The organism is Variovorax sp. VaC1 (assembly GCF_043658315.1).
In the GTDB taxonomy this organism is placed as follows: domain Bacteria; phylum Pseudomonadota; class Gammaproteobacteria; order Burkholderiales; family Burkholderiaceae_C; genus Variovorax.
On record NZ_JBIGLT010000003.1, the window covers coordinates 280272 to 335318 of the forward strand.

Annotated in this window: 52 protein-coding genes and 4 tRNA genes (2 of these 56 running past the window's edge); 33 read left to right on the top strand and 23 right to left on the bottom strand. The window is 66.2% G+C overall.

The genetic code is table 11. The annotated features are described in order from the left end of the window. The 3 genes in view from ACGLHS_RS13425 to hpnC are tightly spaced (at most 11 nt apart) and all read right to left on the bottom strand, a layout consistent with a single transcriptional unit that may run on beyond the window. Positions 1 to 135: the 5' end (the start) of a hypothetical protein gene (locus ACGLHS_RS13425; protein WP_394480345.1), read on the bottom strand. 690 nt of this gene lie to the left of the window's left edge; 135 of the gene's 825 nt are visible here — the first part of the coding sequence; it begins with the start codon at positions 133 to 135; the stop codon falls past the left edge of the window. An 11-nt stretch (positions 136 to 146) separates the two neighbouring features. Next, positions 147 to 986 (bottom strand): presqualene diphosphate synthase HpnD, encoded by an 840-nt coding sequence (gene hpnD / locus ACGLHS_RS13430; protein ID WP_394480347.1) that lies wholly within the window; start codon positions 984 to 986, stop codon positions 147 to 149. After that, a complete protein-coding gene (hpnC, locus tag ACGLHS_RS13435) occupies positions 983 to 1897 on the bottom strand; it encodes a squalene synthase HpnC (protein ID WP_394480349.1) in 915 nt (304 codons plus the stop codon). Before hpnC ends, hpnD begins: the two co-directional genes overlap by 4 nt. Before the next feature lie 148 nt (positions 1898 to 2045). Between hpnC and ACGLHS_RS13440 the strand changes: the two genes are divergently transcribed. From ACGLHS_RS13440 to ACGLHS_RS13455, 4 genes are all read left to right on the top strand, one after another. Then, positions 2046 to 3890 (top strand): potassium transporter Kup, encoded by a 1845-nt coding sequence (locus ACGLHS_RS13440; RefSeq protein ID WP_394481444.1) that lies wholly within the window; start codon positions 2046 to 2048, stop codon positions 3888 to 3890. A 162-nt stretch (positions 3891 to 4052) separates the two neighbouring features. Next, on the top strand, positions 4053 to 5243 hold the full coding sequence (locus ACGLHS_RS13445; protein ID WP_394480351.1) for an efflux RND transporter periplasmic adaptor subunit: 1191 nt from the start codon (positions 4053 to 4055) through the stop codon (positions 5241 to 5243). Beyond that, on the top strand, positions 5240 to 8425 hold the full coding sequence (locus tag ACGLHS_RS13450) for an efflux RND transporter permease subunit (protein ID WP_394480353.1): 3186 nt from the start codon (positions 5240 to 5242) through the stop codon (positions 8423 to 8425). The genes ACGLHS_RS13445 and ACGLHS_RS13450 overlap by 4 nt, the downstream gene beginning before the upstream one ends. 105 nt (positions 8426 to 8530) lie before the next feature. Next, a tRNA-Leu gene (locus ACGLHS_RS13455) sits at positions 8531 to 8617 on the top strand. An 81-nt stretch (positions 8618 to 8698) separates the two neighbouring features. Here ACGLHS_RS13455 and ACGLHS_RS13460 read toward each other — a convergent pair. Further along, positions 8699 to 9697, bottom strand: a complete 999-nt coding sequence (locus ACGLHS_RS13460; RefSeq protein WP_394480355.1) for a tetratricopeptide repeat protein — start codon at positions 9695 to 9697, stop codon at positions 8699 to 8701. Positions 9698 to 9963: 266 nt separating this feature from the next. Between ACGLHS_RS13460 and tig the strand changes: the two genes are divergently transcribed. From tig to ACGLHS_RS13500, 8 genes are all read left to right on the top strand, one after another. Beyond that, positions 9964 to 11280: a trigger factor gene (tig, locus tag ACGLHS_RS13465; RefSeq protein WP_093241422.1), complete on the top strand. Its 1317-nt coding sequence runs from the start codon at positions 9964 to 9966 to the stop codon at positions 11278 to 11280. 115 nt (positions 11281 to 11395) lie between these two features. After that, positions 11396 to 12004 carry an ATP-dependent Clp endopeptidase proteolytic subunit ClpP gene (gene clpP, locus ACGLHS_RS13470; protein WP_081270880.1) on the top strand — a complete coding sequence of 203 codons (609 nt, stop codon included), beginning with the start codon at positions 11396 to 11398 and terminating at the stop codon, positions 12002 to 12004. Positions 12005 to 12132: 128 nt separating this feature from the next. Continuing rightward, positions 12133 to 13401 (top strand): ATP-dependent Clp protease ATP-binding subunit ClpX, encoded by a 1269-nt coding sequence (gene clpX, locus ACGLHS_RS13475; protein WP_093241419.1) that lies wholly within the window; start codon positions 12133 to 12135, stop codon positions 13399 to 13401. A gap of 23 nt (positions 13402 to 13424) precedes the next feature. Next, entirely contained in the window at positions 13425 to 15866 is a 2442-nt protein-coding gene (gene lon / locus ACGLHS_RS13480; protein ID WP_394480359.1) for an endopeptidase La, read from the top strand. Positions 15867 to 15919: 53 nt separating this feature from the next. Continuing rightward, positions 15920 to 15995: transfer RNA gene (locus ACGLHS_RS13485), tRNA-Gly, on the top strand. A gap of 61 nt (positions 15996 to 16056) precedes the next feature. Next, a tRNA-Cys gene (locus ACGLHS_RS13490) sits at positions 16057 to 16130 on the top strand. A 98-nt stretch (positions 16131 to 16228) separates the two neighbouring features. After that, a tRNA-Leu gene (locus tag ACGLHS_RS13495) sits at positions 16229 to 16320 on the top strand. Positions 16321 to 16340: 20 nt separating this feature from the next. Then, positions 16341 to 16985 (top strand): DUF6806 family protein, encoded by a 645-nt coding sequence (locus ACGLHS_RS13500; protein ID WP_093241413.1) that lies wholly within the window; start codon positions 16341 to 16343, stop codon positions 16983 to 16985. A 12-nt stretch (positions 16986 to 16997) separates the two neighbouring features. Here ACGLHS_RS13500 and ACGLHS_RS13505 read toward each other — a convergent pair whose 3' ends face one another. The 6 genes from ACGLHS_RS13505 to proV all read right to left on the bottom strand — a co-directional run bounded on the left by ACGLHS_RS13505 (position 16998) and on the right by proV (position 23878). Next, the gene (locus tag ACGLHS_RS13505) at positions 16998 to 17789 is read right to left on the bottom strand and encodes a hypothetical protein (protein ID WP_394480361.1); all 792 of its coding nucleotides are present in this window, start codon (positions 17787 to 17789) and stop codon (positions 16998 to 17000) included. Between the two features lie 11 nt (positions 17790 to 17800). Next, the gene (murI, locus tag ACGLHS_RS13510) at positions 17801 to 18619 is read right to left on the bottom strand and encodes a glutamate racemase (RefSeq protein WP_394480363.1); all 819 of its coding nucleotides are present in this window, start codon (positions 18617 to 18619) and stop codon (positions 17801 to 17803) included. 52 nt (positions 18620 to 18671) lie between these two features. Next, entirely contained in the window at positions 18672 to 20225 is a 1554-nt protein-coding gene (locus tag ACGLHS_RS13515; RefSeq protein ID WP_093241407.1) for a fumarate hydratase, read from the bottom strand. A gap of 162 nt (positions 20226 to 20387) precedes the next feature. Next, the gene (gene proX / locus ACGLHS_RS13520; RefSeq protein ID WP_394480366.1) at positions 20388 to 21398 is read right to left on the bottom strand and encodes a glycine betaine/L-proline ABC transporter substrate-binding protein ProX; all 1011 of its coding nucleotides are present in this window, start codon (positions 21396 to 21398) and stop codon (positions 20388 to 20390) included. A 23-nt stretch (positions 21399 to 21421) separates the two neighbouring features. Further along, the gene (gene proW, locus ACGLHS_RS13525; RefSeq protein ID WP_394480368.1) at positions 21422 to 22594 is read right to left on the bottom strand and encodes a glycine betaine/L-proline ABC transporter permease ProW; all 1173 of its coding nucleotides are present in this window, start codon (positions 22592 to 22594) and stop codon (positions 21422 to 21424) included. Between the two features lie 21 nt (positions 22595 to 22615). Then, positions 22616 to 23878 carry a glycine betaine/L-proline ABC transporter ATP-binding protein ProV gene (gene proV / locus ACGLHS_RS13530; RefSeq protein ID WP_394480370.1) on the bottom strand — a complete coding sequence of 421 codons (1263 nt, stop codon included), beginning with the start codon at positions 23876 to 23878 and terminating at the stop codon, positions 22616 to 22618. Between the two features lie 103 nt (positions 23879 to 23981). Between proV and ACGLHS_RS13535 the strand changes: the two genes are divergently transcribed. After that, positions 23982 to 24215, top strand: a complete 234-nt coding sequence (locus ACGLHS_RS13535) for a hypothetical protein (RefSeq protein WP_093241397.1) — start codon at positions 23982 to 23984, stop codon at positions 24213 to 24215. Positions 24216 to 24434: 219 nt separating this feature from the next. Then, a complete protein-coding gene (fumC, locus tag ACGLHS_RS13540) occupies positions 24435 to 25832 on the top strand; it encodes a class II fumarate hydratase (protein WP_394480372.1) in 1398 nt (465 codons plus the stop codon). A gap of 59 nt (positions 25833 to 25891) precedes the next feature. On the opposite strand, the gene ACGLHS_RS13545 is transcribed toward fumC, so the two are convergent. Beyond that, positions 25892 to 26509 (bottom strand): NAD(P)-dependent oxidoreductase, encoded by a 618-nt coding sequence (locus tag ACGLHS_RS13545; protein ID WP_093241392.1) that lies wholly within the window; start codon positions 26507 to 26509, stop codon positions 25892 to 25894. Positions 26510 to 26616: 107 nt separating this feature from the next. Between ACGLHS_RS13545 and ACGLHS_RS13550 the strand changes: the two genes are divergently transcribed. Further along, positions 26617 to 27534: a LysR family transcriptional regulator gene (locus ACGLHS_RS13550; RefSeq protein ID WP_394480375.1), complete on the top strand. Its 918-nt coding sequence runs from the start codon at positions 26617 to 26619 to the stop codon at positions 27532 to 27534. A gap of 39 nt (positions 27535 to 27573) precedes the next feature. Here ACGLHS_RS13550 and ACGLHS_RS13555 read toward each other — a convergent pair whose 3' ends face one another. Then, positions 27574 to 28209: a YqhA family protein gene (locus tag ACGLHS_RS13555; protein ID WP_093241389.1), complete on the bottom strand. Its 636-nt coding sequence runs from the start codon at positions 28207 to 28209 to the stop codon at positions 27574 to 27576. A 145-nt stretch (positions 28210 to 28354) separates the two neighbouring features. Between ACGLHS_RS13555 and acs the strand changes: the two genes are divergently transcribed. Beyond that, positions 28355 to 30352 (top strand): acetate--CoA ligase, encoded by a 1998-nt coding sequence (gene acs, locus ACGLHS_RS13560; protein ID WP_394480377.1) that lies wholly within the window; start codon positions 28355 to 28357, stop codon positions 30350 to 30352. A 141-nt stretch (positions 30353 to 30493) separates the two neighbouring features. Further along, positions 30494 to 30994 carry a Signal transduction histidine kinase gene (locus ACGLHS_RS13565; RefSeq protein WP_093241385.1) on the top strand — a complete coding sequence of 167 codons (501 nt, stop codon included), beginning with the start codon at positions 30494 to 30496 and terminating at the stop codon, positions 30992 to 30994. 9 nt (positions 30995 to 31003) lie between these two features. Here the strand turns inward: ACGLHS_RS13565 and ACGLHS_RS13570 are convergent, their stop codons facing one another. After that, positions 31004 to 31309: a c-type cytochrome gene (locus ACGLHS_RS13570; protein WP_394480379.1), complete on the bottom strand. Its 306-nt coding sequence runs from the start codon at positions 31307 to 31309 to the stop codon at positions 31004 to 31006. A 106-nt stretch (positions 31310 to 31415) separates the two neighbouring features. On the opposite strand from ACGLHS_RS13570, the gene ACGLHS_RS13575 reads away from it, so the two are divergent. Together ACGLHS_RS13575 and ACGLHS_RS13580 are read left to right on the top strand one after the other, a co-directional pair. After that, complete coding sequence (locus ACGLHS_RS13575; RefSeq protein ID WP_093241378.1) at positions 31416 to 31670, top strand: TIGR04438 family Trp-rich protein; 255 nt, start codon at positions 31416 to 31418, stop codon at positions 31668 to 31670. Between the two features lie 59 nt (positions 31671 to 31729). Then, on the top strand, positions 31730 to 32551 hold the full coding sequence (locus ACGLHS_RS13580; RefSeq protein WP_394480382.1) for a DUF3592 domain-containing protein: 822 nt from the start codon (positions 31730 to 31732) through the stop codon (positions 32549 to 32551). A 109-nt stretch (positions 32552 to 32660) separates the two neighbouring features. Here the strand turns inward: ACGLHS_RS13580 and ilvD are convergent, their stop codons facing one another. Next, the gene (gene ilvD / locus ACGLHS_RS13585) at positions 32661 to 34355 is read right to left on the bottom strand and encodes a dihydroxy-acid dehydratase (protein ID WP_093241372.1); all 1695 of its coding nucleotides are present in this window, start codon (positions 34353 to 34355) and stop codon (positions 32661 to 32663) included. Positions 34356 to 34463: 108 nt separating this feature from the next. Between ilvD and ACGLHS_RS13590 the strand changes: the two genes are divergently transcribed. Both ACGLHS_RS13590 and ACGLHS_RS13595 read left to right on the top strand, forming a co-directional pair. Beyond that, entirely contained in the window at positions 34464 to 35399 is a 936-nt protein-coding gene (locus ACGLHS_RS13590) for a LysR family transcriptional regulator (RefSeq protein WP_394480384.1), read from the top strand. A gap of 66 nt (positions 35400 to 35465) precedes the next feature. After that, positions 35466 to 36011 carry a hypothetical protein gene (locus ACGLHS_RS13595; protein ID WP_394480386.1) on the top strand — a complete coding sequence of 182 codons (546 nt, stop codon included), beginning with the start codon at positions 35466 to 35468 and terminating at the stop codon, positions 36009 to 36011. Between the two features lie 9 nt (positions 36012 to 36020). Here ACGLHS_RS13595 and ACGLHS_RS13600 read toward each other — a convergent pair whose 3' ends face one another. Beyond that, a complete protein-coding gene (locus ACGLHS_RS13600) occupies positions 36021 to 36923 on the bottom strand; it encodes a LysR substrate-binding domain-containing protein (RefSeq protein WP_394480388.1) in 903 nt (300 codons plus the stop codon). Positions 36924 to 37052: 129 nt separating this feature from the next. On the opposite strand from ACGLHS_RS13600, the gene ACGLHS_RS13605 reads away from it, so the two are divergent. The 8 genes from ACGLHS_RS13605 to ACGLHS_RS13640 all read left to right on the top strand — a co-directional run bounded on the left by ACGLHS_RS13605 (position 37053) and on the right by ACGLHS_RS13640 (position 44749). Further along, entirely contained in the window at positions 37053 to 37826 is a 774-nt protein-coding gene (locus ACGLHS_RS13605; RefSeq protein WP_093241363.1) for an SDR family oxidoreductase, read from the top strand. Positions 37827 to 37858: 32 nt separating this feature from the next. Continuing rightward, a complete protein-coding gene (locus tag ACGLHS_RS13610) occupies positions 37859 to 38128 on the top strand; it encodes a hypothetical protein (protein ID WP_394480391.1) in 270 nt (89 codons plus the stop codon). Positions 38129 to 38185: 57 nt separating this feature from the next. After that, positions 38186 to 39013 carry a prolipoprotein diacylglyceryl transferase gene (lgt, locus tag ACGLHS_RS13615; RefSeq protein ID WP_394480393.1) on the top strand — a complete coding sequence of 276 codons (828 nt, stop codon included), beginning with the start codon at positions 38186 to 38188 and terminating at the stop codon, positions 39011 to 39013. 135 nt (positions 39014 to 39148) lie between these two features. Then, positions 39149 to 39817 (top strand): GntR family transcriptional regulator, encoded by a 669-nt coding sequence (locus tag ACGLHS_RS13620; RefSeq protein ID WP_093241355.1) that lies wholly within the window; start codon positions 39149 to 39151, stop codon positions 39815 to 39817. Between the two features lie 52 nt (positions 39818 to 39869). Next, a complete protein-coding gene (locus tag ACGLHS_RS13625; protein ID WP_093241352.1) occupies positions 39870 to 41336 on the top strand; it encodes a malonyl-CoA decarboxylase in 1467 nt (488 codons plus the stop codon). Positions 41337 to 41415: 79 nt separating this feature from the next. After that, positions 41416 to 42399: a Bug family tripartite tricarboxylate transporter substrate binding protein gene (locus tag ACGLHS_RS13630; protein WP_394480396.1), complete on the top strand. Its 984-nt coding sequence runs from the start codon at positions 41416 to 41418 to the stop codon at positions 42397 to 42399. Beyond that, a complete protein-coding gene (locus tag ACGLHS_RS13635; protein WP_394480398.1) occupies positions 42396 to 43187 on the top strand; it encodes an enoyl-CoA hydratase/isomerase family protein in 792 nt (263 codons plus the stop codon). The genes ACGLHS_RS13630 and ACGLHS_RS13635 overlap by 4 nt, the downstream gene beginning before the upstream one ends. A 26-nt stretch (positions 43188 to 43213) precedes the next feature. Further along, positions 43214 to 44749 carry a malonyl-CoA synthase gene (locus ACGLHS_RS13640; protein ID WP_394480400.1) on the top strand — a complete coding sequence of 512 codons (1536 nt, stop codon included), beginning with the start codon at positions 43214 to 43216 and terminating at the stop codon, positions 44747 to 44749. A gap of 316 nt (positions 44750 to 45065) precedes the next feature. Here the strand turns inward: ACGLHS_RS13640 and ACGLHS_RS13645 are convergent, their stop codons facing one another. The 3 genes from ACGLHS_RS13645 to ACGLHS_RS13655 all read right to left on the bottom strand — a co-directional run bounded on the left by ACGLHS_RS13645 (position 45066) and on the right by ACGLHS_RS13655 (position 48956). After that, positions 45066 to 46769 (bottom strand): serine hydrolase, encoded by a 1704-nt coding sequence (locus ACGLHS_RS13645; RefSeq protein ID WP_394480402.1) that lies wholly within the window; start codon positions 46767 to 46769, stop codon positions 45066 to 45068. A gap of 74 nt (positions 46770 to 46843) precedes the next feature. Continuing rightward, positions 46844 to 47905: a phenylacetaldoxime dehydratase family protein gene (locus ACGLHS_RS13650; RefSeq protein ID WP_394480404.1), complete on the bottom strand. Its 1062-nt coding sequence runs from the start codon at positions 47903 to 47905 to the stop codon at positions 46844 to 46846. A gap of 16 nt (positions 47906 to 47921) precedes the next feature. Next, a complete protein-coding gene (locus ACGLHS_RS13655) occupies positions 47922 to 48956 on the bottom strand; it encodes a carbon-nitrogen hydrolase family protein (RefSeq protein ID WP_394480406.1) in 1035 nt (344 codons plus the stop codon). Between the two features lie 167 nt (positions 48957 to 49123). On the opposite strand from ACGLHS_RS13655, the gene ACGLHS_RS13660 reads away from it, so the two are divergent. Then, positions 49124 to 50086: a helix-turn-helix domain-containing protein gene (locus tag ACGLHS_RS13660; protein WP_394480408.1), complete on the top strand. Its 963-nt coding sequence runs from the start codon at positions 49124 to 49126 to the stop codon at positions 50084 to 50086. A gap of 3 nt (positions 50087 to 50089) precedes the next feature. Here the strand turns inward: ACGLHS_RS13660 and ACGLHS_RS13665 are convergent, their stop codons facing one another. From ACGLHS_RS13665 to ACGLHS_RS13680, 4 genes are all read right to left on the bottom strand, one after another. Beyond that, positions 50090 to 50515, bottom strand: coding sequence for a universal stress protein (locus ACGLHS_RS13665; RefSeq protein WP_394480410.1), 426 nt, complete (start codon positions 50513 to 50515; stop codon positions 50090 to 50092). A 65-nt stretch (positions 50516 to 50580) separates the two neighbouring features. Beyond that, entirely contained in the window at positions 50581 to 51408 is an 828-nt protein-coding gene (locus ACGLHS_RS13670) for a sulfite exporter TauE/SafE family protein (RefSeq protein ID WP_093241332.1), read from the bottom strand. A 278-nt stretch (positions 51409 to 51686) separates the two neighbouring features. Then, entirely contained in the window at positions 51687 to 52022 is a 336-nt protein-coding gene (locus tag ACGLHS_RS13675; RefSeq protein WP_394480413.1) for a cell division protein ZapA, read from the bottom strand. After that, entirely contained in the window at positions 52019 to 52243 is a 225-nt protein-coding gene (locus tag ACGLHS_RS13680; RefSeq protein WP_093241327.1) for a DUF904 domain-containing protein, read from the bottom strand. The genes ACGLHS_RS13675 and ACGLHS_RS13680 overlap by 4 nt, the downstream gene beginning before the upstream one ends. 136 nt (positions 52244 to 52379) lie before the next feature. Between ACGLHS_RS13680 and ACGLHS_RS13685 the strand changes: the two genes are divergently transcribed. The 3 genes from ACGLHS_RS13685 to ACGLHS_RS13695 are packed head-to-tail and all read left to right on the top strand — an operon-like array spanning position 52380 to position 55001. Next, positions 52380 to 53975 (top strand): flavin monoamine oxidase family protein, encoded by a 1596-nt coding sequence (locus tag ACGLHS_RS13685; RefSeq protein ID WP_394480417.1) that lies wholly within the window; start codon positions 52380 to 52382, stop codon positions 53973 to 53975. 25 nt (positions 53976 to 54000) lie between these two features. Next, positions 54001 to 54423: a c-type cytochrome gene (locus tag ACGLHS_RS13690; RefSeq protein WP_394480419.1), complete on the top strand. Its 423-nt coding sequence runs from the start codon at positions 54001 to 54003 to the stop codon at positions 54421 to 54423. A 56-nt stretch (positions 54424 to 54479) separates the two neighbouring features. After that, entirely contained in the window at positions 54480 to 55001 is a 522-nt protein-coding gene (locus tag ACGLHS_RS13695; RefSeq protein WP_394480421.1) for a RidA family protein, read from the top strand. Between the two features lie 21 nt (positions 55002 to 55022). Here the strand turns inward: ACGLHS_RS13695 and ACGLHS_RS13700 are convergent, their stop codons facing one another. Further along, on the bottom strand, positions 55023 to 55047 hold the end of the coding sequence (locus ACGLHS_RS13700) for a ClcB-like voltage-gated chloride channel protein (RefSeq protein ID WP_394481446.1). 1694 nt of this gene lie beyond the right edge of the window; only the last 25 of its 1719 coding nucleotides appear in the window; its start codon lies beyond the right edge, outside the window; its stop codon occupies positions 55023 to 55025.

A 55047-nucleotide genomic window follows, 5' to 3' on the forward strand; every position in this document is an offset into this window, starting at 1 on the left:
CGCGTTCAGCCAGTCGCGTTCTTCCGCGTGCGCGTCGAGCCATGGGCGAAGCAGCGTCTGGAAGACATCTTCCGCGGGGCTGCTGTTGTAGAGCGCATCGAGCAGGTCTCGATACGGCGCTTGGCACGGGTCCATGGGCGTGGCGGCTAGATGCGGCCCAGCGCCTGAACTTTCCAAGCCAGCCAGAACTTGCGCACCGGCGTTAGGCTGACGCGCTGGTTCAGCACCTGGAAGTCGTCGCGTTCGATCTCGCGAAGCAGCGTGCGGTAGATGCTGGCCATCATCAGGCCGGGCTTTTGCGTGCGGCGGTCGGCCAGCGGGAGCAGGGCGAGGGCTTCGTCGTATGCCGCATGCGCACGCGCGGCCTGGAATTTCATCAACGCGACGAAGCGATCGGAATGCACGCGGTTGAGGATCTCGTGCGCCTTCACGTCGAACTTCTGCAGCTCGTTGACGGGCAGGTAGATGCGGCCGCGCAGCGCGTCTTCGCCGACGTCGCGCAGGATGTTGGTGAGCTGCAGTGCCAGGCCGAGCTTGTGGGCGTAGGCGGTGGTCTGCGGGTCGGTCTGGCCGAAGATGCGGGCCGCGACTTCGCCGACCACGCCGGCCACCAGGTGGCAATAGCGCGCAAGGCCGGGAAAGTCGAGGTAGCGGGTCTGGTCCAGGTCCATCTGGCAGCCGTCGATCACGTCGTTGAGCTGGCGGGCCTCGATGCCGTAGGCGGCGGCGTGCGGCATCAGCGCCTGCATCACCGGGTGGCGCGGCGGGCCTGAAAAAGACTGGGCGACCTCGGTGCGCCACCAGGCGAGCTTGGTGGCGGCCACGCCGGGGTCGGAAACCTCGTCGACCACGTCGTCGATCTCGCGGCAGAACGCATAGAACGCGGTGATGGCGGCGCGGCGCGGCTTGGGAAGAAACAGGAAGGCGTAATAGAAACTGCTGCCCGAAGCGGCGGCCTTGTCTTGCACGTATTGCTCGGGGGTCATCGGGGAGGCGCTGCTTTCATGGGCCGCCATTGTCTCCGCATCCGCATGGCCTTCCAGAGCAGCCGCGGCACATCGGCCTTGCCGATGGTGGGGCGCTGCGAGAAGGTGTCGAAGCCCAGGTCCTCGATCTTGTCGAGGATGCGCAGGCCGCCCTGCACGACAAGGCGCAGCTCCCAGCCGGCGCGGCCGGGCAGGCGGTGCACGAGCGGCGCGCCTTCTTTCATCAGCTCGCGCGCCCAGAAAGACACGACTGCTATCAGATTGATAGCTTCCTGCGGAGGCGGGGCGTTCGAGAGCGGCGCAAAAACCTTGAAGTTCTCGCGTGTGAGGCTGCGCCGGTCGCAGTCGGTCAGCGGAAAGTAGAAGCGGCCGCGCGGCAGGTCGACGCTCGGGTCCTGCCAGAAATTGATGAGCTGCAGTGCGCTGCAGATGGCGTCGCTCTGCGCCAGCGCCTCTGAGTCGGTCACGCCGTACAGGTGCAGCAGCAGGCGGCCGACCGGGTTGGCGGAGCGGCGGCAGTAGTCGAGCAGCTCGGCGCGGTCGGCGTAGGTGCCGCGGTCGCGGGTTTTCACGATGTCCTGCACGAAGGCGCTGAGCAGGTCGGCCAGCAGGGCTTCGGGCAGGGCGTGCTGCGCAATGCTGTGGGCCAGCGGGCCGAACACCTGCGGCCAGCGCGACGAGGTGGACACCTCGCCGCGGGCGGCGGCGTCAAGTTCTTCGCGGTAGGCGGCCAGCTCAGCCAGGCGCTGGTCGGGCGAGGCGTCGCCCTCGTCGGCGATGTCGTCGGCCGTGCGCGCGAAGTGGTAGATCGCGGCAATGGGCGGGCGCAGGTGCGGTGGGCACAGCCACGACGCGACCGGAAAATTCTCGTAGTGCGCCGGCGGCGCGGCGTGGGGGGGAGTGGCGGACACGCCACGATTGTCCGCGACGTCGTCTCCGGGCACTATGCTCGCGGCGTCGCCACTTCGAACTTTCCGCTTCATGAAAGCATCTGCTTCGGCCCCCAGGCCCCAGGTTTCAGCGCACGGCGAGGCTGCGCATCCGGCGGGGCCGGGGCTGATGATCGCGGCGCTCGGCGTCGTGTTCGGCGACATCGGCACCTCGCCGCTCTACGCCTTCAAGGAGACGATGAACCCCGAGCACGGCGTGCCGTTCTCGCCCGATTCGGTGCTGGGCCTGCTCTCGCTGATCTTCTGGGGGCTGATGTTCGTGGTGACGCTGAAGTACGTGGTGTTCGTGCTGCGGGCCGACCACGACGGCGAAGGCGGCATCCTGGCGCTGCAGGCGCTCGCGCGCAACGCGGTGTCGGGTCCGAAGACCAAGCCCTGGATGTGGAACGCGATCGGGCTGCTGGGCCTGGTGGGCGCGGCCATGTTCTATGGCGACAGCCTGATCACGCCGGCCATCTCGGTGCTGTCGGCGGTCGAGGGGCTGGAAGTGCAGGCGCCGGTGCTGCAGCGCGCGGTGATCCCGATCACGGTGGCGATCCTGGTGGCGCTCTTCATGGTCCAGAAGAAGGGCACGGGCGTGGTCGGCAAGGTGTTCGGGCCGATCATGCTGCTGTGGTTCCTGGTGCTGGCGGCGGCCGGACTGTGGCAGGTGCTGCAGCAGCCGCAGGTGCTGGCGGCGCTCGATCCGTGGCGCGCGTTCGGCTTCCTGATCGAGCACCGGGCGCAGTCGCTGGCGGTGCTGGGCGCGGTGTTCCTGGCCTTCACGGGGGGCGAGGCGCTGTATGCCGACATGGGGCACTTCGGCGCCAAGCCGATCCGGTTGGCCTGGCTCTTCATCGCGCTGCCGGGCCTGGTGCTGAACTACTTCGGACAGGGCGCGCTGGTGCTGGCGAACCCCGCGGCCATCGACAACCCGTTCTTCCGGCTCTTCCCCGCGTGGGGTGTGCTGCCGATGGTGGTGCTGGCCGCCATGGCCACGGTGATCGCATCGCAGGCCGTGATCTCGGGTGCTTTCTCGCTCACGGCGCAGGCCATGCGCATGGGCTACCTGCCGCGCATGCGAGTGATCCAGACCTCGGGCACGGCCATCGGGCAGATCTACGTGCCGGCGGTCAACTGGCTGCTGATGGTGGGCGTGCTGCTGCTGGTGCTGGGCTTCCGCAGTTCGGGCGCGCTGTCGGCGGCCTACGGCATCGCGGTGTCGATCACGATGGTGACGACCACGCTGCTGGCCGGCATCGTCGCCTGGGGGCTGTGGCGCTGGAACAAGGTGGCGGTGGTGGTGGGCGCGCTGGCCTTCGCGGTGGTCGACCTGACCTTCGTGGTCGCCAACAGCCTGAAGATCGCCGAGGGCGGCTGGCTCACGCTGGCGGTGGCCGTGGTGGTGATGGTGGTCTTCACCACCTGGGCCAAGGGCCGGCGGCTGGGGCTGGAGGCGGCCGAAGCCGAGAGCCTGCCCCTGCGGCCTTTTGTCGAATCGCTGGCGCTGCACATGCCGCACCGCGTGAGCGGCACGGCGGTGTTTCTGAACCCCGACGCCACGGCGGTGCCGCATGCGCTGCTGCACAACCTCAAGCACAACCAGGTGCTGCACGAGCAGGTGATCGTGCTGCGCGTGATGCCCTGCGACACGCCGCGTGTCGACGCCAGCATGCGCATCGAGGCCGAGCAGCTGATGGACGGCATCTGGATGGTGACCGCGCGCCACGGCTTCATGGAACGGCCCGACGTGCCCGAGTTCATCCGCATCCTGGCCTACCAGAAGACGCTGGCCATCGATTCGATGAAGACCTCGTACTTCGTCTCTCGCGCCTCGGTGGGCGAAGAGAACCTGCCGGGCATGAACCCGATTCGACGGGCTCTGTTCGGCTGGCTGCAGCGCAATGCCGGGCGGGCGTCCGACTATTTCGAGCTGCCGGACAACCGGTTGGTGGAGATGGGACAACGAACCTGAGAACGTCCTGCAAGCGGCCCTGAGACGGCCCGGTTCGATCGCGCAAACGGCGCGGAGGATGCTGCCAACTGACCGACGAGTCATTGACAGTATTTAACGTTTACCCTAGATTACTAACCAGTGGGTCATTAAAGGCCCGGTTTGTCCTTTCTTGGGTGTCTCATGACCGCCTCCGCCATTTCTCCCCGTGTGCGCAGCGCCCTCTGGCTGTTGCTTCCCTCCTTGTTCCTGGCTGGCTGCTCGCCAAAGCCGGCCGCCGAGGAGCCCGTGCGAGCGGTGAAGCTCGTGACCGTCGGCACCAGTGACTTCGACGCCCAGCCCGAGTTCTCGGCCGAGGTGCGGGCCCGCGTCGAATCGCGACTGGGGTTCCGCGTGGCGGGCAAGATCACCCGGCGGCAGGCCGAACTCGGCCAGCATGTGCAGGCCGGGCAGGTGCTGGCCCAGCTCGATCCGCAGGACTACAAGCTGGCCGCCGAAGCCGCGCGAGCCCAGCAGGCCGCGGCCCTGACCAACCGCGACCTCGCCGCCGCCGACCTGAAGCGCTACACCGAACTGCGCCAGCAGAACTTCATCAGCGGCGCCGAACTGGAGCGCCGCGAATCGACCTGGAAGGCCGCGCAGGCACAGCTCGAACAGGCCCAGGCGCAGCTGGCTTCGCAAGGCAACCAGGCCAACTACACGACGCTGGTGGCCGACGTGGCCGGCGTCATCACCGCCATCGAGGCCGAACCGGGCCAGGTGGTGCAGGCCGGCACGCCGGTCGTTCGCATTGCGCAGGACGGCGCGCGCGACGTGGTGTTCGCGGTGCCCGAAGACCGCGCCGCGCTCATCAAGGCCGGCTCGCCGGTCGCGGTGCGCGGCTGGTCGGGCGGCGAGATGCTGCAGGGCCAGGTGCGCGAAGTGGCGGCCAGTGCCGACGCGGTCACGCGCACCTATTCGGTCAAGGTCGCGATCGACGCGGCCACCTCGCCCGCGCTCGGCGCCACGGTCTACGCCCGGCCCCAGGCGCTGGCACGCACGAACACCGCGGTGATCAAGCTGCCGACCAGCGCGCTGCGCCAGGAAGGCAAGGGCTCGGCGGTCTGGGTGCTCGACAAGTCGACGATGACGGTGCGCTCGCAACCGGTGCAGGTCGCGACGGCCGACGGCAATGAAGCGGTGATCGGTGGCGGGCTCACGCCCGGCATGATGGTCGTGGCCGCGGGTGTGCATGTGCTGTCGCCGGGGCAGAAGGTCACGATCTACCAGTCCAAGGAGGCGGCCGCGGCCGCCGCCAGCGCGAAGGATGTCGTGCAGGCCGTCGAGGCCGTTGCCGCTACGCAGAAGGAGATCGCTGCGGGTGCTTCCAAATGACGGAAGGCGCAGCGACCACCACCACCGACAAGCCCGCGCGCTTCAACCTTTCCAAATGGGCGCTGGACCACGCGCCCCTGACGCGCTACCTGATGGTGGTGCTGATGGTGCTGGGTGCCTTCGCGTACTTCCAGCTCGGCCAGGACGAAGACCCGCCTTTCACCTTCCGCGCGATGGTCGTGCGGACCTACTGGCCCGGCGCGACGGCACAGCAGGTGGCCGAGCAGGTCACCGACAAGCTCGAGCGCACGCTGCAGGAAGCGCCCTACGCCGACAAGATCCGCAGCTACTCGAAGCCCGGTGAATCGCAGATCATTTTCCAGATCAAGGATTCGTCCAAGGCCAACGAGGTGGCCAACGTCTGGTACACGGTGCGCAAGAAGATCGGCGACATGCGCAGCACGCTGCCGGCCGGCGTGCAGGGGCCGTTCTTCAATGACGATTTCGGCGACGTCTATGGCGTGATCTACGCGCTCGAGAGCGACGGCTTCAGCTACGCCGAGCTCAAGACACTGGCCGACGACGTGCGCCAGCAGCTGCTGCGCGTGAAGGACGTGGCCAAGGTCGACCAGTTCGGCGTGCAGGACGAGAAGGTCTACATCGAGATTTCGCAGAAGCGCCTGGCGCAGCTGGGGCTCGACTTCAACGCGGTGCTGGCGCAGCTCGGCTCGCAGAACGCGATCGAAAGCGCCGGCACGATCCAGTCGCCGCTCGACGTGGTGCAGGTGCGCGTGGGCGGCCAGTTCACCAGCGTCGACCAGTTGCGCGAGATGCCGATCCGCGGCAGCTCGGGCAACCAGCTGAAGCTGGGCGACATCGCCGACATCCACCGCGGCTACATCGATCCGCCGGCGGTCAAGGTGCATCACCAGGGCAAGGAAGTGATCGCGCTGGGCGTGTCGATGGCCAAGGGCGGCGACATCATCGCGCTGGGCAAGGCACTCAAGGAAACCACCGCCACCATCGGGCAGCGCCTGCCGGTCGGCGTGAAGCTGGCGCAGGTGCAAGACCAGCCGGTGTCGGTGGCCAGTTCGGTGAACGAATTCGTCGGCGTGCTGATCGAGGCCGTGGCCATCGTGCTGGCCGTGAGCATCATCTCGCTCGGCCTGCACAAGGGCGGGCGCTTCGGCTGGTACATCGATGTGCGGCCGGGGCTGGTGGTGGCCATCACCATTCCGCTGGTGCTGGCCGTGACCTTCCTGGCCATGAACTACTTCGGCATCGGGCTGCACAAGATATCGCTGGGCTCGCTCATCATCGCGCTCGGCCTCTTGGTGGACGACGCGATCATCGCGGTCGAGATGATGGTGCGGAAGATGGAGGAGGGCTACGACAAGGTCCGCGCCGCTACCTTTGCCTACGACGTGACGGCCAAGCCGATGCTGACGGGCACGCTCATCACCGCGGCGGGTTTCCTGCCCATCGGCCTTGCCAAGTCGGTGACGGGTGAATACACCTTTGCGATCTTTGCGGTGACGGTCATTGCGTTGGTGCTGTCGTGGATCGTCTCGGTGTACTTCGTGCCTTACCTCGGCACGCTGCTGCTGAAGGTGAAGCCGCACGACCCCGAAGCGCCGCCGCACGAGCTGTTCGACACGCCGTTCTACAACGTCTTTCGCCGCGCGGTGAACTGGTGCGTGGCACACCGCTGGATGACCATCGGCGCCACAGTGCTGATCTTTGCGCTTGGCATCGTCGGCATGGGCAAGGTGCAGCAGCAGTTCTTTCCCGATTCGAGCCGGCCGGAAATCCTGGTCGACATCTGGTTCCCGGAAGGCACCTCGTTCGCCGCGAACGAAGAGGTGGCCAAGCGGGTCGAGCAGCGCTTCATGCAAGAGGCCGGCGTCAGCACGGTCAGCACCTGGATCGGTTCGGGCGTGCCGCGCTTCTATCTGCCGCTGGACCAGGTGTTTCCGCAGACGAACGTCTCGCAGCTGATCGTGCTCGCCAAGGACCTGAAGGTGCGCGAGACCCTGCGCATCAAGCTGCCCGCTTTGCTGGCCCAGGAGTTCCCCGAGGTGCGCGGCCGCGTCAAGCTGCTGCCCAACGGGCCGCCGGTGCCGTACCCGGTGCAGTTCCGCGTGATCGGCACCGACCCCGCCGAACTGCGCGGGCATGCCGACGAGGTCAAGGCCGTGCTGCGCGAGAACGCCAACATGCGCGGCGTGAACGACAACTGGAACGAGTCGGTCAAGGTGATCCGCTTGCAGGTCGACCAGGCCAAGGCGCGTGCGCTCGGCGTGACGAGCCAGGCGATTGCGCAAGCGTCGCGCACCATGTTCAGCGGCACGACCGTGGGCCAGTACCGCGAGAACGACCTGCTGATCGACATCGTGCTGCGCCAGTCGTCCGACGAGCGCGAGGCGATCTCGGACATCGGCAATGCCTACATCCCGACGACCTCGGGCCGTTCGATTCCGTTGACGCAGATCGCCCGGCCGGTGTTCACCTGGGAGCCCGGCGTGATGTGGCGCGAGAACCGCGACTACGCGATCACCGTGCAGGGCGATGTCGTCGAGGGGCTGCAAGGCGCAACCGTCACGGCGCAGTTGCTGCCAAAGCTGCGCGCGCTCGAAGCCGGCTGGCATGCGGCCGGGCAGGGCGGCTACCGCATCGAAGTGGCCGGCGCGGTGGAGGAAAGCAGCAAGGGCTCGGCCTCGATCGTGGCGGGCGTGCCGATCATGCTGTTCCTGGTGTTCACGCTGCTGATGCTGCAGCTGCACAGCTTCAGCCGTTCGCTGCTGGTGTTCATCACCGGCCCGATGGGCATTGCCGGCGTGGCCGGTGCGCTGCTGGTGCTGAACCGGCCCTTCGGCTTCGTCGCGCTGCTGGGCGTGATCGCGCTGATGGGGATGATCCAGCGCAACGCGGTGATCCTGATCGACCAGATCGAGAGCGACCGTGCGGCGGGCGTGCCGGCCTGGGATGCGATCGTCGAGTCGGCGGTGCGGCGGCTCCGGCCGATCGTGCTCACGGCGGCGGCTGCGGTGCTGGCGATGATCCCGTTGTCGCGCAGCGTGTTCTGGGGCCCGATGGCCGTCGCCATCATGGGCGGGCTGATCGTTGCGACCGTGCTGACGCTGCTGGCGTTGCCGGCGATGTATGCCGCCGCGTTCCGCGTGAAGCGCGAGCCAGTGAATCCGGTGGAGCGTGCGCCCGAAGCGACCCCAATTCACGCTTAAAATCGCGAGTTGACCGATTTCAAGCGGATGGTCTTTGGTGCTGCGGAGACCCCGTGGCGCCGGAAGGCCGTCCGCTTTTGCATTCACCTGAAAAAGATTGGCATCGCGCGGGTGGCGAAATTGGTAGACGCACCAGGTTTAGGTCCTGACGTTCGCAAGAACGTGCCGGTTCGAGTCCGGCCCCGCGCACCAGCCCTGCTAAGTAGCCCGTTCTATCGAGCAGTGACGAAGCCCCGTTTCGCAAGGAACGGGGCTTTTTCTTTGCCTGTCTGTCTACCAGTCGCTACTGCTGCTGTCGCTGCTTCCGCTGTCACTGCTGCTGTCGGAACTGCTGCTACTGCTGCTGGAGTCGTCCCACGAACTCGTGTCCTTGATGCCGAAGTTGTCGTCGACGAAGCTGCGGTCGGGCGCGCGGTCCGGCTCCGGATCGGATGAGGGCCAAAGGCTGCGGCCGATGTCGGCGTTGTGGTTGTGGCTGCCGTGGTTGTTGAAGATGTTGACCGTGTTGCCCCGGTGGTCGTCCGAGCGGTCGTTCAGCAGGTGGCGCAGCAGCTCGCCCGCGACCACCGCACCCACGCTCGCCGCGGCACCGGCCGCGAGCGCGCCGCCGACGCTCGGCCCCTGGCTGGGCGGCGGCGAGGGCGGAAAGCCCCCGTCGCTGTTCGCTGTGGCATAGCCCATGGACGAGTCGCTCATGGGCCCCGAGAACCGAGGCGCTCCCGCCGCGCCGGCTGGCACAGGGAAGGTGACGGCGCGCGAGCGCCGCCGGAAGAAGGCGTAGGCGACGACGACCAGCGCCACGACGCCGAGTGGTCCCCAGGGGATCGATCCAGTGGGTGGAAAGTAGTCCGTCGGCGCGGGCGAGGTTGCGGGCGTCGGCGCGGTAAGCGGGCTCGGCGCAGGCACCGGATCGGGCTTGATTTCCACCGGCTTTTCGAGTTTCCGCTCGAGCTTGGCGAGCGACTCCGCCTTCGCGAACGGGAGGCCCGGCGCGATCTCCTTGGCCAGGGACAGCGCCTCGCGCGCATCGTCGAGCTTGCCGTCCATCGCGAGCAGTTCCGCGTGAACGAAATGGGCCTTCGCACTGTTCGGATGGTTCTTCAGCACCTTGGCGATCATCGCGTTGGCTTCTGCCATTCGCCCGTTCTTTGCCGCCTCGTAGATCTGCTGGATGCCCGGCTCCTTCGGTGCCGTCTTGGCCAGCGCGGGCGTGGGCGCGGCGAACGAAATGGCCAGCACGAAGGCGATGGCGGCGAACAGGCGCTGGAGCATGAAATTTCCTCGGGGCGATGGCGAATCGCCCGCCACTGTAAGGGCGAAACCGGGCCGCAAATCCGGTCCGATCCGCAAACTCCGCGCGTCGTGCCTTGCGCCGGCAAAAGAGGGCGTTCCCGGCCGATTAGAATCGCGGGTTGCCCAGTTTTGCGCGCGGCACGTGTGTGCCTCCGCATAAATCCCGCTAGCGCGTGTAAGTCCTTGATCTGTATTGATAAAAAGATGCAGGCCCCGCGCACCAGCCCCCTTACAAGGAAGACACCATGACCGTGAACGTTGAAACTCTCGAGAAGCTCGAACGCAAGATCACGCTGACCCTGCCGGTCGGCACCATCCAGTCCGAAGTCGATTCGCGCCTCAAGAAGCTCGCGCGCACCGTCAAGATGGACGGCTTCCGTCCGGGCAAGGTGCCCATGAACGTCGTGGCCCAGCGCTATGGCTACTCGGTGCACTACGAAGTCATGAACGACAAGGTCGGCGAAGCTTTCTCGCAAGCCGCCAACGAAGCCAAGCTGCGCGTGGCCGGCCAGCCCCGCATCACCGAGAAGGAAGAGTCGCCCGAAGGCCAGCTCGCCTTCGACGCGGTCTTCGAAGTGTTCCCCGAAGTCAAGATCAATGACCTGTCGGGCGCCGAAGTCGAGAAGCTCTCGGCCGAAGTGGGTGACGAAGCCATCGACAAGACGCTCGACATCCTGCGCAAGCAGCGCCGTACCTTCGCCCAGCGCGCACAAGACGCCGTGGCACAAGACGACGACCGTGTCACGGTCGACTTCGAAGGCAAGATCGACGGCGAGCCCTTCCAGGGCGGCAAGGCCGAAGACTTCCAGTTCGTCGTCGGCGAAGGCCAGATGCTCAAGGAATTCGAAGACGCCGTGCGCGGCATGAAGTCCGGCGACAGCCGCACCTTCCCGCTGTCGTTCCCGGCCGACTACCACGGCAAGGACGTGGCCGGCAAGCAAGCCGACTTCATGGTCACCGTGAAGAAGATCGAAGCCTCGCACCTGCCCGAAGTCAACGAACAACTCGCCAAGTCGCTCGGCATTGCCGAAGCCACCGTCGAAGGCCTGCGCGCCGACATCAAGCGCAACCTCGAGCGCGAAGTGAAGTTCCGCCTGCTGGCCCGCAACAAGAACGCCGTGATGGACGCGCTGGTTGCCAACGCCGAACTCGACCTGCCGAACGCCAGCGTGCAGTCGGAAGTCGCCCGCATGATCGAAGGCGCCCGCGCCGAGCTCAAGCAGCGCGGCATCAAGGACGCCGACAAGGCACCGATTCCCGAGGAAGTGTTCCGCCCGCAAGCCGAGCGCCGCGTGCGCCTGGGCCTCGTCGTCGCTGAACTGGTGCGTTCGAACAACCTGCAGGCCAAGCCCGAGCAGATCAAGGCCCACATCGACGAGCTGGCCGCCAGCTACGAAAAGCCGGCCGACGTGGTCCGCTGGTACTTCAGCGACAACAACCGTCTGGCCGAAGTCGAAGCCGTGGTCATCGAGAACAACGTGACCGACTTCGTGCTGGGCAAGGCCAAGGTCAACGAAAAGTCGGTGTCGTTCGACGAACTGATGGCGCAACAGCAGGGCTGATCTCCGTCGCCGCCCGCATCGCCAATGGGGCTTGTGCTTTGCGGCACGAGCCCCATTTCACTCAGGCGTACAGTTCAGAAACAGCGAACGATTCCATCTTCCGGAGAGCAAATTCATGAGCGCACAGGAAATTCAAGGCCTCGGCATGGTTCCGATGGTCATCGAGCAATCGGGCCGTGGCGAGCGGTCTTATGACATCTACTCGCGCCTTCTCAAGGAGCGCATCATTTTCCTGGTGGGCGAGGTCAATGACCAGACCGCCAACCTCGTGGTGGCGCAGTTGCTGTTCCTCGAAAGCGAGAACCCGGACAAGGACATCTCGTTCTACATCAACTCCCCGGGCGGCAGCGTGAGTGCCGGCATGGCGATCTACGACACCATGCAGTTCATCAAGCCCGACGTGTCGACCATGTGCCTAGGCTTTGCGGCCAGCATGGGCGCCTTCCTGCTGGCGGCCGGCGAGAAGGGCAAGCGCTTCTCGCTGCCCAACTCGAAGATCATGATTCACCAGGTCCTGGGCGGCGCCCGTGGCCAGGCCACCGACATCGAGATCCATGCACGTGACATCCTGCGCACCAAGGACCAGATGAACCGCATCCTGGCCGAGCGCACCGGCCAGCCGCTGGAAAAGGTCAAGGCCGACACCGAGCGCGACTACTTCCTGACGGCCGACGAGGCCAAGGACTACGGCCTGGTGGACCAGGTCGTCGCCAAGCGCGGCTGACGCGGCCAACGCGGTTGCGGCCGCCTGGCGCTGAAGGCGCCAATTGGCAGAAAACGGCGTTTTCCACAAGGGGAACGCCGTTTTTGTTTAGTTATCATTGTCCCTACCCTGTAACGAGGCACCTGTCCATGGCCGATAAAAAAGGCTCTTCCAGCGAAAAAACGCTTTATTGCTCGTTCTGCGGCAAGAGCCAGCATGAGGTCAAGAAGCTGATCGCGGGCCCTTCGGTCTTCATTTGCGACGAGTGCATCGACCTTTGCAACGAGATCATCCGCGACGAACTCCCGGCCGGTGAAGAGGCGCGCGAAGCACGCAGCGACCTGCCCACGCCGCTGGAGATCAAGACCAACCTCGACAACTACGTGATCGGCCAGGAGCCGGCCAAGCGCATGCTGTCGGTGGCGGTCTACAACCACTACAAGCGCCTTCGCCACAAGGAAAAGAACACCAAGGGCGACGAGGTCGAACTCAGCAAGAGCAACATTCTCCTGATCGGCCCGACTGGCTCGGGCAAGACGCTGCTGGCGCAGACGCTCGCGCGCATGCTCGACGTGCCCTTCGTGATGGCCGACGCCACCACGCTGACCGAAGCCGGCTACGTGGGCGAAGACGTCGAGAACATCATCCAGAAGCTGCTGCAGAGCTGCAACTACGAAGTCGAGCGCGCCCAGCGCGGCATCGTCTACATCGACGAAATCGACAAGATCTCGCGCAAGTCCGACAACCCTTCGATCACCCGGGACGTGTCGGGCGAGGGCGTGCAGCAGGCGCTGCTCAAGCTCATCGAAGGCACGATGGCCAGCGTGCCGCCGCAGGGCGGCCGCAAGCACCCCAATCAAGACTTTCTGCAGATCGACACGACCAACATCCTGTTCATTTGCGGCGGCGCGTTTGCCGGCCTCGAGAAGGTCATTGAAAACCGCACCGAAGCCTCGGGCATCGGCTTCGGCGCTTCGGTCAAGAGCAAGGCGCAGCGCAGCATCACCGAGGTGTTCCGCGAAGTCGAACCCGAAGACCTGATCAAGTTCGGCCTGATCCCCGAACTGGTGGGCCGCATGCCCGTGGTGGCGTCGCTGGCCGAACTCAGCGAAGACGCGCTGGTGCAGATCCTGACCGAGCCGAAGAACGCGGTGGTCAAGCAGTTCACCAAGCTGCTGCAAATGGAAGGCGTGGACCTCGAGATCCGTCCGGCGGCGCTCAAGGCGATCGCACGCAAGGCGCTGGCCCGCAAGACCGGTGCACGCGGCCTGCGCTCGATCCTTGAACAGTCGCTGATCGACACCATGTTCGAATTGCCGAACGCGACCAATGTCGACAAGGTGGTGGTCGAGGAATCGACCATCGACGAAAACAAGCCGCCGCTGCTCGTGTACCGCGAAGCGGCGAAAAAGGCCTAAAGCCAAAGACGCGAAGGATCTGCATGTCTGGCCACACCCCATTGCCTCCCGAAGCCCTCGACCTGCCGCTGCTGCCGCTGCGCGACGTCGTGGTGTTTCCCCACATGGTGATCCCGCTCTTCGTGGGACGCCCCAAGAGCATCAAGGCGCTCGAACTGGCCATGGAGGCCGAGCGCCGCATCATGCTGGTGGCCCAGAAGGCTGCCGCCAAGGACGAGCCCTCGGTCGAGGACATGTTCGAGGTCGGTTGCGTCTCGACCATCCTGCAGATGCTCAAGCTGCCCGACGGCACGGTGAAGGTGCTGGTCGAAGGCCAGCAGCGCGCACGCGTCAACCGCATCGACGACGGCGAAACCCACTTCACGGCCAACGTGACGCCCGTCGAGGCGCCTGAAGGCGGCGAGAAGGGCACCGAGGTCGAGGCGCTGCGCCGTGCCGTGATGCAGCAGTTCGACCAGTACGTCAAGCTCAACAAGAAGATTCCGCCCGAGATCCTCACCTCGATCTCGAGCATCGACGATCCGGGCCGCCTGGCCGACACGATCGCCGCGCACCTGCCGCTCAAGCTCGACAACAAGCAGGCCGTGCTCGACCTGGACGATGTCAAGGCGCGCCTTGAAAACCTGTTCGGCCAGCTCGAGCGCGAAGTCGACATCCTGAACGTCGACAAGAAGATCCGTGGCCGCGTGAAGCGCCAGATGGAGAAGAACCAGCGCGACTTCTACCTCAACGAGCAGGTCAAGGCCATCCAGAAGGAGCTCGGCGAAGGCGAAGAGGGCGCGGACATCGAGGAGATCGAGAAGAAGATCAAGCTCGCCAAGATGTCCAAGGAAGGCCTGAAGAAGGCCGAAGGCGAACTCAAGAAGCTCAAGCTGATGTCGCCCATGTCGGCCGAGGCCACCGTGGTGCGCAACTACATCGACGTGCTGATCGGCCTGCCGTGGAGCAAGAAGACCAAGATCAAGCACGACCTGGCCAATGCCGAGGCCGTGCTCAATGCCGACCACTACGGCCTCGAGAAGGTCAAGGACCGCATCCTTGAATATCTCGCGGTGCAGCAACGCGTCGACAAGGTCAAGGCACCTATCCTGTGCCTCGTGGGCCCACCGGGTGTCGGCAAGACCTCGCTGGGGCAGTCGATCGCCAAGGCGACCGGCCGCAAGTACACTCGCATGGCGCTCGGCGGCATGCGTGACGAAGCCGAGATCCGCGGGCATCGCCGCACCTACATCGGCGCGTTGCCGGGCAAGGTGCTGCAGGGCCTGAGCAAGATCGGCACGCGCAATCCGCTGTTCCTGCTCGACGAAATCGACAAGCTGGGCACGGACTTCCGTGGCGACCCGTCGAGCGCGCTGCTCGAGGTGCTCGACCCCGAGCAGAACCACACCTTCGGCGACCATTACGTGGAAGTCGACTTCGACCTGAGCGACGTGATGTTCGTCGCCACCTCGAACTCGATGAACATTCCGCCGGCGCTGCTGGACCGCATGGAAGTCATTCGCCTCTCGGGCTACACCGAGGACGAGAAGACGCACATCGCGATCAAGTACCTGCTGCCGAAGCAGTTGAAGAACAACGGCGTCAAGGAAGACGAACTCCTCGTCACCGAAGAAGCCGTGCGCGACATCGTGCGCTACTACACGCGTGAAGCCGGCGTGCGTTCGCTCGAGCGCGAGCTGTCCAAGATCTGCCGCAAGGTGGTCAAGGGCCTGCTGCTCAAGCAGATGACGCCGAAGGTGACGGTCAACGGTGCAAACCTCAACGAGTTCCTGGGCGTGCGCAAGTACAGCTTCGGCCTCGCCGAGAAGCAGAACCAGGTCGGTCAGGTCGTCGGCCTGGCGTGGACCGAAGTCGGCGGCGATCTGCTGACGATCGAAGCGGTCACGATGCCTGGCAAGGGCGTGATCAGCCGCACGGGTTCGCTCGGCGATGTGATGAAGGAGTCGGTCGAAGCTGCACGCACCGTGGTGCGCAGCCGCTCGCGCCGGTTGGGCATCAAGGACGAGGTGTTCGAGAAGCGCGACATCCACATCCACGTGCCCGACGGTGCCACCCCCAAGGACGGCCCGAGCGCGGGCGCGGCGATGACGACGGCCTTCGTGTCGGCGCTCACGGGCATCCCCGTGCGCAGCGACGTTGCGATGACCGGTGAAATCACGCTGCGCGGCGAGGTCACGGCCATCGGCGGCCTGAAGGAAAAGCTGCTGGCCGCATTGCGCGGTGGCATCAAGACCGTGCTGATCCCGGAAGAGAACGCCAAGGACCTGCAGGACATTCCCGAGAACGTGAAGAACGGCCTCGAGATCGTGCCCGTCAAGTGGATCGACAAGGTTCTCGAGATCGCGCTCGAGAAGACGCCCGAGCCGCTGTCCGACGAAGAGGTCGCTGCATCGGCCGCGGCCTTGGCCGAATTGGCCAAGCAGCGCGCCGGAGCACCGGCCGCCGAAGGTTCGGTCAAACATTGACGGTGCAACTTGCGAAGTCTCGAAAAACTGGTATATAATTCGAGGCTCGAAACGCGGGAATAGCTCAGTTGGTAGAGCGCAACCTTGCCAAGGTTGAGGTCGAGAGTTCGAGACTCTTTTCCCGCTCCAGTTTTGAAAAAGGGAAGCAGCAGCTTCCCTTTTTTTCGCAAGTTCGTTTTTTGTTCTGCGTGGCGCGATAGCAAAGCGGTTATGCAACGGATTGCAAATCCGTCTAGCCCGGTTCGACTCCGGGTCGCGCCTCCACCTTCTCGTTAGACACGATTCGATCCGACAAACAAGCCCCGCCAACCGACGTTGCCGGGGCTTGTTTTGTTTGGGTTATCGTCGATGTTCAACCTGACGCCCGGATGGTGAAATTGGTAGACACATCGGACTTAAAATCCGCCGCTTCCTTAATCGGGGCATACGGGTTCGACCCCCGTTCCGGGTACCAAACTTACAAGGGAGCATTCGATGCCTCGCTACAACGCTCCATTTGAAATCCATGTGCACGGCGATGTGCCGCTGCGTCCGGACGTGAGCTTCGACCAGATCCAGGAAGCGCTCAAGCCACTGTGGAAGTACGCCGGTGCCAAGTCGCTGGCCGACGGCGCCACCAGCACCTACGAGGAAGAGCCGGGCATCCGCTTCGAGCAGAAGGACCACACGCTGCAGATGTGCTGGACGGTGCCGGGCGACGAAGACTTCCGCCAGGCGCTCGACGAAATGTGCATGGGCCTGAACGAACTGTCGGACCGCGGCGCCGCGATCGAAGTCACCTTCTACGACACCGACTTCGACGAAGAAGAAGGCGACCCCGACGAAGAATCGCGCGACGACTTCCTGATGCTGTTCGTCGGCCCTAATCCGGCTGCGATCATGCAGGTGCAGCGCGACCTGCTGGTCGAAGACGTCGTCAACCTCATGGAGCGCCATTTCGATGGCGCCGAACTGGGTGGTGTCGTGTCCGAGATCGATCGCCTCTTCAGCGACCGTTTCGATGCGCTCGTGAACTCCCTCGAGATCGGCAAGCGCCCGCGCGGCACGGGCGGTACCGGCGGTGGTGGAGGCAGCGGTGGCGGTCATGGCGGCGGACGCCGTCCCCGCCACCTGCACTGAGCCGGAAGACGGTCAGTTCCGTTGTTGTTGCTGCTGTTGCAGCAATGACTTCGGCACGCGGAAGCGCTCGCCGTCGTAGCGCAGCGTCACGGTGCTGAACTTGGCGGGCAGCGCTCTTTCCACGCAGGTCTGATCCTCCTGCTCCTGCGCGCGGCTTTGCACGAGCGTGCGCGACAGCAGCAGGTCGGCGAAGCCGTTGCTGCTGGCCTTGCCGACCGAGAGCATGGTCCGCAGTTTCTCGAAGTGACCGGTGCAGGTCGCGTCCCATCCCCCGTTGTCGTGGTCGAGTTCGATCTCCTGCAGCACCTGCCGCAGCTTGTTGGCGTGGTGCACGTACAGGCGCACGGTCTCGCTGGCCAGCGGGCCGGCCGACGTGCTGCCGTTCTTGTAGCGAATGCGCAGGCCGAAGGCGCGCGCGTCGGCAGACAGCACATAGCGCGAGGTATCGACGCGAATATCCTGGATCGACGTGGTGGCGTCTTCGTCGAGCGCTTCGGGCTGGAAGAGTCGCCCGATCACCGTGTCGCGCTCGGTGTTGCCGTTGTCCGGCCGCTGGATCAGCAGCAGCTCGAGGTCGAAAACTTTCCCGCCGGTGTCGGTGGTCTCGCGCGGCATCGGCAGCACGACGATGCTGCGCCCCGGAAAAGCCGGCCAGACCTTGCAGGCGGCCAGTCGCTCGTCGAGCGGGCGGTTCGGGTGGAGCTTGGCGTGCATGCGCTCGGCCAGGCCGCTTTCGCAGGCGGCATGGCTCAGGCTGGCCGTGAAGACGCACAGCAGGAGCAGGGCGGGGCGCAGAAGGCGCATGAAGAGGTGTTTCAGGCCGGGGTGGCCGCGGATGCCGTGACGCGCTGCGAAGGGCCTTGCAGCCATCGTGCGGCGGCTGCTTCGAGCACGGCGACATCGCCGCTGCTCTGCAGCAACAGGCTGCCCTGCGGCACGCCATGTTCGTCCGCGAGGCGGCCTGCCGAAGCCAGCAGCCGACGCGTCTGTTGTGCAACCGGCAAGCCGGTGTCGATGAAGCGCAGCGTGGCCGGTGCGTGGCGGCGCAACTCGTCCTTGACGAGCGGGTAGTGGGTGCAGCCGAGCACGACCGTGTCGACCTCATCGGCAGCTTCGCCGAAGGGCCCGGCTTCTTCCATGTAGCGTGCGCAGAGCGCCGCGATCGACGGGAAATCCATGCCCTCGATGGCCTTCACGAGACCATCGCATGGCACGGGGCGCACATCGGCCGATCCGGCGAACGAGTCGCGCAATGCGGCGTACTTGGCGCTGGCCAGCGTGCCCCGCGTGGCCAGCACCGAGATGTGGCCGGTGCGGCTGCTCGCCACGGCGGGCTTGAGCGCGGGCTCCAGGCCCACGATCGGCAGATCGGGGTTCTCGGCCCGCAGCAGGTGGATGGCGGCGGTCGTGGCCGTGTTGCAGGCGATCACGAGCGCCTTGATGCGGTACTCGCGCACCATGTGCTCGATCACCTTGCGCGAACGCTCGATCACGTACGCATCACCGCGCTCGCCGTACGGCGCATAGGCCGTGTCGGCGTAATAGACGAAATGCTCGTGCGGCAGTTCGGTGCGCAGCGCGGCCTGCACGCTGAGCCCGCCCACACCGCTGTCGAAGACGCCAACCGGGAGCATCAGAAGACCTCCGTGCTGCTGCGCAATGCGAACGGGTGGGCGGTGTGCTGCATCAGGCTTCTTCCATCATGATGGTCTTGAACTCGCCGCTGGCAATGCGCTTTTGCCACTCGGCCGGGCCGGTGATGTGGGCGCTGGTGCCGCCCGCATCGACCGCCACCGTCACGGGCATGTCGACCACGTCGAATTCGTAGATGGCTTCCATGCCGAGGTCCGCGAAGCCAACGACCTTGGCCGTCTTGATGGCCTTGCTCACGAGGTAGGCGGCGCCGCCCACGGCCATGAGGTAGGCGCTCTTGTGCTTCTTGATGGCCTCGATGGCGACCGGGCCGCGCTCGGCCTTGCCGATCATCGCGATCAGGCCGGTCTGGGCCAGCATCATTTCGGTGAAGCCGTCCATGCGCGTGGCGGTGGTCGGGCCGGCGGGGCCCACGGCTTCGTTGCCGACCGGGTCGACCGGGCCGACGTAGTAGATGACGCGGTTGGTGAAGTCCACCGGCAGCTTCTCGCCCTTGGCCAGCATGTCCTGGATGCGCTTGTGCGCGGCGTCGCGGCCGGTGAGCATCTTGCCGTTCAGCAGGATCGTGTCGCCCGGCTTCCAGCTTGCGACTTCAGCGGGCGTGAGCTTGTTCAGGTCGACGCGCTTGCTCTTCTTTTCGTCCGGCGCCCAGTTCACGTCGGGCCACAGGTCGAGCGACGGCGGGTCGAGGTAGACCGGGCCGCTGCCGTCCATCACGAAGTGCGCATGGCGCGTGGCGGCGCAGTTGGGGATCATCGCCACGGGCTTGCTGGCCGCGTGCGTGGGGTACATCTTGATCTTGATGTCGAGCACGGTGGCCAGGCCGCCCAGGCCCTGCGCGCCGATGCCCAGGGCATTGACCTTCTCGTACAGCTCGATGCGCAGCGCCTCGACCTTGCTCAGCTCGGCGCCCGATGCCTTCTTGGCCTGCAGTTCGTGCATGTCGAGGTCGTCCATCAAGCTTTCCTTGGCCATCAGCGCGGCCTTCTCGGCGGTGCCGCCGATGCCGATGCCCAGCATGCCCGGCGGGCACCAGCCGGCGCCCATGGTCGGCACGGTCTTGAGCACCCAGTCGACCACGCTGTCACCGGGGTTCAGCATGACCAGCTTGCTCTTGTTCTCGCTGCCGCCGCCCTTGGCCGCGACCGTCACTTCGACGGTGTTGCCGGGCACGATCTCGGTGAAGATCACCGCGGGCGTGTTGTCCTTGGTGTTCTTGCGATCGAACTGCGGGTCGCCCACGACCGAGGCGCGCAGCGTGTTGTCGGGGTGGTTGTAGCCGCGGCGCACGCCTTCATTGATGGCGTCGTCCAGGCTGCCGGTGAAGCCGCCCCAGCGCACGTCCATGCCCACCTTGAGGAACACGTTGACGATGCCGGTGTCCTGGCAGATCGGGCGGTGGCCCGTGGCGCTCATCTTGCTGTTGGTCAGGATCTGCGCGATGGCGTCCTTGGCGGCGGGGCTCTGCTCGCGCTCGTAGGCCTTGGCCAGGTGGGCGATGTAGTCGGTGGGGTGGTAGTAGCTGATGTACTGCAGCGCGGCGCTGATCGATTCGATCAGGTCGGCCTGCTGGATCGTGGTCGTCATGGTGGGGGCTTTTATTGGAGTGGGAAACGCCCCCCGATTATCTCAGTCGCCGTCTCCCGGCGTCTGTCCCGATCCCGTCGGGACCACGGAGGCTGCCGCAGGGTGCGCCGCAGGGCTTTTCAGGGCGAACCCCGACCCTCGCACCCAGCGGTGCCTGCCCCACTACTTCGCAGCGGCGCGTGCCTCTTCGATCCAGCCGTCGAACAGCGCCTGATGGGCCTTGATCCATCCGTCCGTGTGGCGTGCCACGTCCTGCTGCGTGTTGGCGCCCTGGCTCATGCGCAGGTTCTGGGCGTTGATGTCGCTGATCGGCAGCTTCATCACCTCGAACAGCTTGCCGGCGGCCGGGTTCTTCTCGACGAAGGCCTTGTTGGCGACGATCTGCTCCTGGTTCGCCTGAAAGCCGTAGTTCTTGCCGTTCGGCAACTGCGTGTCGACACTGCGGCCATCGCCCTGCGACGACGAGAACGGCACCTGCAGCCACACCACGTCCGCACCCGGCCGCAGCACGGCGCTGACCCAGTACGGCGTCCACGTGTAGTACAGCACCGGCTTGTCCTGCTTGAAGCGGGCAATCGTGTCGGCCATCAGCGCGGCATAGCTGCCCTGCTTGTGGGTGACGGTATCGCGCAGCTGGTAGGCCGTCAGGTGGTTCTCGATGGCCAGCTCGCAGCCCCAGCCGGGGTTGCAGCCCGTCAGGTCGGCCTTGCCGTCGCCGTCCGCATCGAACAGCTTCGCAATCGCCGGATCTTTCAACTGCGCGATGCTGGTGATGTTGTATTGCTCGGCCGTCTTGCGGTCGATCAGGTAGCCCTGCACCGCGCCTTCGGAATACACGCCCTTGCGCGACAGCTTGGCGTCGCCGCCGCTGTTCTTGTAGAAGTCGGCGTGCAGCAGGCTCCAGTGGTTGGCCATGAAGGTGGCGTCGCCGTTGGCGATGGCCAGGTGCTCAGTGGCGGGCTCGAGGTCTTTCATGGGCTCGACGGTGTAGCCGAGCTTTTCGAGCCCGCGCATCACGAGCAGCGTCTGGAACGCCTCCTCGGCGAGCGAGCTCTTCAGCGGCAGCACGGTGACGCCCTTGCCGGGCAGCTCGCTGCCGGCCTGTGCGGCAATGGCGAAGGCGACGAAGCCAAGGGCCAGAAGGCCGCGTGCGATGAGGCTGGTTTTCTTCATGCGTCGGATTCCTTCGTGGCCGTTCATTGCGCTTGCGTGGACAGGGCGGGAGCGGGCTCGTTCGCATGGCGCGAAGGCGTCCCCACCAGGCGTTGCAGCAGGCGCAGCGCAAAGCCGGCCGGGCCGGTGTGCCACCAGCGACGCCCGGCGCTGCGGCGCGACTTGCCCATGGCCTGCGTCAACCGGTCGAGCGAGATCGCCAGCAGCACGATGCCCAGGCCACCCACTGTCGCGAGGCCCATGTCGAGCCGGCCGATGCCACGCAGCACCATCTGGCCGAGGCCACCGACGGCGATCATCGAGGCGATCACCACCATCGACAGCGAGAGCATCAGCGCCTGGTTGATGCCGGCCATGATCGACGGCATGGCCAGCGGCAGCTTCACCTTCACGAGCATCTGCCAGGGCGAGGCGCCATACGCGCGCGCCGCCTCGATCAGGTCGGGCCGCACCTGGCGCAGGCCGAGGTTGGTCAGGCGCACCAGCGGGGCCAGCGCGAAGATGATCGTCACGATCACGCCCGGCACGTTGCCGATGCCGAACAGCATCACCACCGGCACGAGATAAACGAAGGCGGGCGTGGTCTGCATCGCGTCGAGCACGGGGCGCATCAGGCGCTGGGCCCGGTCGCTGCTGGCCAGCAAGACACCCAGCGGCAGGCCGATGACCATACAGAACACCAGCGAGGTCAACACCAGCGACAACGTGACCATGGCTTCAGGCCAGATGCCCAGCATGGCCACCAGCAGCAGTGCGACCGAGGTGCCGATGGCAAGCGCGCGGCCGGCGAACTGCCAGGCCAGCAGGCCGATCAGCGCGATCATGGCCAGCGTGGGCAGTCCCGTCAGCAGGCTCTGCACCCAGTTCAACGTGCTGTCGATGGGCAGGCGCACGGTCTGGAAGAAGGGGCGGAAGTGCTCGACGACCCAGCCCAGGCCCTGGTTGATCCAGGACTCGACGGGCAACGAGCCGTCCCACAGGCGATGCAAGTGAAAGCCGCTGGTGGTGGCATCGACCGATCCGGCCAACTGGTGGGCTGCGTCCACGGGCGCATCGAGCCAGGCGCTGGTCGCGGACCTGTCGGGCGCTGCGGACATGGCCTCCCACGGGTCGATGGGCATGGGCGCCTGCGGCGGCAAGGCCGTGGCGGCGTCGTTCAACGGCGTGAATTCGGAAGGCAGTGCGGTGTCGTTCATCAAAAAGTCCTTCGAAGTCGTTCAGGCCGCAGCGGCGGTCGCGGATGCAGGCACGGGTTGCTGGGGCTGGTGCGCGGGGTCGATCGGCGGGGTGTCGCGGTCGAGGAACTTCAACAGCGTCGTCTTGCTGATCGCACCGCAGAAGCGGCCGTCGCTCGCCACCACCGGCATCGCGCAAGGCGCCTGGCCCACCTGGCCGATCAGGCCGGCCACGGGGGCGTCGGCCTCGATCACGCCGAGGTCGTTCAGGAACGCATGGCGCAGGCCGAGCGGACCCGAATGCCCGTCGAGCGCGGAACGCAGCGTGTCGGCCGACACGGTGCCCAGGTAGCGCTTGTTCGGGTTGGTCACGTAGGCGTAGTCGCGGTCCTGGTCCTCCAGAAGCTTGAGTGCCGCGCGCGCGCCGCGCTCGGGGTGCTCGCACACCACGGTGAGCGATTTGCGGGCGATGTCCGCCGCCTTGAAGACCGCTGCCGCGTCCACGCCGCGCACGAAGCTGCGCACGTAGTCGTCGGCGGGGCTGCGCAGGATCTCGTCGGGCGTGCCGACCTGGATGACCTGTCCGTCTTTCATGATGGCGATGCGGTCGCCGATGCGCATGGCTTCGTCCAGGTCGTGCGAGATGAAGACGATGGTGCGGCGCTGTTCCTGCTGCAGCCGCAGCAGCTCCGATTGCATTTCGGTGCGGATGATCGGGTCGAGCGCCGAGAAGGCCTCGTCCATCAGCAGGATCGACGGGTCGGACGCCAGCGCCCGCGCCAGGCCCACGCGCTGCTGCATGCCGCCCGACAGCTCGTCGGGGTAGCTGTCGCCCCAGCCCGCCAGCCCGACTTGCGCCAGCGCCTTGTCGGCCTGCGCAAGGCGCTCCTTCTTGCCGGTGCCCGAGAGGTCGAGGCCGAAGGCGGTGTTCTCGCGCACCGTCATGTGCGGCATCAGCGCGAAAGACTGGAACACCATGCTGATGTCCTTGCGGCGCAGCGCGCGCAGCTTGGCGTCGGAGTGCTCGTTGATGTCCGCGCCATCGATCACGATGCGCCCGGCGGTCGGCTCGATCAACCGGTTCAGCAGGCGCACCAGCGTCGACTTGCCCGAACCCGAGAGGCCCATGATGACGAAGATTTCTCCGGCCTGGATCTCGAAGGTGGCGTCGAACACGCCGATCGACTGGCCCGTGCGCGCCAGGATCTCTTTCTTGGAAAAGCCCTGCCGGACCAGCGCCAGGGCTTGCTCCGGCTCGTCGCCGAAGACCTTGAAGACGTGGTCGATGAGAATTCCTTTGGCCATACGCAGCGGGCTCCTTGTGTGAGGGTGGACACGGCGCCGCCCCGCAGGGCGGCAACGGCCACGTCATCAGCCGGCGAGGCTGCCCGAACAGAGCGCGTGATGAATGCGCGTGCAATGGCCCGGCGAGCCGCAAAGGCTGCCGACAGGCACTGAAGACGACATGGCGACGAAACCAGTGCCCGCCGGATGCTTCATTCGCAGAGCGACGGGCCTGGTCGAGGGGCGCCGCCTGGAGGAGCGTGACGTGGCAATGGGGCCGGAAAAATCCGGCCGGTTTGCCGGGCTGGGCCCGGCGGATGAACCTGGCACCGCGACGGGATTCGAGATCCGCGAGTAGTGCAGGCGGGACCTACAGCGTCATCAACATGACTTATAGGTCCTCGGAAGCTCTCGATCATAACTTTTTGACATGAAGTCTGTCAATCCGACAGGCGTAAGGTGATGTCGGACCAAAGGCAAAGTCCTCGTCAGATGAGAGCTGTTCTTATCGGGGCGATACTCGGTGCCGCGCCCGGCGAGCGGGTGCATTTTTTCCCAAGACTGCGGAGCTTTTTTCATGACGACTTCCCCCAAGACCCGTGCCGAGCGCGACACCTTCGGACCGATCGACGTGCCGGCCGACAAGCTGTGGGGCGCGCAAACGCAGCGCTCGCTGCAGAACTTCGACATCTCCGGCGAGCAGCAGCCGCGCGAGATCATCAAGGCGCTGGCACAGGTCAAGCGCGCGTCGGCCGTGGTCAACCACGCGCTGGGCCTGCAGGACGCGAAGAAGACGCACGCCATCGTGGCGGCCGCCGACGAAGTCATTGCCGGCAAGCACCCGGGCGAGTTCCCGCTGGTGGTGTGGCAGACCGGCTCGGGCACGCAGAGCAACATGAACGTCAACGAAGTGCTGGCCAACCGCGCCAGCGAGCTGCTGGGCGGCGAGCGCGGGGAAGGGCGCCTGGTGCACCCGAACGACGACGTCAACCGCAGCCAGTCGAGCAACGACGTGTTCCCCACGGCCATGCACGTGGCCGCGGTCGAGGCCATCACGCACAAGCTGCTGCCGGCCATCGCCAAGCTGCGCGGCACGCTCGAGCAGAAGTCGAAGGACTTCGCCGACATCGTGAAGATCGGCCGCACCCACCTGCAGGACGCCACGCCGCTCACGCTGGGCCAGGAGTTCTCGGGCTACGTGGCGCAACTGGCGCATGGCGAAGCCCACGTGCGCGCCGCGCTGCCGCACTTGTGCGAACTGGCGCTGGGCGGCACGGCCGTCGGCACGGGCCTCAATGCGCCCAAGGGCTACGCGGTGCAGGTGGCGGCCGAACTGGCGAAGCTCACGGGCCTGCCCTTCGTGACCGCGCCGAACAAGTTCGAAGCCATGGCCAGCGTCGATGCGCTGGTGCATGCGCACGGCGCGCTGAAGACGCTGGCGGCCAGCATGAACAAGATCGCCAACGACGTGCGCTGGCTCGCGAGCGGCCCGCGCAGCGGCATCGGTGAACTGAGCATTCCCGAGAACGAACCTGGCTCGTCGATCATGCCGGGCAAGGTCAACCCGACCCAGAGCGAAGCCGTCACGATGCTGGCTGCGCAGGTGTTCGGCAACGACGTCGCCATCAACATCGGCGGCGCCTCGGGCAACTTCGAGCTGAACGTGTTCCGCCCGATGGTCGCGCACAACTTCCTGCAGAGCGTGCGCCTCTTGGCCGACGGCATGGTGAGCTTCAACGACCACTGCGCCGTGGGCATCGAGCCGAACCGCGAGCGCATCACCGAGCTGGTCCAGCGTTCGCTGATGCTGGTGACGGCGCTGAACACGCATATCGGCTACGACAAGTCGGCCTACATCGCGAAGAAGGCGCACAAGGAAGGCACGAGCCTGCGCGACGCGGCGATTGCCTCGGGGCACCTGACGGCCGAGCAGTTCGACCAGTGGGTGGTGCCGGAGAACATGACCGGCCGTTGAGTCGAACCACCCATGAAAAAGAAAAGGACCCGCGAGGGTCCTTTTTTGTTGCCGGCCGATCAGTAGCCGATGGTGTAGCGCTGGCGCGAGTGCGCGGGCTTTTCCAGCTCGTCGATGAACGCGATCGCGTAGTCCTCGAAGGTGATCCAGCTGCGGCCTTCGGCGCTCACCAGCAGGTCGTCCTTGCCCAGGCGGAACTTGCCGGTGCGCTCGCCTTCGACGAATTCGGCGGAGGGCGACAGGAAGGTCCAGTCGAGTTCCTTCTCGTTGCGCAGCGCATCGAGAAACACGCCACCGGCCGAGGCTTCGGCGCGGTATGCATCGGGGAAGTTCGGCGTGTCGATCACCTTGAGGCCCGGCGCCGCGAACAGGCTGCCGGCACCACCGACCACCAGCAGGCGCTTGACGCCCGCGCGCTTGACCGGGCCGATGACGGCTGCGGGCGGCACGGTGGCGAAGTGTGCGGCGCTGAACACGGCGTCGTGGCCGGCCAGTGCCTTTTCGAGCGCGGGTGCGTCGAGCACGTCGAGGTCGACGGCTTTCACGTTGGCGCGGCCCGACAGCTTCTCGCTGGCCTTGCGGGCGATGGCGGTGACGGTGTGGCCGCGGCGCAGCGCTTCTTCGAGAAGGCGGCCGCCGGCGCGTCCGGTGGCACCGATGATGGCGATGTGGCTCATGAGGGACTCCAGTCAAAAAGTTGGGAAGGGATGAGCCGCATCTTAGGTTTCTGCTTTCGAAAGAAATACCTCGAATTGCGCGTTTCTTTATTTCTAAAATCGTTCATATGGATCGATTGAACGCAATGCGGGTGTTCGTGAACGTGGTGGATTCGGGCAGCCTCTCGGCCGCGGCCGACAAGCTCGACATGTCCCGCCCCGTGGTCACGCGCTATGTGGCCGAACTGGAGCAATGGACCGGCGCGCGCCTGCTGCACCGTACGACGCGCCGCCTGAGCCTCACGGCCGCGGGCGAAGAACTGCTGCCGCGTTGCCGCCAGGTGCTGGAGCTCACGGGTGACATGCAGGCTGCGGTGCGGCATCCGGCCGAAGCGCCGCGCGGCCAGTTGCGCATTACCGCCAGCACCTCGTTCGCGCAGGCCCAGTTGGCCGATGCGGTGGCCGACTATGTGCGGCTCTATCCGGGCGTGGCGGTCGACCTCGTGCTGCTGGACCGGGCGGTGAACCTGGTGGACGAGCGCATCGACCTGGCCATCCGCGTCGCGGTCGAGATCGATCCCAACCTGATTGCGCGGCGGCTCACCGTGTGCCGCTCGGTGGTCTGCGCGTCGCCGGCGTATCTGCAGGAGCACGGCAAGCCGCAGCGGGTGGAAGAGCTGGCCCAGCGCAATTGCCTCACGCATTCCTACTTCGGGCGCAGCCTCTGGAATTTCACGCGCAAGGAAGATGGGGAGCCGGTGTCCGTGGCCGTGGGCGGCAACGTGTCGACCAACGATGCCGCCAGCCTGATGTACCTGGCGCGGGCGGGGGCGGGCATTGCGATGCTGCCGACCTACCTGACGTCGGAGCTGGTGCAGGCCGGGGAACTGGTGCCGCTCTTCACCGATTTCGAGCCGCAGGTGGTGGGCATGTATGCCGTCTACGCCTCGCGCAAACACATGCCGGCCACGCTGCGCACCATGCTCGACTTCCTGGCCGAGCGCTTCACCGAAATGCCTGCGTGGGACCTGCGGCACGCAGGGTAGGCGGGCGAAGCGGCAGGCGCATCGCCCGCCGCCGAAGGATCAGTGAGGGGCGCCGCCTTGCGCCGCGTTCGCCGTCATCAGCTTGTCGGTATAGGCAATGGCCATCGCCGAGAGCAGGAAGGCGATGTGGATCACCGTCTGTGCGATCAGCACGCGGTCGGTGTAGTTGTCCGCGTTGATGAAGGTCTTGAGCAGGTGGATCGAGCTGATGCCGATGATGGCGGTGGCCAGCTTGACCTTGAGCACCGAGGCGTTCACGTGGCTCAGCCACTCGGGCTGGTCGCGGTGGCCTTCGAGGTTCATGCGGCTCACGAAGGTCTCGTAGCCGCCCACGATCACCATGATCAGCAGGTTCGAGATCATCACCACGTCGATCAGCGCCAGCACCACCAGCATGATCACCGTCTCGTTGAGCGCGCCGACTGGCGCGGTCGTCTTGTAGCCGATGCTGGTGATCAGGGCCTGCAGCGCGGTCTGGCTGCCGAACGCGGCTTCGACCAGGTGCAGCAGCTCGACCAGGAAGTGCACCACGTACACCGCCTGCGCCACGATCAGGCCCAGGTACAGGGGCAGTTGCAGCCAGCGGCTCGCGAAGATCAGCCGGGGCAGCGGCCCCATCGGCATGGTCCGGGGGGCGGGCGGGTTCAGAGGGTCGAAAGGATCGGGCGCGGACATCGGGTGGAGGTTCGTGGAAGACCGGCGATTCTAGGGGTGCCCCCGTGTCGTACTCGTGATAACCCCGCGAACTAACATCGGGCCGTCAGTAGCCCGTAAGTGGGCCCGCCGACATTACGGCCGCATCCATCCAGGAGACATGAGAATGAGCAGCGCATCGAAGAACATTGAATCCGTCCTGGTCGAGAACCGCGTGTTCCCGCCCGACGCCCGTGCCACCGAAGGCGCCCGAATTTCCGGCATGGCCGCCTACGAGGCGCTGTGCAAGGAGGCCGAGCAGGACTTCGAAGGGTTCTGGACCCGGCTGGCCAAGGGCAACCTGCAGTGGACCAAGCCGTTCACCAGGACGCTCGACGAATCGAAGGCCCCGTTCTACGAATGGTTCGGCGACGGCGAGCTCAATGCCAGCGCCAATTGCCTCGACAAACATATCGGCACCCCGGTCGAGAACAAGACCGCCATCGTCTTCGAGGCCGACGACGGCACCGTCACCAACGTCACCTACAAGGAACTGCTCGCCCGCGTGAGCCAGTTCGCCAACGCGCTGAAGGCCGCGGGCATCAAGAAGGGCGACCGCGTCATCGTCTACATGCCGATGACGGTCGAGGGCGTGATCGCCATGCAGGCCTGCGCGCGCATCGGCGCCACCCACAGCGTGGTGTTCGGCGGCTTCTCGGCCAAGGCGCTGCAGGAGCGGATCATCGACGCGGGCGCGGTGGCGGTCATTACCGCCAACTACCAGCTGCGCGGCGGCAAGGAACTGCCGCTGAAGGCCATCGTGGACGACGGCATCGCGCTCGGTGGCTGCGAGTCGATCAAGACCGTGTTCGTTTACGAGCGCACGCCCACTGCATGGAGCCGCGTCGAAGGCCGCGACAAGACCTTCGCCGAAGCGCTGAAGGGCCAGAGCACCGATTGCCTGCCCGTGCCGGTGAACGCCGAGCACCCGCTCTTCATCCTCTACACCTCGGGCTCCACCGGCAAGCCCAAGGGCGTGCAGCACGCCACTGGCGGCTACCTGCTGTGGGCCAAGCTCACGATGGACTGGACCTTCGACTCGCGCCCTGAAGACGTGTTCTGGTGCACGGCCGACATCGGCTGGATCACCGGCCACACCTACGTCGCCTACGGCCCGCTCGCGGCCGGCGCCACGCAGGTGGTGTTCGAGGGCATCCCGACCTTCCCGCATGCGGGCCGTTTCTGGCAGATGATCGAGAAGCACAAGGTCAGCGTGTTCTACACCGCGCCCACCGCCATCCGCTCGCTCATCAAGGCCGCCGACGGCGACGAGAAGGTGCACCCGAAGAACTGGGACCTGTCGAGCCTGCGCATCCTCGGTTCGGTCGGCGAGCCGATCAACCCCGAGGCGTGGATGTGGTACCACCGGAACATCGGCCACGAGAAGTGCCCGATCGTCGACACCTTCTGGCAGACCGAGACCGGCGGCCACGTCATCACGCCGCTGCCGGGCGCCACGCCGCTGGTGCCGGGTTCGTGCACCTTGCCGCTGCCGGGCATCATGGCCGCCATCGTCGACGAGACCGGCAAGGACCTGCCCAACGGCGCAGGCGGCATGCTGGTCATCAAGCGGCCGTGGCCCTCGATGATCCGCACCATCTGGAACGACCCCGAGCGTTTCAAGAAGAGCTACTTCCCCGAAGAGATGGGCGGCACGATCTACCTGGCCGGCGACGGTGCGGTGCGCAGCGCCGACCGCGGCTACTTCCGCATCACTGGCCGCATCGACGACGTGCTGAATGTGTCGGGGCACCGTCTGGGCACCATGGAAATCGAATCGGCCCTCGTCTCCAAGACCGACCTCGTGGCCGAAGCCGCGGTGGTGGGCCGTCCCGACGACGTGACCGGCGAGGCCGTGTGCGCCTTCGTCGTGCTCAAGCGCAGCCGCCCGACCGGCGAAGAAGCCAAGCAGATCGCCAACGAGCTGCGTGCCTGGGTCGCGAAGGAAATCGGCCCCATCGCCAAGCCCAAGGACATCCGCTTCGGCGACAACCTGCCCAAGACGCGCAGCGGCAAAATCATGCGGCGCCTGCTGCGCAGCATCGCCAAGGGCGAGGCGATCACGCAGGACACCTCGACGCTGGAGAACCCGGCGATCCTGGAACAGTTGTCGCAGACGAACTGATCCGTCCTGTAGGACATGGCCGTTTGTGCGGCCATCTGCGCCGAAGAGGCCTCTTCAGTGAGGTAAAACCATCGCAGTCACCGCGCGCCTCGACGCGCGCGGGTGTTCCCGATGTGTTCGATCTTTCCGAAGGAGGCCCCCATGGGCGTGAGATCCGCTTTCCTGTTCGTCATCGTGCTGCTGATCGCGGCACTTGCTGCCCTGAACTGGGGAACGCTGTCGGCACCCACCGATGTGTGGCTCGGCTTCATGACCGTCTCGGCGCCGCTGGGGCTGATCATGCTGGGGCTCACCGGCGTGCTTGCCGCTTTCTTCCTGGTCTACGTGCTGTACCTGCACAGCTCGGTGCTGCTCGACACCAAGCGTCACACGAAGGAAATGCAGGTCCAGCGCGACCTTGCCGACAAGGCCGAAGCCTCGCGCTTCACCGAGTTGCGCAACTTCCTCGAAGCGCAGGAGAACAAGCACATGGCGCACAACGCAGACCGTCACACGGCGCTGCTGGCACGCATGGATCAGCTTGAAGCGGCGGTCCGGCTGCGCTCGGACCAGACCGACAACACCGTGGCCGCGCACATCGGCCAGCTCGAAGACCGCATCGAGCGCCGGCCGCTGCCGGTGGACATCAACCCGCAGGGTTGATGCGGCTGACTACTTCGTCGACAGCACCCAGGCCGCCAGCTTCTTCGCATCCGCTTCGCTGACCTGGTTGTTCGCCGGCATCGGCACCGGGCCCCACACGCCGGAGCCGCCCTTCATGATCTTGGCGGCGAGCGTGTCGACGGCGCCCTTGTCGTCCTTGTACTTCGCGGCCACGTCCTTGAACGATGGCCCGAGCACCTTGCGCTCCACCGCGTGGCAGCTCATGCAGTTCTTCGAGGTGGCCAGGGCGAGATCGGCGAAGGCGGGGGCCGCGACGCCGAAGCCCAGGGCGACCAACAACAGGACTCTTTTCATGGGGATGTATTTCGTAAGGGCTGAGTTACATTCGATGCAACGCGATTGTAGGTAGCGCCGTGCACTGGCGCCCGGATGCGTTGCCACAAACCCCGGGGGATTCGCGATGTTGTTTTTGCTGCTGGGCCTGCTGGGCATTGCCCTGAAGTACTTCGAAATCGGCATGGTCGCCGGCTGGAGCTGGTGGATCGTGCTGTCGCCGTTCGCCATGGCCGTCGCGTGGTGGGCCTGGGCCGATTCGTCGGGCTACACCAAGCGCAAGGTGATGGAGCGGGAAGCAAAGCGCAGGCAGGCGCGCATCGATCGCCAGAAGACCAACATGGGCATGAAGACCAGCAACGGCCAGCCCCCGCGCCGCTGAGCGCGGCGCCGCCGCTTCCGGCCTGACAGACCCGCGCCCATGCCGAAAGGAGGTGCGCCATGGATGACCAGGCCGCTACCCGTGCACTGCTCGTCTTCGGGCTTTCGCTGCTGGTCGGGCCGGCCATCGGCGGGCTCGTGGGGTGGCTCAAGACTTTCTTCTGGGGTGTTGGCGTCGGTGCGTTGCTGATCGGCTGCGCGGGGCTTTACGGTGCGGTCACGGTCGGCTGGCATCGCTACCAGTCGATTGCCGGCATGGCCAGCGTGCAGGGCAGCCTGGTCGAGTTCGTGGAAGAGCGCAGCAAGGACAGCGACGGCCGCACCATCGTCACGCGCGCACCCATCGTCGAGTACACCGCATCCGATGGATTGAAGCGTCGCGTCAAGGGCCTGGGCGGCGGCCTCGGCGACAAGGAGTGGGGCGACCCGGTCGAGGTGCGCTACAGCAAGGCCGACCCCGCGCAGGCGTTGGTGGCCGATTTCCAGAACATGTGGGGCATCGTCTGGGGGCTGGGCATCTTCGGCGGATTTCCAACGATGTTCGGCCTCTTCTTCACCGGCATGGCGATCAGGGAAGGCCGGCACCAGGACGGGCTTCGGGTGGCGCGCGACCCTACGCCGGCCCAACAGCGCTGGCGCACGCGCGGCACCGTGCTCGCGAACTTCGTGTTTCTCGCGGGCTTCGCGCTCGTGTTCTTCTATCCCGATCCGAGCCTGGCGAAGCAGCTAGGTGCGGGCTTCATGACCATCGGCGCCGGGGCCATGCTGCACTTCATCGTGCAGAGCCTGCCACCGGCGACGGATTTCCAGTTCCGCAGCATCCTCGCGATCGTCGGCCTCGGGTTCCTGGCCTTCGGCTACGGCGCGTGGATGATGGGGTAGACAAGGCTCGCCCCCAGGCTGCGCGCACTTCGTGTCACTTCTCCAACCCCCTACCGGGGGCAACACCGGAGGCCCGGCAAAGCCGGTTCCTCGGTGTTTCCCGAAGGGATCAGAACTTGTCGAGCACAGCACCCGAGCTGGCGCTCGATGCGTTGAACGCGAACTTCGCCTGCACGCCACGCGTGTAGCGCGGCGCCGGGGCCTTCCAGCCTTCGCGGCGCTTGGCCAGTTCGGCTTCGGGCACGTTGAGTTCGAGCACCAGCTTGTGCGCGTCGATGGTGATCGAGTCGCCTTCGTTCACGAATGCGATGGTGCCGCCGGCTGCCGCTTCGGGCGCGACGTGGCCGACCACCATGCCCCAGGTGCCGCCCGAGAAGCGGCCGTCGGTGATGAGGCCCACGCTTTCGCCGAGGCCCGCGCCGATCAGCGCGCCTGTGGGTGCCAGCATTTCAGGCATGCCCGGGCCGCCCTTGGGGCCGAGGTAGCGCAGCACCATCACGTCGCCGGCCACGATCTTGCCGTCCAGGATGGCCTTGAGCGCCGACTGCTCGTCGTCGAACACGCGCGCCGGGCCGGTGATGACCGGGTTCTTCAGGCCCGTGATCTTGGCGACCGCGCCTTCAGGCGACAGATTGCCCTTCAAGATAGCCAGGTGGCCTTCGTCGTACATCGGCTTGTCGATCGGGCGGATCACGTCCTGGTCGGCGCGCGGCACATCGGGCACGTCCTTCAGCACTTCGGCAATCGTCTGGCCGCTGATGGTGATGCAGTCGCCATGCAGCAGGCCCGCGTTCAGCAGCACCTTCATCACTTGCGGAATGCCGCCGGCCTGGTGCAGGTCGACCGCGAGGTACTTGCCCGAGGGCTTCAGGTCGCACAGCACCGGCACCTTCTTGCGCATGCGCTCGAAGTCGTCGATGGACCAGTCCACGCCGGCCGCGTGCGCGATCGCCAGGAAGTGCAGCACCGCGTTGGTCGAGCCACCCGTGGCCATGATGACGGCCACTGCGTTCTCGATGGCCTTCTTGGTCACGATGTCGCGCGGCTTCAGGTCTTTCTTGATCGCCTCGATCAGCACTTTGGCCGATTCCTTGGCCGAGTTGGCCTTCTCGTCGTGCGGGTTCGCCATGGTCGACGAGTAGGGCAGCGAGATGCCGAGCGCCTCGAACGCCGAGCTCATCGTGTTGGCCGTGTACATGCCGCCGCACGAGCCCGTGCCCGGAATGGCGCGCTTCTCGATCTCGTGCAGGTCTTCGTCGCTCATGTTGCCGGCGGCGTTCTGGCCCACGGCTTCGAACACGCTGACGATGTTCAGGTCTTGCCCCTTGTACTTGCCGGGGAGGATGGTGCCGCCATACACGTAGATGGCCGGCACGTTGGCGCGCAGCATGCCCATCAGGCCGCCGGGCATGTTCTTGTCGCAGCCACCGACCACCAGCACGCCGTCCATCCACTGGCCGCCGACGCAGGTTTCGATGCAGTCCGAAATGACTTCGCGGCTCACCAGCGAGTACTTCATGCCTTCGGTGCCCATGGCCATGCCGTCGGAAATGGTGGGCGTGCCGAACACCTGCGCGTTGCCGCCGGCTTCCTCGATGCCCGCAATGGCCGCGTCGGCCAGCTTCTGCAGGCCCGAGTTGCAGGGCGTGATGGTGCTGTGGCCGTTGGCCACGCCGACCATCGGCTTCTTGAAGTCGCTCTCTTCGTAGCCCATGGCGTAGAACATCGAGCGGTTGGGCGCGCGGCTCTTGCCTTCGACGATGTTGGCGCTGCGGCGGTTGATCTGGATCGGTTTGGTGTCCATGGTGTCTCTTCTGTCGTGGGGAGTGGGTGTCGCGGGGAGCACCGAGTATCGGACTTCTGATTGATTGGTTCCAATCCAATTTGAAGCATGGATTGATATGCTCGGCATATGAATGAAGCCCTGATCGACCTGCGGGCCTGGCGCCAGTTCGTCGCCGTGGCCGAAGAGCTGCACTTCGGCCGGGCCGCGCTGCGGCTGCACATGACGCAGCCTCCCGTCACGCAGGCCATTGCCCAGCTCGAGAAAACGCTGGGCGTGGTGCTGTTCGACCGCACCCGCCGGCGCGTGGCCCTCACGCCCGCCGGCGAGGCGCTGCTGCCCGACGTTCGCGAGCTGCTGGCACGCGCCCAGGCGCTGCCGGCACGGGCGCGCGCGGCAGCGGCGGGGCAGGTGGGCCGCGTGCGCATCGCCTTCGTTTCGACGGTGGGCTTCGAGCAGTTGCCGGCCTGGGTGCGCGAATTTCGCGTGCTCTGCCCCGAGGTGGCGCTCGAGCTGGTCGAGGCCACCGGCGATGTGCAGCTCGAAGCCTTCGCGCGCGGCGAGATCGATGCCGGGCTGATGCTGCATTCGCCCGGCGCGGCGCCGCCCGGACTGACGCGGCTGGCCGTGTCCGAAGAGCCGCTGGTGCTGGCGCTGCCAGCCCGGCATGCGCTGGCCCGCACGCAGAAGTTGCTGCTGGCCGATGTGCTGGCCGAGCCGCTGGTGATCTTTCCGCGCCGCATCGTGCCGTCGCTGCACGACGCGATCTTCGCGCTGTACCACGCGGCCGGCCGGGTGCCGCAGCTCGCGCAAGAGGCGATCCAGATGCAGACCATCGTCAACCTCGTGTCGGGCGGCATCGGCGTGGCCTGGGTGCCCGAGAGCGTCACGCAGTTCAGGCGCGAAGGCGTCGTGTACCGGCGCGCCGCAGAGTTTGCGCCAGCCGCGCGGCGACGCAGCGCGCCGGCGTTGCCCGTCTGCGAAACCAGCCTGGTGTGGCCCGCCGGGGCGGCCAACCCGGCGCTGGAACGCTTCGTGGCGTTCGTGCGCGAGCTCAAGCTATAAACGGCGGCGTCGGCGCCGCGTCGGTGCGCTCACTCAAAGAAGATCAAAGAAGAAAAGAAAAACCGCATGAAGACCGCATCCTCTTTCATCGTCCGTTGCACCTTGGCAGTGGGGGCCTTGTGCGCGATGGCCGTGCAGGCGCAGCCCGCGGCGCCGCAGTTCAAGGACTATCCGGCCGATGCGCCCTACACCGGAGCGAACCACGCACTGGTCATCGACAGCGAATTCGCCAAGCTCTTTCGCACGCGGCTCAGGAACGCGCTCGAGTCGAGCAAGCCGGACTTCGCGGGCCGCTACATCGTGGTGCGCTGGGGCTGCGGAAGCGGCGGATGCAACATGGGCGCGGTGATCGATGCGGCCACGGGGCATGCCACGCGGCTGCCGGTGGTGCTCTCGAGTGCGTATCCGCTGAAGCCCGAGTTCGAGAAGGAGGACGGGCAAGAGCTCATCTTCAAGCTCACCAGTCGCCTGATGGTCTTTGCGGGCGACATCAACATCGAGCAGCCGGAGGGCGGCAGCGGTGACACGGTGGCGTTCTACGAGTTCACCAAGGGCAAGTTCCGGTTGGTCAAGAGCCTTCCTTACGGGCGCAAGGACATGAAGGCGCGCTGACCTGATCGATCAGGCGCCGAGCGAATCGGCCAGCAGCGTTTCGAGCCAGCCCGCGAAGGCCTGCATCCGGCGCGACAGGTTGCGCCGGTGCGGGTACACCAGATGCACCGGCAGCGGCTCGGCACGTGCATCGGGCATCACCTCGACCAGTTCACCGGCGGCCAGGTGCTCGCGCACGTCGTAGGCGGGAATCTGGATCAGGCCCAGCCCCGCCAGCGCGCAGGCGATGTAGGTTTCGGCGTTGTTGGTCGTCACCTGGTTGCGCATGCGCAGGGTGTGGGTTTCACCGTCGCGCTGCCATTCCCAGGGCGCCGCGCGGCCGCTGGTTGGCGAGGCGTAGTTGATCGCGAGGTGCTGTGGCAGATCCGCGGGCGTGCGCGGCGTGCCGTGTTGCGCCAGGTAGCCCGGGCTTGCGCAATTGATCAGCTTGAAATGCCCGAGCGGCCGCGCGACGAGGCTGCTGCTTGCCAACGGCCCGACGCGTAGCGCGCAATCGACGCCTTCAAGCACGAGGTCCACCGCGCGGTCGCTGGAGCCGAGTTCAAGCTCGATGCCCGGAAAGCGCTCGAAGAAGCCCGGCAGCGCCGGTGCGATCAGCCGCCGCGCGATGCGGCTCGGCACATCGACCTTGAGCCGGCCGCTCACATGGCCGTGCGCGGGCAAGAACTGCTGCTCGATGTCCTCCATGTCGGCCACCAGCGCGCGGGCCCGCTCCAGCATCACTTCGCCGTCGGGCGTGAGGCTCACGCGGCGCGTGGTGCGGTGAAGCAGCCGCGAGCCCAGCCGCGTTTCGAGCTGCTGCACGGCCGTCGAGATGGTGGCGCGCGGCAGGCCCAGCCGGTCGGCGGCCCGCGTGAAGCTGCCGGTTTCGGCCACGCGCAGGAAGACCTGGAGGAGGTCGATGCGGTCCATTCGCTGTTTGCCTGATTGTTCGTGATTTATTGAACAGTCTAGCCTTGGATCAATGATTTATCAGTGCATTGGCGACCAATAGACTGCAACCCGCAGTCACACATTCACATCACCTCAAGGAGTCCATTCATGTCCGCACGCACGCTCAAGAACAAGGTCGCCGTCATCGCCGGCGGTGGCAAGAACCTCGGTGCCCTCATCGGCCATCAACTGGTGGATGGCGGCGCCCGCGGCATCGCCATTCACTACAACAGCGATGCCTCGCGCGCCGACGCGGAAGCCACCGCCGCATCGCTCAAGGCCAAGGGCGCCGACACGCTGCTGGTGCAGGGCGACCTGTCGGTGGTGGAGAACAACGTCAAGCTGTTTGACCAGGCCGTCAAGCACTTCGGACAGGTCGACATCGCGATCAACACCGCCGGCGTGGTCATCAAGAAGCCGATCCTCGATGTCACCGAGGCCGACTACGACAAGAGCTTCGATGCCAACGCCAAGGCAGCCTTCTTCTTCATCCAGCAGGCCGGCCGCACCTTGGCCGAGGGCGGCAGCATCGTGTCGATCGTGAGTTCGCTGCTGGCGGCCTACACGCCGTTCTATGCGATCTACCCCGGCTCGAAGGCCGCCGTGGAGCACTTCACGCGCGCCGCATCGAAAGAGTTCGGCGAACGCGGCATCTCGGTCAACGCGATCGGCCCCGGCCCCATGGACACGCCGTTCTTCTATGGCCAGGAAAGCAAGGAAGCCGTCGAATACCACAGCAGCGCCGCGGCTCTGAGCAAGTACTCGAAGAAGGGCCTGACCGACATCGAGGACATCGCGCCCATCGTGCGCTTTCTCGTCACCGAAGGCTGGTGGATCACGGGCCAGACGATCTTCGCCAACGGTGGCTACACGACCCGCTGACACGGCAACATCCCGCCTGGAGAACAAACGACATGCACACGATCCTGGTGATGGGCGGCGGCTTCGTGCTGCTGGTGGTGTTCCTGCTGGCCGGCCGCTTCATGGGCGACGGCTCTGCGCTGGCGCTCGCCACGGCGGCCAAGTGGTTCATTCCGGCATGGTTCATCGGCGCCGGCATCAACATGGCCGTGGGCGTGATCAAGGCGGGCTATTCGGTGGCCGAAGAACTGCCGATCTTTCTGCTGATCTTTGCGGTGCCGGCCATGGTGGCGGGTCTCGTGTGGTGGAAGTTCGGGCGCTGACATTGCCCTGAATGTCCCCGTGCCTGCCTCGACATTCGGGGCGGGCACAATCTGCGGATGCTCATGTATCCGCAGATCAATCCCATCGCCCTGCAACTGGGGCCGGTGGCCATCCACTGGTATGGCCTGACCTACCTGGCCGCCTTTGCGCTGTTCTACTTTCTCGGCACGCGCCGGCTGCGACATGAGCCGTACCGTTCGCTCGTCGGTGCCGGCGCCTGGCAGCGCAAGGACATCGAGGACATTCTTTTTCTTGGCGTGATGGGCGTCATCGTCGGTGGCCGGCTCGGCTACTGCCTGTTCTACAAGCCCGAGTTCTATCTCACGCATCCGCTCGAAATCCTGTATGTGTGGCAGGGCGGCATGAGCTTCCACGGCGGCATGCTGGGTGTGATCGGCGCGATGGTCTGGTTCTCGCATTCGCGTGCGCGGCCGTTCTGGCAGGTGATGGACTTCGTCGCGCCGTGCGTGCCGACTGGCCTCGCCGCGGGCCGCGTGGGCAACTTCATCAACGGCGAACTCTGGGGCCGCTTCAGCAATCCCGAGCTGCCATGGGGCATGGTGTTTCCACAGAGCGGCTCGATGCTGCCGCGCCACCCTTCGCAGATCTACCAGTTCCTGCTCGAAGGCCTGCTGCTGTTCGTGATCATGTGGCTCTACGCGCGCAAGGAACGCAAGCAGGGGCAGGTGGCGGCCGTGTTCCTGATCGGCTATGGCGCGCTGCGCTTCTTTGCCGAGTATTTCCGCGAGCCTGACGATTTCCTTGGCCTGCGCGCACTGAGCCTGAGCCAGGGGCAGTGGCTCAGCGTGCCGATGGTGATTGCCGGCATTGCGCTGTGGTTCTGGTTCGGCCGCACCAAGGCCGCGACCGCCGCCCGCGCCTGAGCAGGAAGTTCGCAGGGTAAATCCCTGCCCTGAAAGCGGGGCAGGGCACTTGCGCGGTGTCGTGTCCGTCCTCACAATTACGCGTAATTACAGGAAATTACGCCGAGCCACCCGAGGTCAACGCTTCGAATTCCCATGCGCCTGGTTCCCAACTCCCTGCACGACGAAGTCGCGGCCACCCTGCGTGAGCAGATCTTCGACGGCACGCTGGCCCCCGGCAGCTTCGTGGACGAGGTGGCTCTGTGCGAGCGCCTCTCAATCTCCCGCACCCCCTTGCGCGAAGCGCTCAAGGTGCTCACCGCCGAAGGGCTGTTGCGGCACGAGCCGCGGCGCGGCTGCTTCGTCAATGAAGTGACCGAGCGCGACCTCGACGAAATCTTCCCCGTCATCGCGCTGCTCGAAGGCCGCTGCGCCTACGAAGCCGCCCGCAACGCGAGCGACGTCGAGTTGCATGAGCTCGACGCATTGCACGAACGGCTGGTGCGCCATGCCAAGGCGCGGCGCATCAACGACTACTACGCCACCAACCACATCATTCACGAGGCGATCATCAAGCTCGCCGACAACAAGTGGCTGGCCCAGGTGATCGGCGACCTGCGCAAGATCCTCAAGCTTGCGCGGCTGCAGCAGCTGCATGCGCCGGGCCGGCTCGACCAGAGCCTGTCCGAGCACCTGGCCATTTTTGCAGCCCTCAAGGCGCGCGACAGCGAAGGCGCCGACGCCGCCATGCGCACGCACATGACGCGCCAGCGCGAGGCGCTGCGCGAAGTCATGCAGCAACAGAAATCCAGGGTGATGCCATGACGCTCGAGCGTCGCCACGGCATGCCCGACCCCTTCAGCATTGGAGTGACCCGATGAGTGCGACCGAATGGTTCCAGGCGCGGCTGCGCTCTGGCGAAAAGTCCAAGGTGCCCGTGGCGCCCGAAAGCACCGCGAAGAGCGCATCGAAGAACGCGCCCAAGCCCAGCGTGCGTTCGACCGCCGAGCGCTTGCAAGTCACGCTGCGCAAGGCCGACGAGGCGCTGTCGCCGCGCGCGCTGCGCCGCGTGCTGGCCGATCTGCAGGCAGTGATCGATCCGCGCGTGAGCGAGGTCGAGGGCGGCCGCCGTGCCCACGCCATCGCCGTGGCCTACGCCGCCGCACAGCCTGAAGAGCGCCGCGACTACTGGGCGCTGATGAGCGAGCATTTCGCCGCCGATGCGCAAAAGCTCAAGACCGCGCGCGACCAGCACCAGGCCGCCGTCGGCACGCCCGACGAAGGGCAGGCCGAGCTGCGCCTGCGCCGCGCGCTCGTGTCGCCGCGCATGCGCCTGCTGCAGCGCTTCGCGGTCGAGCCCGAGGGCATGCGCTTCCTGGTCGACCTGCGCGCCGACCTGCTGCCGTGCCTGAAGGCCGACAAGCGCCTGCTCGCGCTCGACGCCGAGTTGGAGCAGTTGTTCTCCACCTGGTTCGACGTGGCTTTTCTCGAACTGCGCCGTATCGACTGGGATTCGCCGGCCTCGCTGATCGAGAAGCTCATCCGCTACGAGGCCGTGCACGACATCAAGAGCTGGTCCGACGTGAAGAACCGGCTCGACGACAGCGACCGCCGCTGCTACGGCTTCTTTCATCCGCGCCTGCCGAACGAGCCGCTGATCTTTGTCGAAGTGGCGCTGGTCGACCGCATCAGCGACGGCATCGTGCCGCTGCTCGACGAGGCCGCCGTGCCCGTGCCGCCCGCCAGGGCGACCACCGCGATCTTCTATTCGATCAGCAACACCCAGAACGGCCTGCGCGGCGTGAGCTTCGGCGACTCGCTCATCAAGCGCGTGGTCGAGACCCTGCAGGACGAGTTGCCGCGCCTGAAGACCTTCGCCACGCTGTCGCCCATTCCGGGCTTTCGCACCTGGCTGGCCAAGAACGTGGCCGACCTGCTGCCCCGCCTCGACGAAAAGCGCGAGGCCGAGATCGGCCGCCTCATCGGCTCGCTGCCGCCCACCGCTGAACGGCTGTTGGCTGCCGTCGATGCGGCCGCCACCTTCGATGCGAAGTCGCCGCTGCGCCAGTGGCTGCTGCAGGCCGCCGCCGAGTACCTGGGCCGTTCGCTCGTCGACGGCACGCCGGCCGACCCGGTCGCGCGTTTTCATCTTGGGAACGGCGCACGCGTCGAGCGGCTGAACTGGGCCGGCGACCCGTCGCCCAAGGGGCAGAAGCAGTCGTACGGGCTCATGGTCAATTACCTCTACGACCTCAAGCGTCTGGACAAACATCGCACCTGGCTGGCGGATGGCAAGGTGGCTGTATCGGGAGATATCGAGAGCCTGTTCTTCAAAAAAGGCTGACAAGGCGCCAGAAGCCGATGCAGGACGCATCGGCGGCCGCATCGGGCGGCAAAATCCACAACGACAGGAGATGAGACAAATGAACCCAAGCTTTCAACGCCGCGACGTCTTGCGCGTGGCTGCCGCCGGTGCGGCCGTTCTTTGCGGCGCGGCGCGCGCGCAGGGCTGGCCGACCAAGCCGGTGACGATGGTCGTGCCGTTTCCGGCCGGCGGCGGCACCGACGCGTTTGCGCGGCCGATCTCGGGCCAGTTCTCGCGGCTGACGAATCAGTCGCTCATCATCGACAACCGTGGCGGCGCCGGCGGCACGCTCGGCGCGAGCGTGGCTTCGAAGGCGTCGGCCGATGGCTACTCGCTGTTCATGGGCGCGGTGCACCACGCCATTGCGCCTTCTGTCTATCCCAAGCTCGACTACGACATCGAGAAAGACTTCGTGCCGCTGATGCTGCTGGCCAACGTGCCGCAGGTGGTGGTGGTCAATCCGCGCCGCGTGGCCGCCACCAACATCAAGGAACTGATCGCGCTGGCCAAGGCCAACCCCGGCAAGCTGAACTATGGCTCGGCCGGTGCGGGCACCTCGCACCATCTGGCGGGCGAGCTGTTCAAGATCCAGACCGGCACTTTCATCACCCACATTCCTTACCGCGGCGCCGGGCCGGCGCTGGCGGACCTGATCGCGGGCAACGTCGACCTGATGTTCGACGGGCTCGGTTCCTCGGCGCAGTACATCAAGAGCGGCCGCATCAAGGCGCTGATGGTGGCCGGCGCCAAGCGCAACCCCGCCTTTCCCGATGTGCCGTGCGCTGCCGAGGTCGGCTTGCCCGACTACACCGTGACCACCTGGTACGGGCTGTGGGCGCCCAAGCGCACGCCGGCCGACGTGCAGCCGCAGATCGTTGCCGAGATGCAGAAGGTGCTGGCCGCCGACGACATCAAGGCCATCTGGGCGCAGAACGGCTCCGAGATTCCGACGCTGACCGGGCCGGCCTATGGCAGCTTCGTGAACGCCGAAATCAAGCGTTGGGCTGCGGTGGTGAAGGCCTCGGGCGCCAAGATCGAATGACGGTCGGAAGCAGCGTTCTATTTCGCCAGGAAGGCGCCATCGCGGTCGTCACGCTGTCGAACGTGGGGCGCCTCAATGCGATGACGCGCGCGATGTGGCGCGAACTGCGGGCCGTGTTCGACAGCCTTCGCACCGGCGCCGACGACAACAGCAGCGGCGTGCGCTGCGTCGTCGTGCGGGGCGAGGGCGGCGCGTTCTGCGCGGGTGGCGACATCTCCGAGTACCCGTCGTTCCGCTTCGAAGAACCCAGCCTGCGCGAGTTCCACGAGAACGAAGTCTGGGCCGCGCTGCAGTCGATGCTCGACTGCCCGCTGCCGCTGATCGCGCAGATCGAAGGCGCCTGCATGGGCGCCGGCATCGAGATCGCGAGCTGCTGCGACATCCGCCTGGCCGGTGCCGCCGCCAGGTTCGGCGCACCGATCGCCAAGCTCGGTTTTCCGATGGCCCCGCGCGAAGCCGCACTGGTGCATGGCGCCATCGGCGACGTGCTCGCGCGCGACATGCTGCTGGCCGCCGGCGTGCATGGCGCGCAGCGCCTGTACGACGCGGGCTTTCTGCTGCACGTACTGCCCGACAACGAAGTCGCGGCTGCCGTGCAGGCCCATGCCACGCGCGTTGCCGCGTTGGCGCCGCAGGCCGCGCGCCTGCACAAGAAGACCTTCGCCGCATTGAGGGCCGGCGCGCCCTCGGCCCACAGCCTGCTGGCCACTGCCTACGACTACGCCGATTCCGCCGAGCACCGCGAAGGCATCGCCGCCTTCCTTGCCAAGCGCACACCGAATTTCTGATGAAGTACCCGTTCAAAGACGAAGCGATGAAGAAGACTGCCAACGCCAACCTGTTCGCCGCCCTGCGCGCGGCCTTTCCCGCCGACCTCGACGGCATTGCCGTCGAAACCGACAACGGTCTTTTCTACTCGTGGCGCGACATCGAGCGCGCGAGCGCGATGATCGCCAACCTGCTCGATGCGCTGAAGCTCGAGAAGGGTGCACGCATCGCGGTGCAGGTCGAAAAGTCGGTCGAAGCGATGCTGCTGTACCTTGCCACGCTGCGCGCCGGCTATGTGTTCCTGCCGCTCAACACCGCCTACCAGAGCGCCGAGATCGAGTATTTCATCGGCAACGCCGAACCTGCCGTGGTGGTGTGCACCAGCCGCAATGCCGCGTGGGTCGGCCCCATCGCGACCGCGGCCGGCACCAAGCACGTCTTCACGCTGGACGACGACCGCACCGGCACGCTGCTCGAAGTTGCCGCGCAGTGCAGCGACCGGCACGAAGTCGCGCAACGCAAGCCCGACGACATGGCCGCGATCCTCTACACCAGCGGCACCACCGGCCGCAGCAAGGGCGCGATGCTCACGCACCGCAACCTGCTGTCGAACGCCGAGGTGCTGAAAGACTACTGGGGCTGGACCGAAGGCGACGTGCTGATCCATGCGCTGCCCATCTTCCACGTGCACGGCCTCTTCGTGGCGCTGCATGGCGCGCTGCTCAACGGCAGCAAGATGCTGTGGTTCTCGAAATTCGATCCCAAGCGCATCGTGCAGAAGCTGCCCGAGGCGACCGTGTTCATGGGCGTGCCCACGCTCTATGTGCGGCTGCTGGCCGAAGCGGGCCTCACGCGCGAGGCGGTGCGCAACATGCGCCTGTTCATCGCGGGCTCGGCACCACTGCTGATCGAGACCTTCGACGAATGGCGCAAGCGCACCGGCCACACGATCCTCGAACGCTATGGCATGAGCGAGACCGCCATGCTCACGTCCAACCCCTACAACCCCGCGCAGGGCGAGCGCCGTGGCGGCACCGTCGGCTTTGCCTTGCCCGGCGTGCAACTGCGCGTGCGCGACGACAGCGGACGCGACTGCACCACCGACGAGATCGGCAACATCGAAGTCAGCGGCCCCAACGTGTTCGCGGGCTACTGGCGCATGCCCGAGAAGACGAAGGAAGAGTTCACCGCCGACGGCTTCTTCAAGACCGGCGACGTGGGCAAGATCGATGGCCGCGGCTACATCACCATCGTCGGGCGCAGCAAGGACCTGATCATCAGCGGCGGCTACAACGTCTACCCGGCCGAGATCGAGGGCTACATCAACGAGATGGCCGGCGTGGCCGAAAGCGCTGTGGTGGGCGTGCCGCATCCCGACTTCGGCGAAGTGGGCGTGGCCATCGTGATCGCGAAGGCCGGCGCCGCGCTCGATGCCGAAGCCATCGTGGCCGACCTCAAGGCGAAGCTTGCGAACTTCAAGATTCCCAAGCGCTGCTTCGTGGTGCCCGAGTTGCCGCGCAACACCATGGGCAAGGTGCAGAAGGCGCTGCTGCGCGCCGAGCACAAGGGGCTGTTTGCCTAGGGACGCACTGAGAAAGTTGCCACCGTGAGGTGCCGGTGCGTTACTTTCGGCACTGGTGCCTGCACCGCCCCATTGCCAGCACGAGGAGAGTTGCTCGCGTCGAAAAAGCAAGGGAGGGCCTCGATGAATCAACGTGCCATGCGCGCGGTCGTTGCAGTCCGGATGCTCTGCATGGCCGGTTCTGCCGCTGCGCAATGCCAGGCCGGCATGCCCACCGTTTCGGGCGCGGGGTGCGTTCCGCGCGAATACATCGAGAACAGCAAAAGGGGGCGCTGCAGCCGCAGTACGCCCCCGAGGCGCCGCCGCAGCGTTCCGGCTAGGTGCCGGCCACCCTCGGCGCGATGGCGGTGACGCGTGGCTCGTGAAAGATCAGCGCGTCTACCGCATCCGGTGAGGCCCGGCGGAACTCCACGCCGAAGCCTTCCAGCGTATCGACCTTGAACCTGCGTCCGTCGGCCGGAAGCAGGCGATAGGTCGGCTGGCCCGGGATCGTCATGCCGAGTTCGCCCTGGGCATCGAGGCGGATCTCGATCACGCGGCCGGCGTGCAGGTAGTCGCCGGCACACAGGCGGCGGAACGCGGGGTCGAGCACGTCGCCGGCCGCGACGCGGCGGAACACGATGTCGTCCACCATCTGCTCGAACGGGATTTCGAGGCAGTCGATGTGGCCGTGCCGGTCGTAGCGGAAGGTGACGGTGTGGTCGCTGGGATGCATCAGCGTCGGCCGGTCGGGGGTGACGAAGACGTCGTAGTGGCGATGCCCGAGCTTCTCCGCGATGCCACGCCAGCGCCACGCGAGGCCGTCGGCTTCCTTGTCGATGCGGATGCGTCCATAGGCCGGATGATCGTAGTCGCCCGCATAGTCGTCCAGCGCGTGGCTGGGCAGCGTGTCGCCGTGGCGGACCTCCGCTCTGGCCTTCTTGTCGAGCTTGATCTGTTCGACGGCCTGCCTGCGCTTGGGCGCGAGCCTGCCGAACCAGTCGACGGGTTCGCGGCCGCAGAGGCGGTCGAGCGCCGCGAAGGTGAGGATGGGCGTGGCGCCGCCCGGCGCGCGGTTCGTCAGCACCACCACGCCCGCGCGGCGTTCGGGCAGCATCGTCATGAGCGTGCTCCAGCCGGCCCAGGAGCCCGAATGCGCGATCGTGCGTTCGCCGCGGTATTGCTCGCAGAAGAGGCCCAGGCCGTAGTGCGAATCGCCGATCTCTGCATGTTCGGAGCGGCCCATGTGCACGCGCGGCGTTGTCATTTCGCGCAGCGACTTCGCCGAAAGCAACTGCCGGCCGTCCGCCTTGCCGTCGAGGAGAAAGCGCGCCCACTTAGCCAGGTCGGCGACCGAGGTGTTGATGCCGCCGGCAGGCGTTGCGCGAATGGGTGACAGCGGCGTGCGGTAGCGCGCCTCGCCGTCCATCGCATGTGGGCGCGCGCCGTCTTCGGCGGTGTCGAGCGCCTCGATGGAGAACCCGAAGTGGCGAAAGCCCAGCGGCTTCATCAGGCGCTCGGTGGTGAATTCTTCGTAGCTCTGGCCGCTGATCCGCTCGGTGATCATTCCCGCGACGAGGTAGCCGAGGTTCGAGTACTGAAAGGTGTCGCGCAGGTCCTTGTTCGGCGCGAGATGCCTGAGCGCCGCGAGCATCTGCGCGTTGCTCAGGTCGCCGGGCATGTGGATCCAGTCGTGGCGCGGCAGGCCGCTGTGGTGGCACAGCAGGTCGCGCACCGTGAGCAGCCCGGTCGCCACCGCGTCGTGAAGGCGGAATTCGGGGATCACGTCGCGCACGGGCCGGTCCCAGTCGAGCTTGCGCTCGTCGACCAGCAGGCCAAGGCCCGCCGCGGTGAATGACTTGGTGATCGAGCACAGCAGGAACTGCGTGTCGGTGGTCACGGGCAGGCCGGTGTCGGTGTCGCGCACGCCGTAGCCCTTCTGCAGCACCACCTCGCCGTCCTGGATCACCGCCAGCGCGAGGCCGGGGACTTGCCATTCCTGCATCGAGGCTTCGACGAGGCTTTCGAGTTCGCTCCACATGGTCTGGGTCCTTGCCTTGCGGCCTTGAGAAACAGGGGGCGAATCCTAAGGCAATCCCGCGCGTGGAATTTCTCCTATGTGGCAGCCAGCCCGTTCATGAGGCCGCTGCGCGCGTGGCAGTTGATGTATTCGTAGCTCTGCTCGTCGGCCTTGAGCACCGACACCTCGTGGTACACGCGCAGTTGCAGCTGGAAGTTCAGCGCCTGCACGTAGCGCATGAAGCTGCCGAAGATCGCGACGTGCGTGGGGTGCGACTCGGCCCAGCGTTCCATGTCGGCGAGCGAGCGCCAGTAGCTCAGGCCGAAGGACTTCTGCAGCGGCGTGCCCTTCGCGTCGAGGTGGTGCATGTAGCGGTTGCTGTAGCAGCCGATGCCAAGGCCTTGGTCGCGCAGGAACTCCATGCCTTCGCGCAGCACCGGCTCCATGTCTTCGAGGTAGAGCGTGCGCTCCTGGCCGGTGGTGTCGGTCCATTCCTGGCCGGAGCGGATCATCGCGATGTTCTCGTGGCCCGCGATGCGCACGCGCTGGCCCGGCGCGGGCGTGCCGGCAACTACTGCGCGCGTGCCTGAGGGCGACAACGCATCGGTCTGCGAAAGCGGAATGCGGTCGCGCATCGACCCCCAGTAGCCGTGCTCCTGCAGCTCGCCGCTGACTTCGCCCATGACGACGCCGACGCCCTCGAAGCGGTCCGGCGTGTTGAACATGGTCTCGAAGTGCTCGACGCGCGGCGAGGCGATTTCGCGGAAGTAGCCGAGGCCTTCGTCCAGCCGCTCGTCGGAGCGCCACCATGCGTCGACGGCGGGCGTGGCGCTCCAGCGCGCGAAGGCCGCGGCGTCGTGCCAGTAGGCGATGGCGATCATGTTGTCGAAGCCGTCGGCATCGACGTGGTGCGTCAGGTCGTGATGGCCTGGGCCGTCGGGCAGCGCGAAGTCGCGTGCGATCTTCATCAGCGCGGCGCAGGCGCGGCCCTGCATCTCGGGGCCGCGCGACTGCACGCCGAAATAGCCCATCACCACCTGCGTCACTGAGGTGGGCGCGCGGGCCGACCAGACGGGGTAAGGCGGCGTGTAGTCGTCCTCGACGCGGCGGTGCCGCGTGCGGGGGCATTTCAGGTGCTCGGCGATGGCGGATTCCATGGCGGGGCTCCGGGCGTCAGGCGGCGAGCTGCAGGCGCGGCTCGGTGCCCGCTGTCACTGCTTCGGGGGCGCTGCTCTCGGGTTCGGGCGTGCGCTGCAGCACCACGGGCTCGCGGCGCGTCTTGTTCAGCAGAAGCTGCGTGACGTCGGGCCTCGAATAGTGGCCGCTTGGATCGGCCGCCGCCTTGGCGAGCGAGATCATGCCCAGGTCGATGTCGGCGATCACCAGGCCTTCCTGGTCTTCGGCCAGCGGCGTGCCGAGTGGCGAGCCGTCGGGTGCGTAGATGCGCGCGTAGCCACCGCCGGTGCGCAGCATCTGCTGCTTGCCGGGATCGGTGCACATCAGCTCGCTCATTGCCTGCGAGACAGTGGCGCACGGCGCGACCACGAAGCACTGGCCCTCGGCCGCGTAGATCTGGCTCGCCGCGTTGTTGACCTCCGGCCCGAGCGCATAGGCCGCGCCGCGGTAAAGCGAGAAGCTGGGCCATGCGCCGCAGTGGATCTGCTCGTTCTGCGCATACATCGCGTACTTGCTGAGCGGCTGCAGGTGCTCCCAGCACGAGAGCGACCCGACGTTGCCGATGGCCGTCTCGGCCACCGCGAGGTCGGAGCCGTCGCCTTCGCCGAACACGGTGCGCTCCACGTGCGTGGGCTTGAGCTTGCGGCGCGTCTGCACGGTGTTGCCCTGGTCGTCGATGAGCGCCTGTGCGATGTAGAGGCTGCCCGCAGCCTTCTCGCTGTAGCCGAGCGACACCCAGATCCGGTGCTTGCGCGCCGCGTCCCTAATGCGGTCGAACTCGGCCGAGCCGACCACCAGCGCGTTGTCGTGGTAGCGCTGCACGAACTGCATGCCCCAGGCGGGCGAGTCGAGCCAGATCCACCACGGGTAGCCGGGCACCCAGGTCTCGGGAAAGGCGATGAGCTTCACGCCCTGGCCGGCTGCCTGGGCCATGAGGTCGATGGTCTTGTCGATGGTGCCGTCGAGGTCGAGGAACACGGGCGCGGCCTGCACGGCGGCAACGCGGAGCTTGGGGTGAACGGTGGTGGGCATGGCGGGCCTCTTGAGGGGGTGGATGAAACAACTTCGCACACCCCGACGCGGGTTTGCGCGGTGGCATGCGGGTTGCTTGAAGCGTAGATTCGCCGCCGCGGAACGCCTTGATCCGAACTGGCGGCGTTCTTGTTCCAGCGTTGCACGCGCGCTTTCCGGGGAACCCCATGAACCAGTTGCTCAGCACCGATGCCGTGGCGCGCGACCAGCGCCTGGCCTACTGGACCGACATGATCTGCAACGTCTACGTGCAGCTCGGGTGCGACCCGGTGCGGCCGGACGACATCGGCCGTTTCGAAGGCAGCATCCGCCAGCACTCGCTGCCGAGCCTGGACGTGTCGGTGGTCAAGTCGAGTGCCCAGAAGGTCATGCGCACGAGCGGGCACATCGCGCGCTCGGGCGACGACTATTTTTTGGTGAGCATCCAGGCGCAGGGGCAGGGCGTGGTGCGGCAGGACGGGCGCGACGCGGTGCTCTCGGCCGGCGACTTCGCGCTGTACGACAGCACGCGGCCCTACGAGCTGCTGTTCGACGACAGGTTCGAGCAGATCGTGCTCAAGCTGCCTGGCGAGCGCCTGCGCAGCGAGCTGCGCGACACCGAGGCGCTGACGGCCACCACGGTGTCGGGCAAGGAGGGCGCGGGGCATCTGCTGCTCGGCATGATCCGCACGCTGCGGGAAGACATCGACACGCTGCAGCCCGCCTCGGCGCTGGCCGTCGCCAACGGCGTGCAGAGCATCCTCGTGGCGGGCCTGCAGACGCTGCCGGCGGCGCGAGCGCCATCGCTGAGCAATCTCACGGCGTACCACCTCGCGCGCGTGAAGCGGTGCATCGACGAGCAACTGGCCGATCCCTCGCTGTCGGTGGGCAGCATCGCGGCGTCACTCGGGGTGTCGGCAAGCCACGTGCATCGCGTCTTCAAGAGCGAGCCGCTGACGCCCGCGCAGTACATCTGGGAACGCAGGCTCGAGGCCTGCAGCCGCGACCTGCTGGAGCCGCGCCTTGCAGGCAAGCCGGTGGGGGAGATCGCGTATGGGCGCGGCTTCAACGATGCGGCGCATTTCAGCCGCGCGTTCCGCGAGCGCTTCGGCTGCTCGCCGCGCGAGTGGCGGCAGCAGCGGGTGCAGTAGGGCCTACTGAACCAGCAGCACCGTGATGTCGGTTTCGGAAAGCACCTTGGTGGAGACCGAGCCCATCAGTGCACGCCCGAAGATGCCGTGGCCGTGGGTGCCGAGCACCATCAGTTCAGCCTGCGCGTCGTTCGCGGCCTTCAGGATTTCTTCGGCCGCATGGCCGTGGCGCGAGTCGATCGTGTAGTTGCTCAGGCCCTTTTCGGCGAACAGCGCCTTCACCGGGTCGAGCACCTTGGCGCTTTCCTCGGCGTAGTAGCCCGCGACCAATTCCTTGCTGAGATGGCGGGCCACATTGCCCGAGACGCCGGTGCACACATGCACCACCACGAGCTGATGCCCGTCAACGAACATCGCGCGGTGGCTGAACAGGTAATCGAGTGCCTTGCGCGTGTAGGCGCTGCCATCGACGGCGATGAGGATTTTCATGAAATCCTTATACGCCTGCCCCCGTGGAATGCCAGGAGTCGCACCTGGGCGACAAGGGCCTTGAATCAGCCGTGCAGCCCCTTCCAGAGCATGTAGGCGGCCAGCAGGTAGAGGATGCTGGCGAACACGCGCTTGAGCTTCTTCACCGGAAGGCTGTGCGCCGCCTTCGCGCCCAGCGGCGCGGTGAACACGCTGCACGCGGCGATCACCGCCAGCGCGGGCAGCCAGATATAGCCGAAGGCACCGGCCGGCAGGCCCTGCACCGAGTGGCCGCTGATGACGTAGCCAAGCACGTTGGCCACCGCGATCGGAAAGCCCAGCGCCGCGCTGGTGGCCACCGCGTTGTGAATGGCCACGTTGCACCACGTCATGAACGGCACGCTGATGAAGCCGCCACCCGCGCCCACGAGGCCCGAGATGAAGCCGATGGCGCCGCCGGCCGCAAGCTGGCCGCCCGTGCCCGGCATCTGCCGCGTGGGCTTGGGCTTCTTGTCGAGGAACATCTGCGTGGCCGAGAAGCCCACGAACAGCGCGAAGACGATGGCCAGTGCCGTGCCCTTGAGCAGCGCGAACACGCCCAGGCTGCCCGCGAGGCTGCCGATCACGATGCCGGGTGCCAGCCGCTGCACGATGTCCCAGCGCACCGCGCCGCGCTTGTGGTGCGCGCGCACGCTCGACACCGACGTGAAGATGATCGTCGCCATCGACGTCGCGATGGCCATCTTCACCGCGAGGTCGGCCGGCACGCCGCGATGGCCCATGATGATCGTGATGAAGGGCACCATCATCATGCCGCCGCCGATGCCCAGCAGGCCCGCGAGAAAGCCCGTGCCCAGCCCGAGCGCGGCGAGTTCGGCAATCAGCAAAGGGTCGAGCAGGGCGGCGAGGTTCACGGCGGAGGGCTCTTCAAAAAGCAACGGCCCCGTGCGGTGAGGCTGGGGGCCGTGGCGGGAAAAGGTGTCTGCAGATGGTGTGCCGGACCCGCATCCTGAACCAGGGTTCAGGTGGGCGAGGGCAGCAAGACTTCGGGTTCATCTGACGCGAGATGATCACGCCCGTCAAGCGATGTACCAAGCCCGGCTCCGGAGAGCATTGGAACAAGGAAATATTAAGCCCGACACGTCTGCAGACGAGGTGGATTTTACGCCTCGTATGTGTCCGCCGCGCTCATTCAGAGCAAATGTCCATCGCCGGCCAGCGCCTGATCGAGTCTTTGAATGAGTTGCGCGGCCTTTGGGTCGGCTTCGCCGGTCTCGGCTGCTGCCGTGGCAGCGGGCACAGCCGCCGGCGCTGCGGCCGCCGCGGCTTGCTGCGCCGCGAGATCGAATGCCAGGTTCAGCGATGCCAGCACCGCGATGCGGTCGCGGGCCTTGACCTTGCCCGCGTCGCGGATCTTGCACATGGCCGCGTCCACGCGTTCGACCGCATCGCGCAGTTGCGATTCGCCGCCGTCGGGACAGCCGAGCAAATAGCTCTGGCCCATGATCTGTACTTCAATCTGCTTCATGCGGGGGAATCTTGGGATGGGGGTTCGGCCGGCAGCCGTTCGAGCAGGGCGTCCAGGCGCGTGCGGGCTGCGGCGAGCCGCGACTTCAGGGCGTCGCGTTCACGCGTGAGCGCATCGACCTGTTCCTGCAGCAGCACATTGGTGCGCTGCACCTCTTCATGACGCACAAGCAGTCGTTCAACACGCTCGGCGATCTGATCGATGGGGCTGGAGGCGGGCATGGTTGGCGATTGTAGTTTCCCGGGGAGGCCGTACCGCCGATGGCGCGCGCGGCCCCGTTTGAATGTCGATTCACCCTAGGGCTTGGCATGGATTCTGCTGCCTTCCAGTTGCCTTTCAAACTCCCACAGCCAGTCAATGACCACGAAGAACAACACTTTATTCAGTCGGCGCGACCTGCTCTCCCTCATCGGCAAGACCGCCGGAGGCGGCGCGATGTACCAGGCGATGACATCACTGGGCTTTGCCGCCGAGTCCAACTACAACGGGCCGCCGAAGCTCGATGGCGCAAGGAAGGGTGCGTCGGTGCTGGTTCTTGGTGCGGGCCTGGCCGGCATGGCCGCCGCGCTCGAGTTGCGCAACGCGGGCTACTCGGTCAAGGTTCTTGAATTCAGCAACCGCGCCGGCGGCCGCTGCTGGACGCTGCGCGGTGGCGACACCTTCACCGAACTCGGCGGCGCCGTGCAGCAGTGCGGCTTTGCCAAGGGCGAGTACTTCAATCCGGGGCCGTGGCGCATTCCGTATCACCACCATGCGGTGCTCGGCTACTGCAAGCGCCTGGGCGTGGCGCTGGAGCCTTTCGTCCAGGTCAACTACAACGCGCTGGTGCATTCGAGCAAAGCCTACGGCGGCAAGCCGCAGCGCTATCGCCACGTGCAGGCCGACTACCAGGGCTATGTCGCCGAGCTGCTCGGCAAGGCCGCCACGCAAGGCAACCTCGATGCAGCACTCACGAAAGAAGACAAGGAAAAGCTGCTCGAAGGCCTGCGCCGCTGGGGCGCGCTCGACACGCAATTCCGTTATCGCGAAGGCCCCATCAGCAGCGACCGCCGTGGCTACGAAGTCGATGCGGGCGGCGGCCTCATGCCGCTGGCCACGCCATCGAAGCCACTCGACATGAGCGAGCTGCTGCAATCGAATCTCTGGCGCTACATCGCGAGCGGGCAAGACTACGAATTCCAGAGCGCGATCTTCCAGCCCGTGGGTGGCATGGACATGATCGCCAAGGCCTTCCAGAAAGAAGTCGGCAGCCTGATCCGCTACGGCGCCAAGGTCACGAAGATCGAGCAGAACGACCGCGGCGTGACCGTCACCTACACCGACGCATCCAAGGGCGGCGCCGTCACGCAGGCCAAGGCCGACTGGTGCCTGTGCACCATTCCGCTGTCGGTGCTGAGCCAGATCGACATCCAGGTCAGCGCCCCGATGCAGGAGGCCATCAACGCCGTGCCCTATGGCGCATCGGTGAAAGTGGGCCTGCAGTTCAAGCGCCGCTTCTGGGAAGAAGACGAGCACATCTACGGCGGCATCAGCTATACCGACCTGCCGATCTCGCGCATCTCGTACCCCTCGACGCGCTATGGCGCCAAGGGCAAATCAGTGGTGCTCGGCGCCTATGTGTTCGATGGCCTGAACTCCTACGAATTCACCGCCATGGCGCCCGAGGAGCGCGTGCGCCGCGCGGTCGAGTTCGGCACGCAACTGCACCCGCAGTACGCGCGCGAGTTCGACAACGGCATCTCGGTCGGCTGGCACCGCGTGCCGGGCTCGCACGGCTGCTATGGCATGTGGACCGACGAGACACGGCAGAAGCACTACAAGAACCTGTGCCAGGTCGATGGCCGCATCGCGCTGGCGGGAGAACACGCCTCCTACATTCCGGCCTGGCAAGAGGGCGCATTGCTCTCGTCGCTCGATGCCATCCAGCGGCTGCACGCCCGTGCCGTGGCCTGACCGTCGCATGAAGGACACACCCACCATGAACCACGACATCACGACCTTCAAGCGCGCGCTGCTCGGCCTTTCGTTCGGCGCGCTGGCCTCGGTGGCCGGCCCGTCTGCATTCGCGCAATCGCCCGAGCCCGCGTTCTCCGTCGGCCCCCGCTTCCAGGAAAGCTCGGGCGAGTCGATCTACCGCGCCACCTGCCAGGGTTGCCACATGGCCCAAGGGCAGGGCGCGAAAGGGGCCGGCGCGTACCCGGCGCTTGCCTCGAACCCGCGGCTCGCGAGCCCCGAATATCCGCTCTACGTGGTGATCAACGGCCAGAAGGGCATGCCCGCCTTCGGCAAGATGCTGAGCGACGAGCAGATCGCTTCGGTGGTCGTCTACGCACGTACCCATTTCGGCAACCAGTACCCCGACGCCATCGTGGCGGAGAACGTCAAGAAGCTGCGGCCCTGACCTTGTTCCGACACCTGGCAGATCCTTCCTTTCATCCCTTCAGAGAGACAACACACATGACCATGACCTCCATCACGAAGAAGCTGGCGCTCGCCGCCGCAGTGTTCGCAGCCGGCATCGGTGCCGCGCACGCGGCCGACGAGATCATTCGCCATCGCATTCCGAATTCGTCCTTCCCGATTTCGGCGGCGGTGGAAATTCCATCGTCGTTCACCAACGTCTACCTCTCGGGCCAGGTGCCGCCCCTGCAGGACGCGACCGCGCCCAAGAACAGTGCCGCGGCCTACGGCGGCGACACCAAGGGCCAGACCATCGGCGTGCTCAAGGCCATCGAGAAAAGCCTCGCGGGCCTGGGCCTCACGATGGGCGATGTGGTGAAGATGCAGGTGTTCCTGGTAGGCGATCCGGCCAAGGACAACAAGATGGACTTCGCCGGCTTCATGGACGGCTACACCCAGTTCTTCGGCACCACCGCGCAGCCCCGACTGCCGGTGCGCTCGGCGATGCAGGTGGCGGCGCTCGCCAATCCGGCCTACCTGGTCGAGATCGAGGTGATGGCGGTGCGCCCCGCCAAGTAAGCAGGGCCATCGTGCAGAGCGCTACTCGCTCAGCCGCACGTAGGTG

What these genes read in the sequence shown, in the direction of transcription:
- lon (WP_394480359.1), top strand. Translation starts at nt 13,425, where the DNA reads ATGTCTGGCCACACCCCATTGCCTCCCGAAGCCCTCGACCTGCCGCTG.
- proX (WP_394480366.1), bottom strand. Translation starts at nt 21,398, where the DNA reads ATGAAGAAAACCAGCCTCATCGCACGCGGCCTTCTGGCCCTTGGCTTC.
- ACGLHS_RS13630 (WP_394480396.1), top strand. Translation starts at nt 41,416, where the DNA reads ATGAACCCAAGCTTTCAACGCCGCGACGTCTTGCGCGTGGCTGCCGCC.
- ACGLHS_RS13655 (WP_394480406.1), bottom strand. Translation starts at nt 48,956, where the DNA reads ATGCCCACCACCGTTCACCCCAAGCTCCGCGTTGCCGCCGTGCAGGCC.
- ACGLHS_RS13665 (WP_394480410.1), bottom strand. Translation starts at nt 50,515, where the DNA reads ATGAAAATCCTCATCGCCGTCGATGGCAGCGCCTACACGCGCAAGGCA.
- ACGLHS_RS13640 (WP_394480400.1), top strand. Translation starts at nt 43,214, where the DNA reads ATGAAGAAGACTGCCAACGCCAACCTGTTCGCCGCCCTGCGCGCGGCC.
- ACGLHS_RS13590 (WP_394480384.1), top strand. Translation starts at nt 34,464, where the DNA reads ATGAATGAAGCCCTGATCGACCTGCGGGCCTGGCGCCAGTTCGTCGCC.
- ACGLHS_RS13595 (WP_394480386.1), top strand. Translation starts at nt 35,466, where the DNA reads ATGAAGACCGCATCCTCTTTCATCGTCCGTTGCACCTTGGCAGTGGGG.
- ACGLHS_RS13680 (WP_093241327.1), bottom strand. Translation starts at nt 52,243, where the DNA reads ATGCCCGCCTCCAGCCCCATCGATCAGATCGCCGAGCGTGTTGAACGA.
- ilvD (WP_093241372.1), bottom strand. Translation starts at nt 34,355, where the DNA reads ATGGACACCAAACCGATCCAGATCAACCGCCGCAGCGCCAACATCGTC.
- ACGLHS_RS13555 (WP_093241389.1), bottom strand. Translation starts at nt 28,209, where the DNA reads ATGTCCGCGCCCGATCCTTTCGACCCTCTGAACCCGCCCGCCCCCCGG.
- acs (WP_394480377.1), top strand. Translation starts at nt 28,355, where the DNA reads ATGAGCAGCGCATCGAAGAACATTGAATCCGTCCTGGTCGAGAACCGC.
- ACGLHS_RS13580 (WP_394480382.1), top strand. Translation starts at nt 31,730, where the DNA reads ATGGATGACCAGGCCGCTACCCGTGCACTGCTCGTCTTCGGGCTTTCG.
- hpnD (WP_394480347.1), bottom strand. Translation starts at nt 986, where the DNA reads ATGACCCCCGAGCAATACGTGCAAGACAAGGCCGCCGCTTCGGGCAGC.
- ACGLHS_RS13635 (WP_394480398.1), top strand. Translation starts at nt 42,396, where the DNA reads ATGACGGTCGGAAGCAGCGTTCTATTTCGCCAGGAAGGCGCCATCGCG.
- ACGLHS_RS13675 (WP_394480413.1), bottom strand. Translation starts at nt 52,022, where the DNA reads ATGAAGCAGATTGAAGTACAGATCATGGGCCAGAGCTATTTGCTCGGC.
- fumC (WP_394480372.1), top strand. Translation starts at nt 24,435, where the DNA reads ATGACGACTTCCCCCAAGACCCGTGCCGAGCGCGACACCTTCGGACCG.
- ACGLHS_RS13460 (WP_394480355.1), bottom strand. Translation starts at nt 9,697, where the DNA reads ATGCTCCAGCGCCTGTTCGCCGCCATCGCCTTCGTGCTGGCCATTTCG.
- ACGLHS_RS13570 (WP_394480379.1), bottom strand. Translation starts at nt 31,309, where the DNA reads ATGAAAAGAGTCCTGTTGTTGGTCGCCCTGGGCTTCGGCGTCGCGGCC.
- ACGLHS_RS13500 (WP_093241413.1), top strand. Translation starts at nt 16,341, where the DNA reads ATGCCTCGCTACAACGCTCCATTTGAAATCCATGTGCACGGCGATGTG.
- ACGLHS_RS13535 (WP_093241397.1), top strand. Translation starts at nt 23,982, where the DNA reads ATGCGCGTGCAATGGCCCGGCGAGCCGCAAAGGCTGCCGACAGGCACT.
- ACGLHS_RS13450 (WP_394480353.1), top strand. Translation starts at nt 5,240, where the DNA reads ATGACGGAAGGCGCAGCGACCACCACCACCGACAAGCCCGCGCGCTTC.
- ACGLHS_RS13600 (WP_394480388.1), bottom strand. Translation starts at nt 36,923, where the DNA reads ATGGACCGCATCGACCTCCTCCAGGTCTTCCTGCGCGTGGCCGAAACC.
- tig (WP_093241422.1), top strand. Translation starts at nt 9,964, where the DNA reads ATGACCGTGAACGTTGAAACTCTCGAGAAGCTCGAACGCAAGATCACG.
- ACGLHS_RS13625 (WP_093241352.1), top strand. Translation starts at nt 39,870, where the DNA reads ATGAGTGCGACCGAATGGTTCCAGGCGCGGCTGCGCTCTGGCGAAAAG.
- proW (WP_394480368.1), bottom strand. Translation starts at nt 22,594, where the DNA reads ATGAACGACACCGCACTGCCTTCCGAATTCACGCCGTTGAACGACGCC.
- ACGLHS_RS13650 (WP_394480404.1), bottom strand. Translation starts at nt 47,905, where the DNA reads ATGGAATCCGCCATCGCCGAGCACCTGAAATGCCCCCGCACGCGGCAC.
- clpP (WP_081270880.1), top strand. Translation starts at nt 11,396, where the DNA reads ATGAGCGCACAGGAAATTCAAGGCCTCGGCATGGTTCCGATGGTCATC.
- ACGLHS_RS13545 (WP_093241392.1), bottom strand. Translation starts at nt 26,509, where the DNA reads ATGAGCCACATCGCCATCATCGGTGCCACCGGACGCGCCGGCGGCCGC.
- ACGLHS_RS13550 (WP_394480375.1), top strand. Translation starts at nt 26,617, where the DNA reads ATGGATCGATTGAACGCAATGCGGGTGTTCGTGAACGTGGTGGATTCG.
- ACGLHS_RS13565 (WP_093241385.1), top strand. Translation starts at nt 30,494, where the DNA reads ATGGGCGTGAGATCCGCTTTCCTGTTCGTCATCGTGCTGCTGATCGCG.
- ACGLHS_RS13575 (WP_093241378.1), top strand. Translation starts at nt 31,416, where the DNA reads ATGTTGTTTTTGCTGCTGGGCCTGCTGGGCATTGCCCTGAAGTACTTC.
- ACGLHS_RS13685 (WP_394480417.1), top strand. Translation starts at nt 52,380, where the DNA reads ATGACCACGAAGAACAACACTTTATTCAGTCGGCGCGACCTGCTCTCC.
- murI (WP_394480363.1), bottom strand. Translation starts at nt 18,619, where the DNA reads ATGCTCCCGGTTGGCGTCTTCGACAGCGGTGTGGGCGGGCTCAGCGTG.
- ACGLHS_RS13445 (WP_394480351.1), top strand. Translation starts at nt 4,053, where the DNA reads ATGACCGCCTCCGCCATTTCTCCCCGTGTGCGCAGCGCCCTCTGGCTG.
- ACGLHS_RS13515 (WP_093241407.1), bottom strand. Translation starts at nt 20,225, where the DNA reads ATGACGACCACGATCCAGCAGGCCGACCTGATCGAATCGATCAGCGCC.
- ACGLHS_RS13605 (WP_093241363.1), top strand. Translation starts at nt 37,053, where the DNA reads ATGTCCGCACGCACGCTCAAGAACAAGGTCGCCGTCATCGCCGGCGGT.
- ACGLHS_RS13645 (WP_394480402.1), bottom strand. Translation starts at nt 46,769, where the DNA reads ATGTGGAGCGAACTCGAAAGCCTCGTCGAAGCCTCGATGCAGGAATGG.
- ACGLHS_RS13505 (WP_394480361.1), bottom strand. Translation starts at nt 17,789, where the DNA reads ATGCGCCTTCTGCGCCCCGCCCTGCTCCTGCTGTGCGTCTTCACGGCC.
- ACGLHS_RS13690 (WP_394480419.1), top strand. Translation starts at nt 54,001, where the DNA reads ATGAACCACGACATCACGACCTTCAAGCGCGCGCTGCTCGGCCTTTCG.
- clpX (WP_093241419.1), top strand. Translation starts at nt 12,133, where the DNA reads ATGGCCGATAAAAAAGGCTCTTCCAGCGAAAAAACGCTTTATTGCTCG.
- ACGLHS_RS13660 (WP_394480408.1), top strand. Translation starts at nt 49,124, where the DNA reads ATGAACCAGTTGCTCAGCACCGATGCCGTGGCGCGCGACCAGCGCCTG.
- proV (WP_394480370.1), bottom strand. Translation starts at nt 23,878, where the DNA reads ATGGCCAAAGGAATTCTCATCGACCACGTCTTCAAGGTCTTCGGCGAC.
- ACGLHS_RS13610 (WP_394480391.1), top strand. Translation starts at nt 37,859, where the DNA reads ATGCACACGATCCTGGTGATGGGCGGCGGCTTCGTGCTGCTGGTGGTG.
- ACGLHS_RS13440 (WP_394481444.1), top strand. Translation starts at nt 2,046, where the DNA reads ATGATCGCGGCGCTCGGCGTCGTGTTCGGCGACATCGGCACCTCGCCG.
- lgt (WP_394480393.1), top strand. Translation starts at nt 38,186, where the DNA reads ATGCTCATGTATCCGCAGATCAATCCCATCGCCCTGCAACTGGGGCCG.
- ACGLHS_RS13620 (WP_093241355.1), top strand. Translation starts at nt 39,149, where the DNA reads ATGCGCCTGGTTCCCAACTCCCTGCACGACGAAGTCGCGGCCACCCTG.
- ACGLHS_RS13695 (WP_394480421.1), top strand. Translation starts at nt 54,480, where the DNA reads ATGACCATGACCTCCATCACGAAGAAGCTGGCGCTCGCCGCCGCAGTG.